Origin of the sequence: Niveibacterium sp. 24ML (assembly GCF_026586805.1) — a bacterium.
Classification (GTDB): Bacteria; Pseudomonadota; Gammaproteobacteria; order Burkholderiales; family Rhodocyclaceae; genus Niveibacterium.
Window position 1 is genome coordinate 1 of the sequence record NZ_JAPFHA010000017.1, and the last position, 57116, is coordinate 57116.

A 57116-nucleotide genomic window follows, 5' to 3' on the forward strand; every position below is an offset into this window, starting at 1 on the left:
CCGACGTGCGCAGCACGGCGGGGCCGAGGACTGTTTGAGCACCGAGCGTAGCGAGGGCGAGTTCCGCAGGCCCCCGGTGACGCGAGCAGCACAGGGGACCGTGCGCGCAGCGCGCGGCGTTGAAGCGGGGGCCGCTTCTTTGGTTCCTTTCTTGTCGGCACAAGAAAGGAACCCGCCCGCCGGGGCGGGACCCGGCTTGGGCGGGAAGGCCGTCGCAAACCGGCAGCGCCAACCGCAAGCCGACCAAAACGAAAGGTCGGGCCAAGCGGCCCAAACCCGCCCCCACCCCCTTACTCCCCTTCCCAATAATCCACCCCATCCCCTCGCCGCCCGACATGGCGAAAGCTCGCCTGCCCCTCGGCGCCCGGCGCCTTGCCCGCCATCACGAGAAACTTGTCCGAATCCGGGTACTCGCACACATCCGGTTCGCGCATCGAGCTGATCACCAGCACCCGCAGCGGCACGCTGCCAGTGTTGATGAGGTGGTGCGCAGTGTCGCGACCACCAGCCGGCGCGCCCATCACGTCACCAGCACGCACTGGGTGGCGCTGTTCGCCCAGACGGTAGGTGCCTTCGCCTTCGAGCACCACGTAGAACTCGTCGTTGGCGTGGTGGTTGTGGAAGGGGCAGATGGCCTTGCCGGGCGGGATCACGTCGTAACTCACGCCAAGGTGTTTGAGCCCCAGCAGCGCCCCAACCGCGGCATAGGCATCGGCAAAGCGCTCGCCACGCTCGAACACTTCGAGCGGCAGCTCACTCAGGTGCAGAACCGGCTTGTGCTCACTCATCGCGTCAGCCTTGCGGCACCCAGTTCGGTTTGCGCTTTTCCAGGAAGGCAGCAATGCCCTCTCGCCCCTCATGGCTGGCGCGGATCGCCGCCAGGCGCCGCGCAGTCTCGTCGGTCAGCTCACGCGACGGCGGTTCGCCTTCGACATCGCGAATCAAATCCTTCACTGCAGCCTGCGCCCCGGGCCCACCTTGCAGCAACAGGGCGATGACCCGCTCGAGCTCGGCATCCAGCTGATCGGCAGCCACTACTTCGTGCAGCAAGCCGTAGGCCTTGGCACGGTGAGCGTCGAAACGCTCGCCGGTCAGCACCAGGCGCCGCGTCTGGCGCATGCCCATCGCGGCCAGCACGTAGGGGCTGATGGTTGCCGCCGCGATCCCGAGGCGCACTTCAGTCAGCGCAAACTGTGCCCCCTCGACGCCCACGGCAATGTCGCACACGCTGATCAGGCCGACCCCGCCGCCATAGGCCGCGCCCTGCACCCGCGCGACGACCGGCTTGGGGCTGGTCGACAGCGCAAAGAGCAAAGACGCCAACTGGCGTGCATCCTGAAAGTTGGCTTGACCATCCAATTGCGCGGCACGCTTCATCCATTCCAGATCGGCGCCAGCGCAGAACGACGGCCCCTCGGAGCACAGCACGATGACCCGCACCGCCGGGTTGCCGACCAGCAAATCAAGCCCACGATGCAAGTCGTGAATCAACTGCTCGTCGAGCGCGTTGTGGCGCTCAGGCCGATTAAGCTTGAGACGGCCGACCGCGCCGGCCACTGACATCTGTACGACTTCGCTCATGTTGTTCTCCCTTACATCCGGAACACGCCGAAGCGAGTTGCTTCAATCGGCGCATTCAGCGAGGCGGCGATCGCGAGGCCCAGCACGCGGCGGGTGTCGGCCGGGTCGATGATGCCGTCGTCCCACAGGCGCGCGCTGGCGTAGTACGGGTGGCCCTGGGTTTCATATTGCTGGCGGATCGGCGCCTTGAAGGCCTCTTCCTCCTCCGCGCTCCAGCCGCCGCCCTTGGCCGCGATGCCATCCTTCTTGACCTGCGCGAGCACGCTCGCGGCCTGCTCGCCGCCCATCACCGAGATGCGCGCGTTGGGCCACATCCACAGGAATCGCGGTGAGTAAGCACGGCCACACATGCCGTAGTTGCCGGCGCCGAAACTGCCGCCGATCACCACGGTGAATTTCGGCACCTTCGCGCAGGACACGGCGGTGACCATCTTCGCACCGTCCTTGGCGATGCCGCCGTTCTCATACTTGCGGCCGACCATGAAGCCGGTGATGTTCTGCAGGAACACCAGCGGGATGCCGCGCTGGCTGCACAGTTCGATGAAGTGCGCGCCCTTCTGTGCGCTTTCCGAGAACAGGATGCCGTTGTTCGCGACGATGCCGACCGGGTGGCCGTGGATGTACGCAAAGCCGGTGATCAGCGTGCTGCCGTAGCGCGCCTTGAATTCATCGAAGCGGGAACCGTCGACGATGCGCGCGATCACCTCGCGCACATCGAAGGGCTTCTTCGCATCGGCGGGAATCACGCCGTAGAGCTCGGCAGCGTCGTACAGAGGCGGCTCGGGCTCCGCGATGGCGGGGCCGGCGGAGCGCTGCGTGTTCAGGTGCGAGACGATGCGGCGCACCTGACCGAGGGCGTCGTGGTCGTCTTCGGCAAGGTAGTCGGCCACACCCGAAAGCCGTGTGTGCACATCGCCGCCACCGAGGTCTTCGGCACTCACTTCTTCGCCTGTCGCGGCCTTCACCAGCGGCGGCCCGCCGAGGTAGATCGTCCCCTGGTTCTTCACGATCACCGTCTCGTCGCTCATCGCCGGCACATAGGCGCCGCCCGCGGTACACATGCCCATGACGCAGGCGATCTGCGGAATGCCCGCGGCACTCATGTTGGCCTGGTTGAAGAAGATGCGGCCAAAGTGATCGCGATCGGGGAAGACCTCGTCCTGCATCGGCAGAAAGGCACCGCCAGAGTCGACGAGATAGATGCAGGGCAAGCGGTTTTCGGCCGCGATCTCCTGCGCGCGCAGGTGCTTCTTCACGGTGATCGGGTAGTAGGTGCCGCCCTTCACCGTGGCGTCGTTGGCGATGATCAGGCACTCGCGGCCCGAGACCCTGCCGATGCCGGCGACCACACCGCCAGCGGCGACGTCACCGCCGTACATGCCCCAGGCCGCCATCGGCGAGAGTTCCAGGAATGGCGTGCCGGGATCGAGCAGCGCTTCGATGCGTTCGCGTGCCAGCAGTTTGCCGCGTGCGCGGTGCTTGTCGCGCGCATCGGCGCTACCCCCTTGCGCCACCTGCGCGAGCTTTGCGCGCAAATCCGCAACCAGCGCGCGCATCGCCTCGGCATTGGCCTGAAACCCGGCGTCGCGCGGGTTCAGTTGTGAATGCAGAACAGTCATCGGTACAGGCCACCCCCATGGCCGGATACTTCAGAATGCGGCAGTGGCGAACACCGTCGCTCGGTAGTTCAGCGTGTAGCGGCCCCCCGCCGCGTACCTCGCAAATGCAGTCTCGATTGCCGCCTCGGCTTCCGCCCGGCGCGCGCTGTTGGGCCGCGGCATGTACGAACGCGAGAAGACCAAAGCGCTGAAGGCGGCCTGATCGAGCGAGAGCCGGTGGCCCAGTTCGAAATGCAGGGCCCCGGCGCCGAGAAAGCCGGCCGGCGCGCAAGCCTCAAGGGCGCGCATCTGTTCATGGGCGTCACTGCGGAACTGCGCCAGCAAACTGGCGAGCGCGGCATCGGCACCGCTCACGACATCGCGCTCATTGCCCACCAGGGCAACCCAGCCCCCCGGCCGCAGGATGCGAGCAAACTCGGCGCGCGTTGGCGCCTGATCGAACCAGTGAAAGGCGGTACCGACGACGATGCCGTCGACCGACGCGTCCGGCAGGCCGGTTTGTTCAGCGGTACCGCTGAACATCTGGAACGAGGGCAGCACCGCCAGCAGCTGCGCCCCGGCTTCACGCATCGCGTTGTTCGGTTCGATGCCGGTGACCGTGTAGCCATGCTGCAGGAAGGTTTGCGCGAGCAGGCCGGTACCGCAGCCAATATCGGCCAGATGCTGGCCCGCGCGTGCCCCCACCCGCTCCGCCAGGCGCGCGACCAGCGCATCCGGGTAGCCGGGCCTGCCGACGATGTAGTCGCGTACCTTCTCGGTGAACAGACCACGTGTTTCTGCTCTGGACACCTTAGAACGCCCCCTCCGCAAGCCAGCGCTCAAGCTGCGGCAGACGATCTACGCCCCAGAACGGCTCACCCTCGACAATAAAGAAGGGCGATCCGAAGACCCCACGCGCGATGGCCACATCAACCTCGGCCTTGAAACGCTCCTTCAGCACCCCGCTGGCAACTGCGGCGGACAACTCGGCCCGCTCGACGCCCAGGTTCGCGGCGATTTCAAGCACCACATCGGGCTCGGAGATATTGCGGTCTTCAATAAAGTAGGCGCGGTAGACCGTGCGCGCAAACTGGCGCGCCAGATCGGTGTTGCGATCGTTGAGCCACAGGAAAGCGCGCGCAGCATGCTGCGTCGGCACCGGAAAGTGTGTGGGCGCCTTGAAGGGCAGCCCGAGAAAGCGCGCCGAGCGTGCCACATCGCGCTCGACGTACTCACCCTTGAGCGGCACATTGGGCAAAGGCTGCGCACCCATCGCCTTGAATGCAACGCCGAGCAGGATCGGGTGCCACAGCACCGCGCGGCCGTGCTTGTCGGCAATCGCGTCGATCACCTCGGCGGCAAGGTAGCCGTAGGGCGACGAGAAATCGAAATAGAAGTCAATCGGAGCTGGCATCGGCAGAGTCCTCAGAACGGCCCTTCAGCCAGCCACTTTTTCAGGATCGGCAAACGCGAGTAGCCCCAGAACGGCTCACCATCAACGATGAAGAAAGGCGCGGCAAACACGCCTCGCGAGATCGCAAGTTCGGTCTCGGCCTTCAGGCGCTCCTTGAGCTGCGAGCCGGTCAGCGCTTCGTGCGCAGCGGCGCGCTCGAGCCCGAAGGATTCGATGATTTCGAGCACGACATCCAGATCCGCAATGTTGCGGTTCTCGACGAAGTAGGCATGAAACACCTTGCGGGCGAATTCCTTGGCCCGCTCCGGGTCGCGATCCTGCCCCCAGAGGAAGGCGCAGGCCGCGTGCTGGGTCGGGATCGGGTAGGCACTTGGGTGCTGATAGGGCAACCCAACGAAACGCGCCAGCCGCGACACATCGCGCTCGACGTAGTCGTTGCGCAGCGGAATCGTCGGCAACGGTGCGCCACCCACAGCCTTGAAGGCGGTGCCGATGACGATCGGATGCCAGATCACGGTGCGCTTGTGGCGCTCGGCAATCTCCTCGATCAGGTGGGCGGCAACATACGAATAGGGCGAGGCAAAATCAAAATAGAAATCAACAAAGGCGCTCACGCGAGCTCTCCAGGGCGGGATGGGACGAATGCTTCGCCGCCGATGCGGCACCCGCGCATCGTAGTCGAAGGCGGTCCCGATGTGGGGTTAGCTGGCCGCCAAAGCGCGCGCAATGACCATCCGCTGGATGTCGCTGGTGCCTTCATAAATCTGACACACCCGCACGTCGCGATAGATGCGCTCGACCGGGAAATCGCTGACATAACCATAGCCGCCATGGATCTGGATCGCATCGGAGCAGATCCGCTCTGCCGCCTCGCTGGCGAAGAGCTTGGCCTGTGAGGCTTCCTTCAGGCATGGGCGTCCGGCATCTTTCATTGCGGCGGCATGCCAGACCATCTGGCGTGCGGCTTCCAGGCGGGTCGCCATGTCGGCAAGGCGAAACCCCACTGCCTGGTGCGCAATGATCGGCTGGCCAAAACTCTCGCGCTCTTTCGCGTAGCGCAGCGCCGCCTCAAACGCTGCCCGCGCCATGCCCACCGACTGCGCTGCAATGCCGATGCGGCCGCCTTCAAGGTTGGCCAGCGCGATGCGGTAGCCCTCACCCGCCGCACCGAGCAAGGCTTTGGGCCCGACCAGGCAGTCGTCGAACGCAATCTGCGCCGTATCGGATGCATGTTGCCCGAGCTTGTCCTCAAGATGGGTCACGGTGTAGCCCGGGGTCGCGGTCGGTACGATGAAGGCTGAAATCCCCTTCTTGCCGGCGGCCGGGTCGGTGACCGCAAACACAATCGCGACGTCGGCGTGTTTGCCGGTCGTGATGAACTGTTTGACGCCCTTGATGCGCCAGCCCTCGCCGTCGCGCGTCGCGAGGGTGCGAATCGCGCCGGCATCCGAGCCGGTATGCGGCTCGGTCAGGCAGAAGCAGCCCAGCATCTGGCCGCGCGCCAGCGGATCAAGCCACTGACGCTTCTGCGCCGCGCTGCCAAACGCGTTCAAAGGCCCGCATACAACCGAGTTCTGTACGCTGACGATCGTGGAGGTGGCGCCATCGGCGGCGGCAACTTCTTCAATCGCCAGCGCAAGCGACACGTAGTCGAGCCCCGCCCCGCCAAATGCTTCGGGCACCACGATGCCCAGCACGCCCAAGCCGGCCAGGCCGGTCAGTGCCTCACGTGGAAAGCGGTGTTCGCGGTCCCATGTGGCCGCGTGCGGTGCGATGCAGTCCTGCGCGTAGGCGCGCACCGCATCGCGGATCATTTCCTGGTCCTGATTGAGCAGCATCCTGCCTCCTCGCGAAGTGGGACACACCCGGGTGCAGGTGCCGTCCCCCCTCAACACCCCAGGTCGGGGCTCTCTCCGAGGCAACGCTTGTGGCGCCCCTCGCAGGGCGCCGAGTATTCCAAAACAACGTGCAGGAAACTGCCTTCCGGAAGACGATCACGAAACGAGCCACACAAGCGGGCGGCTCATTCGTCGACAAAAGCAGTTTCCTACAGCCCACCGCCCGCCGGGCCGGCACTGGACTGGGTCTTGGTGCCGACCGCACCCCGGACATCATCCGGGTTCAAGGTTTTCACCTCCCCCGGCCGCGCTTTACGGGGAATGATGCTACCGGTCACCATCACACGTTCGCCGTCATCCTCATCCGCTGCGGCGACTTGAGATGATCCGGTTTCGTCGGTCGTCGCGCACGCGCCCAGCATCATCAAACTTGCTGCGGATAGCAGCGCCATCAAGGTCTTGTTCAAGGTTTTCTCTCCACAAGGGGTTGTCCTGGCACCTGTTGGATGCCAAGGCAGAAGCCTAGCGGTGTTCAGCTTCCTTGAACAGATTGCGGCGAGAGGCGGCATCGGCGCACTTCGATGCCGCTGATCGGCGGCGCGCCGCGTGACCGTGCAAGGGCCTGATCAGCCCCGCTCGGTGCGGTGTTTGTTCTCCAGCGTGGTGGCGATACCGATTAGCAGTGCGCCGACAACGATGGTCACAACATAGCCGCCGACAAAACACATGAACCCGACTGACATGGCGCTTCTCCCTGGCTGTGGGCGCGCGGTAACGCGCGCTTCTGGCGACGCCGCCGCCGATTCGCCACGAAGACCCCCTCCGCAGCCTGGCCGCATCGCATCCGGCCAATCATTGGTGCGACGCGGGCAGGCAGCGTTGATGCGCGTCAACCGGGTTTCGCCGGGCGAAACACGCCTGCACAGGCAGCACGTTGCGGATCGTCCCGCGGCAGCCGTTCGCACAAGGCCTTGCCTTGCGCGATAAGGCGATCATGGGCCGCGGCGCGCGCGCCCGGTTTGCGCCACTCGGCGAGCTTGCCGGCACTGCGGGTGAGCACGCCGAGGTTGCGCTCGTAGAAGGCATTCGGTGTATTCGCGGCTTCGGAGAGCAACTTGGAGGCCGCCGCCTCGATCTTCACCACCTCATCCGGCGCCAGTTCGAGCAGGCCGTTAACGTATCCGGCGCCCCACTGCAGGCGGGTGGCACCGCCCTTGGCGGTATCCCAGGCCGCTTCGTACCATTTGAGCGCCGAGGCCGTGTCGCCACGCTTCTTGGCATTGCTGCCGAGCATGCGCATGAAGTAGTACGGCGCGTGCGAACGCTTGAGTTCTGCCGCGAGCAAGGTGTCCGAGTCATCGAGCAGGCCGGCCTCGGTGAGCACCCCGGCGGCGGTGTAGATCACCGACTGCCGCTCGTAGCGGTTTGTCGTCGCTTGGTCGGCGGCCTGGATCTGAGCCTTGATTGCGGGCACCGCGACCGGGCTCACGCCGTCAAGCTCGCCCAAAGCGACGCGGCCGCCCAGCGCAACCAGCCGATCCGCAGTGGACAGGGTGGCGTCCTGCGCCAGCGCCGCCAGGGCGGCATCCCACCTGGTCGCGAGCAGTACGCGCTCGGGCCCCGCCACGGTGAGCGACGTCACCATCTTCGCCGGGTTCGCAACCAGCAAGTCGAAGTGGCTTCGAACCAGCGCAGGATCGCCGAGCACGTGGTTCAACAAGCCCGCGCCCGACGCATCGCCCGGCGCCGGCTGCGGCGAGACCTCGGCCTGTGCCGACAAGGCCTTGAGCGCCAGCCGCGTGGCCAGTTCCGGTTCGGTGGGTGGCACCGCCGCCGCCAGCTGCGCCAGCGTACCCGCCAGGCGGCCCTTGGCAATCAACTGTTCTTCGTCGGCATCGAAGGCGTAGTAGGCGAGCAATCGCCAGTCATCCGGCGCGAGCGTCTTGCCCGCCAGCGCATCGGCCAGCACCGCCTTGACCGGGCGATTGGCGTTCATGCCCAGTGCCAGCACCTGCAGGTAGCGCTGGGCATCCACCTCGCCCGGCAGGCGCGTGAGCTCAAGCCCATCGGGGCTGAAGAGGATCATCGTCGGATAGCCGCGCACCTTGAAGCGGGCAGCGAGTTTCTGGCCTTGCGGCGAATCACCGTCGAGTTCGACCGGAATGAAGTGCCGCGCGCGTTCTGCGAAATCGGCGCGGTTGAACAGCGTGGCTTTCACCTGATTGCAGTAAGGGCACCAGACAGCGCCCCAGTACAGGAACAGCGGCTTGTTGGCACGCTTGGCCTCGGCGAAGGCGGCGTCGACATTGCCCTTGAACCAGGGCACCGCAGCCGCGCCACTGACGGCAGGCTGGCTTTGCGCGGCCGGCGCTGGCGTGGCGGGGGTGTCAGGTGATCGGGAACAAGCTGCAAGCAGCAAGAGCGGCGCAAAGCGCCATACGCGAAGGGTCATGCATTGTCCTTGTCAGGCACAGGCTTGTCGGCCCGCCACCGGTGAAAACGGCCGCGCTTCTGGCACGGCATGAGGCCGGCATTCTGCCTTCAAGCGCGCCGCTGCGCCCGCCGCGGGCGCGGCTACCAGGCCAGCGGCGTACCGTCGTAGTTGAAATAGCCGCCGTTGTCGGCCGGGCCGATGCGTTCCAGCACGCCGCGCATGCCAACCACCGAGTCGTAGGCCTCGATCTGCGCGTTGGGGCCGCCCATGTCCGTCTTCACCCAGCCCGGATGCAATGTCACCACCGTCACACCCCGCGGGCCGTATTCGTTGGCGGCACACTTTGCGACCATGTTCACCGCCGCCTTCGATGCGCGGTAGAGCAAACCGGTGCTGCTGCGGGTGCCGCTGATCGACCCCATCATCGACGAGATCACCGCGATCTTGCCGCCCGTACCCACCACCGAATCGGCAAAGGCCTGGATCACCCGCATCGGCCCCAGCACATTGGTATGCATCACGGCATCGAAGTCGGCGTCGCCGGGCGCCAGAAAGCTGCTTGTCTCCGGCCCGTAGAGCCCGGCGCACACGATCAGCAGATCGAGAGGATCCTCATCGGCATGCCAGGCCGCGCCGGCGATCGAATTGGCCGAGGTCACATCAAGCGGAATCACCTCGACGCCCTTCACCCGCATCAAACCGGTGGCGGCGGCCGGGCTGCGCACCCCGGCGTACACCTTCCAGCCCTGGATCGCATACTGCCGCGCGAACTCCAGCCCGATGCCGCGTGAAGCGCCTGCAATCAATACGGTCTTGCGGGTCATGCCTTGATCCCTCCCGGATGCTTTCGATTTGTCAGCCACACGCCCAGCAGCACCATGGCGCCACCGGCCAGCACCGACAGGCCGACATGTTCGTTCAGCAGCAAGGCCGCGAGCAAGACCGCGCTGACCGGCACCAGATTGATGAAGGCCGCCGCGCGCGCCGCGCCCAGCCGCATCACGCCGTTGGCGTACCACACATAGGAAAACCCGCTGCCGAGCACCCCCAGGTAGAGCAGCGCCGCCCACGCCTGCCAGGAAAGCACCGGCAGGCTGCGCAGCGACCCATCGACCAGCCCGGCGATCAGCAGCATCAGGCCGCCAGCCAGCGAGGCGTAGAAGGTCATGCTCAGGGGCGAGAGCGTGCGACTCGCGCGGCGGCCGATCAAGGTGTAGGCGGTCCAGCCGGCAACGCAGCCGAGAATGGCCACTTCGCCACGACCGATCTCGCCGCGCAACAGGGCAAAGGGATCCCCGCGGCCAATCACCAGCAGGCAGCCGACCAGCGCAATCGCCACGCCAAGCAGGCGGGCCGGGCGCAGTGACTCGCCCATCAGCAGCCATGCCGCCAAGGCAACCGCCACCGGATTGAGGGCTATCACCAGCGCGCCGCGCCCCGCCTGCACCTGCTGCAGGCCGTAGAAGAAGCAAAGGTTGTAGAGCAGGATCCCGGTGGCGCCCATCGCCACGACACGCGCGGCATCCGCCCCGGTGATCCGCGGCAGCCCGGCCGAGGCCCGCCACACCAGGGCTCCGAGCGTCAGGGTGCCGAGCACGAATCGCCAGCCCGCCGCCGACAGTGGCGGCATCTCGGCGGCAAGGATGCGCCCGGCGATCCAGGTACCACCCCAGATGATGGCAACGAGCACTTGCTGGGCGACGACGGCAAACGGCGGCGAGGCGGGCATCAATGCGCAGACCTTTGGCGCAAAACAGATTGCAGAATGATACGGGCCGCACCGCTGCGGCGCTCGCAGGCTCAAGCCGCCACGCTGCTGACGATGGCAGCAAGCTCGGCACTCACCCGCTCCGGAACGCGCGCCGCGATCTGCGATTCGATTGCCTGCCGTGCAGCGCTGTCACCGCCGGCGCAGACCGCCTCGGCCCAGGCGATGGCCAAGGCCAGCGGCTCGGCCGCTGCTGCCGCCACGTTGTGCCGCGTGCGCAACCAGTGCAGGACGTTGGGTGGAACATGCCAGGAGGCCAGCATCAACCAGGTCTCGTCAATGCCGTCCACCACGCGCATCGCCCGCGATGGCAGGGCAAGCCGAGCGAGATCGCAGGCGAAAGCCGCGAGCGCCAGCGCGGCCGCGTCGGCCGGTGCAAGATGGCGTGCCAGCACGCACGCCGCGCGCGAAGCCAGCGCCCCACGGCGCCAGATTTCACGCAGCTGCGCGGGCGAATCGGCAGATGCCGTCGGAACGCAAGCCTCGACAATGCTCCGCAGCGCGTCGGCCGGAATCCGGGCGAGGAGCGCGGCATCCAGGATGCAGGTCTCGCGCGCACCCTGAGCGGCCTCCGCGCAGTAAGCCAGCACGCGCAGGTGCAGGACCGGATCCTCGGCCAGCGCCTCACACAGTTCAGCCGGCGTGGCACCGCCCTCGGCCAGCACGCCCCTGAGCCATGGCAGGCGCGGGCTATGGCGCGGCCAGCTCGGCGATGTATTCCAGTGCTCGGCGCGGCGCGCTCCAAACAGTTGTTGCGCCGCGCGCCGGCACAGCGCCGGCGTGACGCCGAAGCGATCGCGAAAGGCACGCTCAAAAGTATTGCGGTCGGCGTAGCCGATGCGCTGCGCCAGATCGTCGGTCTTTTCGTCCGAGCCGAGGATCGCGTCCATCGCAAGCCGCGCGCGATGCGCTGCAAGCAGCGCCGAGAAGCGGCACCCCTCATCGGCCAGTTGGCGGCGCAGCGTACTGGCGCCGATCGCCAGCGCGGCGGCGGCGGCATCGAGGCCAAGGTTGCGCAAATCAGGCTGAGCCGCCAACCAGCGGGCGACGCGAGACGCCGCCGTGTCCGATTGCCTGACCGCCGCGAGGCGCCCTTCATACATGGGCCTGATCGTGCGACGAAGGGCTGCGCTGGCCCCCGGCAGATGCAGCGTGAGCACCGCGGCCGGATAGCTCAGCGCGAACTCATCGGCTGCCATGCGCGGCGTAATGCCCAGCAAGCCGGACAGAGTCGCCAGGTCACCGACATCGCGCGTCATCAACTCGGCCTGCCGCATCGGCAGCGCAACGCCACTGATGTAGCTGAGCACGCGCGACAGCCAGACCAGGATCGACTCGTAGCGCAGGCGCACGCCCAGGCGCGCCGGCCGATGCATCGGAGCGAGCGCGATCCTCACCAGGCCCCCGTGACAGCCGCAGTGAAAGCGGCCATCGGGGAACAGCAGACCCGCCAGCCGCCCCATCTCGTCGAGCGCAGCGCCAAGGGAGTCATGGGCACGCAAGTAGTACACCAATCCGTCGCCGGCCGCCATGTCGAGCTCTGCCGCCAGCCACGCGAACGCATGCGGATCGCCGGCGGCATGGAGCCACTCGCTCATCTGCAGCGCCGTCTCGGCAGGCAGCGGCGTGGTGTCGGACGGCGCCACGCGGGTCAAACCAAAGCGCGACTGCAAGACCTTGAGCCGCTCCGGCTGATCGCGATAGCGCACAAACAAGGCCTGGAAGTGCCGCATCTGCGGCACGTACTCATGCTCGTCGCTCATCGCTCCACCCGTGATAGCCCCATTTCCACAGTCTACCCGCGCACTCAGAGCGCGGGAGCAGCAGTGATGAGCGGCTTTGCGGTAGGCGGCCCGCGCCTTAATCGCTAGGATGCCGCATCCTGTGGGTTGCCCCGAGGCCCCTGCCGCGCGCTGTGGCGCGGCCGCGCCGCACGCCAACCCGCAGCACCGGACGCGACACCCGCCCCACTGTGGCCCGGATGTCCTGCGCCCCAACGCCGCGCAACCCAAGGATGTGCGCGGGCTCACGTTCGAGATTCCTTCACATTGACTCATGGCGCCGTGAATCGCGGCGCCGGCTTTTCTATTTCCGGAAGACGCATGTTCAAGCTCCCCTTCAATACTTTCATCGCCCCGCTTGCGGCCTGCGCGATCGCCGCGACTCTGGCCGCGTGTGGCGGAGGCGGCGGCGACACGGCCGGCCCCGGCAGCGGCGACCCTGGCAATGGCAACAGCACCGGCGGATCAGGTAACAGCGGTAACACAGGCGGCTCGGGAAATACCGGCGGCGGCTCTGGCGGCACCACGCCGCCCGACCTTATTGCCCAGGCACTGCAAAGCGGTGACGCGAGCGCGCTGACCGCGCAGGATCGCCCCGCCCTGCTCGCGCGTGCAGTGAGCGCCGCGAACACGCTCGGCGCGAAACAGACCCAGGCGCTGGCCTCGATCTATGGCACCGACGTCACACAACTGGCGCTGAACCACAGCACCAACAGCAGTTCGATCACGGCCGCCAAGACGACGATCGCGACGCCGCTGATCGTGTCGGACGACGGCACCGGGATGGCGGCGATCGCACAGGTCGGCCCGGGACGCGGGCTCGCCTACGGCGCCAACGTACTGAGCTGGATGGCCGGCACCACGCGCGAGCAGCAGCACCTGCCGCTGTTCAACCGCGCCTTCGCCTGGCTGCTGACGGGCGACGGCGCCGCGAAGCTTCCGGCCACCCTCACGGTCGGCAGCGCGGGCTACGATGCCAACACGGTGAAAACCTACCTTGCCCGCGTGGGCAGCACCGCAAGCCTGACGAGCTGCAAGGTCGACGACCCGGCAAACACCTGCTGGAAGGATCTTGACCTGATCGTGTTCGGTTCAGGCACCACCGACAGCGCGGGGCTCTCCGCGCTGGTGCGCGGCTATCTGGAGGCGGGCAAGCCGGTGATCTACATGCACCCGAGCTGGGTGGATTCGGCCGGCGGCCGCACCGTGCTCAGTGCGATGGGCATGAACCTCGGTGGCTACCCGGGCAACTACTTCGCCAGCGCCGAAGCGGTATCGGTTGGCGCCACACGCACCCGTGCCGACAGCCTCGCGCGCGGCGATCAGTTCGGCGCGCTGCTCAACACCCTCAATCTGCTCAGCCGCACCGACCTCACGCTGGACTTCACTGACACCACGCCGCTGAGGCCGATCGACGCGGTGCAGACCGCGCTGTCTTCGATGCAGGCACGCGGCATCAACGTGTTCGCCGACCCGGACAGCGAGTTGTACCGCCTGCTGGTGCTGTGGGCCGACCAGGTTCGCACCGGCGTGGTCTACGGTGCACCGCTTTCCAGTAAGGGCGACTCGGACGACTTCCTGCGCGCCTACGCATCCGACTCCTGGCTGGTGTTCAACCGCGCCGCGACCACGATCCCGCCCAAGGGCGCCGGCGACTTCATGCCGGCAACAGCGAACAACATCGCGGTGAGCAGCGACTTCGAAGAGATCGAGGTGACGATCCCGCAAAGCGGCGGCATCACGCTGATCGGCCGCGCGGCGATCCCCGGCAAACCGGTGACGATCCAGGTCGTCGATACCGCCGGCGCCACCAGCCTCGGCGTGCAGACCAGCTACCTGCGCGCGTATGGCAAACCGCTCTCGGACACGAACTACGCACGCCCGCGTCGCCCGCACTCCTACACCATCCCGCTCGCCGCGGCCGGTGACACGAAGTTCATCACCCCGTTCGGCGGCCCGCTGATGCTCAACTACGGTGGCGCCACGGCAGGCACGGTGGTGAAACTGCGCATCAAGGGCAGCGCAAAGTACGGGCATTTCGATTTCACCGGCAATCCGTCACAGACGGAGATCGACGCCGCGTCGGCAGCCGTCGTGCGGGGCGAATTCGGCTGGCAGACCGCCAAGTTCATCGGCGGTGAGGTGCAGCAGTTGAACAAGTTCGCGCAGAACGTGCTGAGTCAGATGAGCGCGCAGGAGTACGTGGTGGTGCGCCTCAAGGGCATGCTCTTCGACAGCAACCACTTCGCCAATGGCTACAACAACATGCCGATGTCGGCACTGGCGCAGAGCGTCTGCAGCCAATTGGGCTGGAACTGCGATGGCCCGCTCCACCGCGCTCCGAATGTGCAGCACTTCATCGGCTGGCTGGCTGCCTGCGGCTTCCTCTGCTCGGGCAATCCGTCCGACGGCAGCGCCGGCATCGGCAGCGGTTGGGGGCATGCCCATGAACTGGGTCACAACACGGTGCAGCGCGTGATGCACATCGCGCCCAACGGCAAGGGCTGCGTGGTGGAGTGCGACAACAACATCCTCGCCAGCGCAACCATGATGCGGCAGTACGCGCTGATTGGCCTGGATACCGGCCACGCCACCGATCACCCGGGGCTCTACGCCGACATCGTCGCCAACCGCGCCACCGGGCTGACTGACGAAGCCCTTCGCGCCGACATGGAAACGCGCCTGTGGGCCTACGGTACCTCGCGCCAGGATCCATTGCGCGCGGTGCACTTCCAGATCGCCTTCCAGTACGCCAAGCTGCGCGGCGGGCTGGCGAAGCCGACCATGGAAAGTACGCTGGAGTTCTTCCAGCTGCTGACCAAGGCCGACCGCCTCGTCGCCAAGGCCTGGGACGCCAACAACAAGGCCAAGTACGGCATGGGCCGCTTCGCCGACAACAAGATCAGCAACGAAGACCTGTTCTACGTGCTGAGCTCGAAGATCATCGGCCAGGACATGCGCAAACACTTCGCGATGTACGGCATCCCGCTCAGCCAGACTGCGCTCGACTCGATCGCCGATCTCGGCCTGCCGTCCGCATCGCGTAGTTTCTACGCGCTGGCCAAAGGCAAACACAACCAGCCGGCCACCGGCGCGTGGATGGACATTGAAAGCAGCACCCCGGCTTACGCATTCTGAGCACGCTATGCCAAGAAAAAAGGCCGCCCGAGGGCGGCCTTTTTCATATGCGGAAACGCGTCAGAACAGCTCGACTGCCATCGCCGTTGCTTCGCCGCCGCCGATGCACAGGCTCGCCACGCCGCGCTTGAGGCCGCGCTTCTTCAATGCGCCGATCAGCGTCACGATCACGCGGGCACCAGAGGCACCGATCGGGTGGCCCAGCGCGCAGGCGCCGCCATTCACGTTGACCTTCTCGTGCGGCAGTTTGTGGTCGTGCATCGCGGCCATGGTGACCACCGCGAAGGCTTCGTTGATCTCGAACAGATCCACGCTGTCGGTGTTCCAGCCGGTCTTGGCGTAGAGCTTTTCGATCGCGCCAACCGGGGCGGTGGTGAACCAGGCCGGCTCATGCGCGTGGGTGGCGTGGCCGACGATCTTGGCGATCGGCTTGAGGCCCAGCTTGTCGGCGGTCGAGGCGCGCATCAGCACCAGCGCAGCGGCGCCGTCGGAAATCGACGACGAAGTGGCCGCCGTCACCGTGCCATCCTTCTTGAATGCCGGCTTGAGCGAAGGGATCTTCTCCGGCTTGGCCTTGAAGGGCGATTCGTCCTTGCTGATCTGGACTTCACCGCCTTTGCCGGCAACGGTCACCGGCGCAATTTCCCAATCGAAGCTGCCGTCGGTGTTGGCGGCCAGCGCGCGGCGGGTCGATTCGATCGCAAACGCATCCTGCGCTTCACGCGTGAAACCGTACTTGCTCGCGGTTTCCTCGGCATAGGTGCCCATCGACTTGCCGCCGCCGTTGGGCGTCTTCTCGTAGGCGTCTTCCAGGCCATCGAGCGCCATGTGATCGAAGGTGGTGGCGTGGCCGTAGCGATAACCGCCGCGCGCCTTGGGCAGCAGGTAGGGCGCGTTCGACATGCTCTCCATGCCGCCGGCGACGATCACGTCGACCGAGCCGGCCAGCAGCTGATCGTGCGCCATCATCGCGGCCTTCATGCCCGATCCGCAGACCTTGTTGATCGTCGTCGCCACCGCCGACAGCGGCAGCCCTGCCCCCAGCGTGGCCTGCCGCGCAGGCGCCTGGCCCTGGCCGGCCGGCAGCACGCAACCCATGATGACTTCCTGCACCTGCTCGGGCTTCAGACCGGCACGTTCCACCGCGGCCTTGATCGCAACACTGCCGAGCTGGTGGCCGGTAAAGCCGGCGAGTTCGCCCATCATGGCGCCGATTGGCGTGCGGGCAACGGAAACAATGACGACGGGATCAGACATGGTGCTTCTCCTCAGATCAGGTTGGGCGCGCGGGCCAAGCGTGCGCGCAGGCGTCTCGGAACAACAAGCAGCCTAGGGTACGCGCGCATGATGACCGTACGCCATCAGGGTTCGCCGCAGTGCAGCATTGAAAACTGGCGCGATCCTACAAGGAATCGCCCGCGCCCCGCCAATGCTGTTCGGGCAGGAATGAAGCCGCTGCTTGCGCGGCCCCGCGACAGGGGTGTACGGGGCGCTGCGCCGAGCTGTCAGTTGTCGCCGCCGATCGCCGCCAGCAAGCCACGCGCTTCGCCGCCCACGCTGGGCAGCACGCTTTCGCCGGCGATTTTCTTGAGGGGCTCGCGCGCTTCGCGTTGCAGCGTGAAGCGGATGTCGGGGTAAAGAGCGTAGAGCTGGGCAATGATCGCCAGCGCGCGCGCGCGGTCCGAGTGGCTCGGGAGACTCAGCACCTTTGATGCGGTCGACGCAATCGCTTCGGCGGTATCCGGGTCGCGCAAGCGCTCCATGAAGGTGAGGATGAAGCGCGAGGTGAAGTTGCGGACATCGGTATCCGGGTCAAGCAGGCGGCCCTGGATCGCTGCGATCGAAACGCCCGGGTTGCCCGTCCACTGCAGCATAGAGATCGCGTCGCGGCGTTCGGGGTGGTTGGCGTCCAGCGCGATCGCGATCATCCGGTCTTGCTGGCCCATCGCAAAATCGCGCAACTGGGCATCGAAGGCGCGCAGCTCAGAATCGTCCGACACCAGCACCCCCGAAGGCGTGATCTGCTCGCCGGGCAAATAGCCGTCGGCAATGACTTCCTGCACCCGGTGCTCACGCTGCACGAGCAAGAGTCGCGCGTCCGGCGGCACGCGGCCGGCGGCGCGCGGCGCGGTCGACGGCTGCAGCATCGCGTCCGACTCGTCGTCCTCAAGGATCTCGACAATGTAGTGAACCCGTTTGCCGATCACCGTGCCATTGCAGCTGACCGCCAGCACCGGCAGCTTTCTGAGCGGTTCGCACCACTTGAGCATTTCTTGTTCTTTTTGCTCGACCGGCGCGCCGACCTTGATCGGCAGCAGCGCGGTGACCTGCTCGCGCTTGATGCGCTTGAGGCCGATCACTTCGGTTTCGCCCCAGTTCATCTGCTTGGGCTGTGCCTGCGCGTGCGCGGCGAGCGGCAGGCCTGCGATCAGGGTAAGGGCAAGGCTCAGGGCAAGGCGCATGGGGGCAATCCGGCGGAGGCAAAGCGGGGATTGTCCGGGGATCGCGATCTATGCTCAAGTGCAGGCCGCAGCCCCGAGTCGGATCGAATTGCTGCATGGCAGGGAATCTTCGGGGCTGGCCTCAGTCCATTGCTTACCCAACCCACGGAGGTCACTGATGGAACCCACACAGAAGAGCCCGCTGCAAAGTGAATTCGACAGCCTCGCGCCCGCGCTCAAGGCAGACCGGCGCGGCTTCATCGCCGGCATGGTCGCAACCGGCTTTGCCCTCGCGGTGCAGCCGGTGGCCGCGCAGACGGTGATCAAGACCCCGGCCGACGGCCTGGTGGCAGGCCCGGTCGATATCCCGGCGGGCGACATCACGATGCGCGCCTACCGCGCGATGCCGGCGGGCAAGGGCCCCTTCCCGGTGGTGATGGTGGTTGAAGAGATCTTCGGCATCCACGAATGGATTCAGGACATCTGCCGCCGCCTCGCCCGCGCCGGCTACCTTGCGGTGGCGCCCGACCTCTTCGCACGCCAGGGCGACCCGACCCAGTACGACTCGATCCCCAAGATTTTCGAGAACGTGATCTCCAAGGTGCCCGATGCGCAGGTGATGCGCGATCTGGACGCCACGGCCGCCTGGGCTGCCACGCAGGGTGGCGACGCCGCGCGCCTGGGCGTGACCGGCTTCTGCTGGGGTGGGCGCATCACCTGGCTGTATGCCACCCACAACCCCAAGCTCAAGGCGGGCGTTGCCTGGTACGGGCGGGTGGTCGGCCAGGCGTCGGCGCTCACGCCCAAGGCGCCGAGCGAAGTGCTTGCCGATCTCAAGGCGCCGGTACTTGGCCTCTACGGCGGCAAGGACAAGGGCATCCCGGTCGAGCAGGTCGAAAAGATGCAGGCCGCGCTAAAAGCGGCAGGCAGCAAATCGGAGATCCGCATCTACCCCGAGGCGGACCACGGTTTTCTTGCCGATTACCGCCCGAGCTTCAATGCCGACGCTGCGGCCGACGCCTGGCCGCGCGCGCTGGAGTGGCTCAAGCGGCACGGGGTTTAAGCCGGCGGCTTGGCCGGGGACAAATGCTGCGGGCGGGCGGCGGCGTATGCTTGGCCGCTTCGCCCGCCAACTGCCGTGCCATGCAACTACCCACCAACCCCGCCACGATCAGCCTGCTCGGATACTGGATCGGCATCGCCGCGGTGGCCGCCTGCGCTGCCGCAGCCGTGCTTGAAGTGGGGCGCAAGCAGTTCGATGCTTTCGGCGTAGTAGTGGTGGCCTTCGCCGCGGCACTGGGCGGCGGCACCACGCGCGATCTGCTGCTCAACCGCACCGTTTTCTGGATCGCCGACCCCACCTACCTGATCGCGGCAGCGCTGGCAGGCCTGGGCGCCTTCATGCTGGCGCGCCGCATGCCACTGCCGGCCAGGCTGTTCCTGATCCCGGACGCCATCGGGCTGGCGCTGTTCACGATCATCGGCACCAAGCTGGCGATGAACATGGGCACACACTGGACAGTGGCCGCGCTGATGGGCGTGATTACCGGCGTGATGGGCGGCATCCTGCGCGACGTGCTGGCGAACGAAGAACCGGTGATTTTCAGCGGCGAACTCTATGCCACGGCCGCCGGGGCTGGCGCACTGGCACTGATCGGCCTGCTGCACATTGAAACCGACCCGCGCTGGGCCGCATTCTGGGCCGGCAGCCTGATCTTCGGCCTGCGGCTGGCGGCGATTCGCTGGCACCTGAGTCTGCCAAAATTCGAAGCGCGCCGTTAAGGGCAAGTCGGCGTATAGTCCGCGCCTTCGCGAAAAAGGAATCCACCGATGCAACTAGACCGCATCCTCCAGTCTCAGGGTTTTGGCAGCCGCAAGGAATGCCGCGGCTTGGTTCGCCACGGCTTCGTGCGCATTGGCGGCGAAGAGATGGACGACCCCTTCGTCGAACTCGATCCGCAGGGGCTGGAATTCGAAGTGGACGGCGAGTTGTGGCAATACCGCGAAGTGGCCTACCTGATGCTGCACAAGCCGGGTGGCTACGAGGTTTCACACAAGCCCAAGCACCACCCCAGCGTGTTTTCGCTGCTGCCCACCCCGCTGCGGGAACGCGGCGTGCAAGCCGTGGGCCGGCTCGATGAAGACACCACCGGCATGCTGATCCTGACCGAAGACGGGCAGTTGATCCACCAGCTCAGCTCGCCCAAGCGGGCGATTCCCAAGGTCTACCAGGTCACGCTCAAGCACCCGGCCACGCCTGAACTCGTGTCGGCCCTGCTGGCCGGCGTGGAATTGCACGACGAACCGGCGCCCGTGGTCGCCGCCGGTTGCGAAATCATTGAGGAATGCCTGCTGCGGCTCACCATTACCGGCGGCAAGTACCACCAGGTCAAGCGCATGATCGGCGCCGCCGGCAACCGGGTTGAAGCGCTGCACCGCAATGCGATCGGGCGGCTCGAATTGCCCACCGATCTTGCGCCCGGCAAATGGCGCTGGCTCAGCGACACCGACCTCGCCGCCCTGCGCTGCGACGAAGCGTAGGCAGATTGCGGCCGGGCGCCCTGCCCGGCCGCTTGATCACTGCGCCGGCTGCATCTGGTAGCCCAGCAAGGTGCGATCGCCGCTCAGAAGCAGCAGCATGTCACCCTCGATCCGATAGCGGTCGGTCTGCGCCAGCAGCGTCAGGTAGCGCTGCTCCAGTTCCATGCCCTCAACGCAGGCCATGCGGGTGCCGGCCAGCGGCCCGAACTTCAGCTTGGCGCCCGACACCGTTGCACTGCCGGTGTAGCGGTTGCAGCCACTGAAGCCCGATACCTTGCCCGCCGCGCTGTCCAGCCGCAGGCTGGGCGGTCGGCCACTCGATACCGCCTGCCCTTCGATCTGCTTCAACACCCAGTCGCGGCCTTCAAGCGGCACAGCACCGGCTCCACCAGCCTGAGCGCAAGCGCCCAACGCACCCAACGCACCCAACGCTGCAAGAAGACCCAAGACGCGAAACAAACGGCTCATGCACATGCCCTCCGGGTTTTGTGGCTTTGATCAGCGTGTCACCGATGTCACGCGCGCGTTGAAACCCGCCGACAGGCTGAATTCCCACTGCCCGCCGGCCGGGATGCCGTCCAGCGGCAATTCGGCTTGCCCACCAGTGAGGCGCAGCGCGAGCACCGTGGGCTGGCTGCCCAGGTGCCGCACCCGCAGCACCGGGTAGCGCGCCGCATCCCAGGCAAGCTTGAGGCGACCACCCGCCTCGCTCCAACTGACCTTGCCGGCATCGGCACTGGCGGTATCGCCCAGCGCCAGCGCTGCCGCACGCGGCGGTGCGTCCAAGGTCACCGGGAAGTTCTGCGTGCCGCGCAGCACCTCGATACGCGAAATCTCGCCCGGATTGGGCAGCGCAACATGGAAGTGCGCGAGGCCCGCTTCGCCGTCGGCCACCTTGACCGGGGTGAAGGGCACCTCGACCACCGCACCACTCACCGTCGTCACCCGCAGCGTGTGGTCGCCGCCCCCCGCGTAAGGCAGCGTCGCCATACGGGCGCCGGGCGGCGCAAGGCTGACCTTGCCGTCCTTGATGGCGCCGAACAGATCGATCATTTCCACCGGCTGTGCGAAGGGCTTGATCTGCGGATACGCAAAGCTTTGCAGGAAGGTCTGAACGCGGCCGTAGTTGTAGTCCGAGAACCACTCGCCGTCGCAATAACCCATCACGTCGTTCGCGCTGCTGGGGAAGTAGACAGCCTCCGGGCCAGCACTGCCGTTGCGGTCGCTGTCGAACTCATGCACCGGATACGGGCCAAGGCCACCGCTGCTGTAGGGGAAGTCGGTTTCGGCATCGGGCGGGTTGCCACAGGGCGCATGCCCGAGACTCATGTTGTGGCCGACTTCGTGGGTCATGGTGTCGAGCCAGGCGTTGGCCGCGAAGCGCGGCGCCCCCAGAGCCACCGAATCAAGCCCCACCGCCGAAATCCACGCGCTGTTGCCACCATTGGTGGGGCCGTTCTGGTAGGCCAGCCCCGAGGTGCCACCGTTGAAGCCCGGCGAGGGCACCAACCCGTAGTAATGGCGGCCGTTACCCTCGAGCTTTCTCAATTGATCAAGTTCCGACAGCGCTGCACTCCAGCTTCCGCTGACCGAACCGCTCACCGCGGTGGTGTTAAGGCGGAAGGGTGTGCGAACCGTGATATTGATGTCGGCCGCATCCAAAGGATAGGCGCGCGCAAACATCCGCCTGACCGTTTCGATATCCGGCGTGGCGCCGGTCGAATTGTTGGTAATCAGCGGCACCAGCACGAGCGTCAGATTAGTCGGCTGTCCCACGCCAGGCGTTTCGGTAATCGTTGCGCCGCTGTTGGCCGGCGAGCTGTTGGCCACGGTGACCGTCACCCGCAGTCCACTCTTCACGCAAGATGCCGGAATCTGCGCGCTGAAGGTGCCCGCCAGATCATCCGTGGCCGGCATGTTGAGCGGCAGTACCGATGGGCCGCTCAGCGTCAGGCTGGGGCTGGCCGCGCAGTTGCTGATCGTGGCGCTGACGCGCGGGCTCGCAATGCGCTGGCTGGCGCTGACGTAGGCGCGCAGCAGGGCCGCCTTGTCCGGCACCAGGAGTTGCCCGTTCGCGCCACTGGGCTGCGAGTAGGCCTGCGCCACATCCACCCGCACGATCGACACACCCGGCACGCTGCCGGCGGTGAGTGTAAAACTGCCGGCATTCACTGACTGGCCGCCGGGTGCCGACAAGAGCACCGCACCGCTGTTGGCCGGCACGGAGAAATCCAGCGTCGATGCCGTCTTGGCGATGATGGTGGCCGCGAGCCCACCGACCGAGACCGAGCTGACGGTATCCAGGCCCGCGCCCGTCACCCGCACGACACTACCCTCCGGCCCGCTGGTCGGGCTCATGCCCGTTGTGCTCACCAAGATAAACATCAATACAAAGGTTTGCGATACGGCGCGCGTGCTGCCGTTCGACAGAACCAGCTCCAGCGCGCCGCTGCTCGCCCCGCCAGGCACCGTGACCACCAGTTGCGTGCCGCTACGCGAATTGGGCGTCACCAGCACCCCACCCACCCGCACTTGCGTGACGTTCGCCAGGTTGGTGCCACTGAGCGTGAGCTGATCGCCCGGCCGCGCGCTGGCGGGCGAAACCGCGCTCACCTGCGGCAAGCCCAGTATCGTCAGCAGGGTCGGCGAACTGACGACGGCGGTGCCCGCCACTACGTCCACCGTGCCGCTCTCGGCGCCCGCCGGCACGATGAAGCTCAGGCGCGTACTGTCAATCGGCGCGAAGGCGATGCTTGCGCCGTTCAGACGCACATCGGTCACGCTGCCGAAGGATGTGCCAAGCACGGTGACGGTATCGCCCGGGAAGGCGAAGGACGGCGACAGGCCGCTCACCGTCACCGGATTCGTCGCGGGAGGGGGCGAGGTTCCCCCTCCGCCACCACCGCACGCGGCAAGCAAAGAAAGCGACAGCAAGACGAGCAGCGAGCGGAGGAAACGATTCATTCGACACATCCTGTGGCCGATACATGCGGCCAAAATTGAGCCCGGATTATGACAAAGGCTTCGTCCCGAAACCGTCGCCATGCCAGCAGCGAGCGGCCAAGGGCCGCATCAATTGCAAGGACTTATTGCGTGACAGCCGGTCCGATCCTGCGTTCAATGCGCGTTGCCACGCATCGCATGCTCGCGAATCAGCCGCACCGTATCTATATCGGCCGCACGGTAGGCAGACTTGATGTAGCCAGCGTATTCGGCGTCCGCAGCGCCTGCGCTTTCGTCGAAAGTCGTGGCGTAGGCAAAGCGCAGCACCAGCGCGCCCTCGATCGGGATTTCGATGCTGATCGTCAATTGCGCCGCCGCGCGCGCGCCATCGGCTTCCGACTCGAAGCGCAGGGCCTGCTGGTCCAGCAGGTGAACCGTGTCGCGCATGCGGAAGCTGCCGAAGTCCAGCGCCCGTTCCACCCGGGTGTTGCTGCGCGTGATGATTTCGCAGCCCACCAGCGAGGGCTGGAATACGCACGGATCTTCCACCCGCCACATGAGCCCGGCCCAGACCTGCGCGCGCGAAAGCGGCGCAACGAGGGCTTCACGGGGATCGTTGACGACGACGACATGTTCAAACTGCATGAAGATTCTCGATGGATTCCGGATGCCGAAGTCTCGCACACGCGCGCCACCCAAGCCGCCCGCGCGCGGGGTTTTCATTTGAATTCAGCAAGATAGCTTGGCAATCGGTGTGCGTCGTCTATAATCCAGAGTCTCCGAGGAGCGCTGCGAGAAGCGGGCATGGCCCGAATCCCAGGCTCGGACCCTGCCAAGGCGGATTCGCTGCCGCGGGCAAGAACTGCGCTCACCCTGTCCAACCCTCGCCGGGCTTGGGTAGCGTGAGCGAACCGGAACTTGCCGGTCACATCCCTGCTTCCCTCCCGGCCACACCGTTCAAGGAGTTCGTATGAACACTGTGGTCGATACCAAAGATTACGTCATCGCCGACCTGTCGCTCGCCGACTGGGGCCGCAAGGAAATCAAGATTGCCGAGGGCGAAATGCCCGGCCTGATGGCGATCCGCGAAGAGTACGCCGCTGCGCAGCCGCTCAAGGGCGCGCGCATCACCGGCAGTCTGCACATGACGATCCAGACCGCCGTGCTGATCGAGACGCTCACCGCACTGGGCGCCGAAGTGCGCTGGGCCTCGTGCAACATCTTCTCGACGCAGGACCATGCCGCCGCCGCGATCGCCGCGCAGGGCATCCCGGTCTTCGCGGTGAAGGGCGAAACCCTGGTCGATTACTGGGACTACACCCACCGTATCTTCGAATGGGCCGATGGCGGCTACTCGAACATGATCCTCGACGACGGCGGCGACGCCACGCTGCTGCTGCACCTGGGCGCGAAGGCCGAGAAGGATCTGTCGGTGATCGCCAAGCCGAGCTCGGAAGAAGAGACCATCCTCTTCGCCGCGATCAAGGCCAAGCTCGCGACCGACCCGACCTGGTACTCGACCCGCCTGGCGCAGATCAAGGGCGTCACCGAAGAGACCACCACCGGCGTGCATCGCCTGTACCAGATGCACCAGCGTGGCGACCTGAAGTTCCCGGCAATCAACGTCAACGATTCCGTCACCAAGTCGAAATTCGACAACCTCTACGGCTGCCGCGAATCGCTGGTCGACGGCATCAAGCGCGCCACAGACGTGATGGTCGCCGGCAAGATCGCCGTGGTTGCCGGCTACGGCGACGTGGGCAAGGGCTCGGCGCAGGCGCTGCGTGCGCTCTCCGCCCAGGTATGGGTCACCGAAATCGACCCGATCTGCGCGCTGCAGGCCGCGATGGAAGGCTACCGCGTGGTCACCATGGACTACGCCGCCGACAAGGCCGACATCTTCGTCACCACCACCGGCAATTTCCATGTGATCCAGCACGACCACATGGCCGCGATGAAGAACAACGCCATCGTCTGCAACATCGGCCACTTCGACAACGAGATCGACGTTGCCTCGCTCGAAAAGTACCAGTGGGAAGAGATCAAGCCGCAGGTCGATCATGTGATCTTCCCGGACGGCAAGCGGATCATCCTGCTGGCCAAGGGCCGCCTGGTGAACCTCGGCTGTGGCACCGGCCACCCGAGCTACGTGATGTCTTCAAGCTTCGCGAACCAGACCATCGCGCAGATCGAGCTATTCACGAAGACCGCCGACTACCCGGTGGGCGTCTACACGCTGCCCAAGCACCTCGACGAAAAAGTCGCACGCCTGCAGCTCAAGACCCTCAACGCCCAGCTGACGACGCTGCGCCCGGAACAGGCCGCCTACATCGGCGTGCCGGTCGAAGGCCCGTACAAGGCCGAGCACTACCGCTACTGATGCGCGCCCGCGTCGCCACCGGCGTCGCGCTCCTGCTGCTGGCTGCCTGTGGCGGCCCGCAGTGGGTGCGCTTGACGCCAGAGGAACAGCAGAAGCTCGCGACGCCCGGCATCCGGATCAACGCGATCGCAGAGCAAGCCACGCCCGTCGTGGCCGAGCTGCTCGCCCGCACGGAGGCCGAGGTGCTGGCCGCCGGGCGGCCCTTGAGCGATGCCGAACGCGAGCTCGCCCGCTCGCTGGGTGTTGCGGCACCGGAGAAGGTCCGCATCGAAGTGCGGCAGCGCTTCCCGATGCCGGAAGATCCACGGCTGCTTGAGATCGCGCGCGAGCTGGGCCTGATCTTTGGTACCGACGAGGAAGCCGGACGCACGCAGGGCTACGCGATTCTGGTCAAACCCGGTTTCACGGAATCGCGCCGCGTGATCTCGCACGAGTTAGTGCACGTCGCGCAGTACGAGCGCCTGGGTGGCGTTGCGCCTTACGCAAGGCAGTACCTGATCGAGATGCTGGCGCTGGGCTATGGCCGCTCGCCACTCGAACAGGAAGCCTACGCGCGGCAGATCACGGCACCCTGAGCGATGTCGATGAATTCCTTCCACGCGCGCAACAGCAAGCCGCGCGCCGCCCCCAGCAAACGCAGCGTCACTGCGCATGCCGGTACCCGCGCCGACCAGTTGCTGGTCGAACAGGGGCTCGCGGCGTCGCGCACGGCCGCGCAACGGCTGATCGCGGCGGGCCGCGTGAGCTGGCGTTCGCCGCAGGGTGAGCAGTGCGTGAGCAAACCGGCGGATTACTTGCCGGATAGCGCCGAGCTGATCGTTGCCGCGGATGCGGAGGATCGCTTCGTTTCGCGCGGCGGCCACAAGCTCGCTGGCGCGCTCGCCCAGAGCGGCGTCGCGGTTGCCGGACGTCGCTGCCTCGACCTGGGCCAAAGCACCGGCGGCTTCAGCGACTGCCTGTTGCAGGCGGGCGCGGCGCAGGTGGTCGGCGTGGAGGTCGGGCACGGCCAGTTGCACCCGCGCCTTGCGGGTGACGCGCGCGTCGTGACGCTGGAGCACCTCAACGCCCGGTCGCTCTCCACGGCGGATCTGGGCGAACACTTTCCGCAAGGCGGCTTCGATCTGGTCACCGGCGACCTGAGTTTCATCTCGCTGACCCTGATCCTGCCCGCCGCCACCGCACTGATGCACCCGCAGGCCGACCTGCTGATGCTGGTGAAACCGCAGTTCGAAGTGGGCCCACAAGGCCTTGCAAAAGGCGGCATCGTGCGTGACGTGGCGCTTTACCCGGAAGTCGAGGCCAGGATCCGCGCGGCCTGTGCCGACTGCGGCCTCAAAGTACAAGGCTGGTACGACTCGCCGATCACCGGCGGCGACGGTAACCGCGAATTTTTCGTCCATGCGCGCCGCGCAGTGGACACCCCCGAATCAGCAGGTCAGTGATGACAGACAAACCCACATTCAGCATTGAATTCTTCCCGCCCGCGACGCCCGAAGGCGTCGAAAAGCTACGCCTTGCGCGCGCCCAGCTGGCGCAGCTCAACCCGGCATTTTTCTCGGTCACCTACGGCGCCGGTGGCTCGACGCGCGACCGCACGCTCGAAATCGTGCGCGAGATCCAGGCCGAGGGCCTGCACGCGGCGCCGCACCTGTCGTGCATCGGCGCAACGAAAGAGAGCATCCGCGACCATCTGGCGGAGTTCCGCGAGATGGGCGTCACCCGGATCGTCGCGCTGCGCGGCGATCTGCCTTCCGGCATGGCCGACCCGGGCGAGTTCCGCTACGCCAACGAGCTAGTCGCCTTCATCCGCGCCGAAACGGGTGATGCCTTCCACATCGAGGTGGCCGGCTACCCCGAATTCCACCCGCAGGCGCGCAGCGCCACCGCCGACCTCGACGCCTTCGCAACCAAGGTGCGCGCCGGGGCCAATTCCGCGATCACGCAGTACTTCTACAACGCCGACGCCTACTTCCAGTTCGTGGATGAAGCCTGGGCCCGCGGCGTGGAGATCCCGATCGTGCCGGGCATCATGCCGATCGCCTCGTTCAGCAAGCTCGCGCGCTTCTCGGACGCCTGCGGGGCGGAGATCCCGCAGTGGATGCGCCGCCGTTTCGAGGCGCTCGGCGACGACACGGCGAGCGTGAAGGCCCTGGGCCTGGATATCGTGACCGAGCTGTGCGAGCGCCTGCTTGAAGGGGGCGCGCCAGGGCTCCACTTCTACACGCTCAACCAGGCCGGGCTGACAAGCACGATCTGGCAGCGCCTCGGGCTCGCCTGAGCCCGCCCGGGCGCCTATGCGGGCTCAGAAGCCCGCGCCGGGCTGGGCGAGATAGTGACGCTCCACCTCAGTCGTCGCTCGCCCGAGTTGGGCATTGCGGTGCGGAAAACGCCCGAAGCGAAGGATCACATCGCGGTGGCGCCGGGCGTAGTCCAGGTAAGGCGCAGCTTGCGGCCATTGCGCCGCGAGCAGCCCAAACAGCGTCACCGCGCGATCCTGATGGGCAACCGACTCGGCATGCTCGAACGGCAGGTAGGCAAACACGCGCATCGCAGGCGATAGGCGCTTGTCATCGCCGTCCGCCACCAGCGCTTCGGCCGCAGCCAGGGCCAGCCTGTCACCGGCAAAGGCACGCGCGGTATCGCGAAACACGTTACGGGTGAATTGGTCCAGCACAAGGATGTAGGCCAGCGCGCCTTCGGGTTCAGCCGCCCACTCGCGAAAGGCGCCGTCCAGCGCCCCCTCGATCACGGAACCGAAGCGGCGCGCAATCTGCGCATCAAAGCCGGCATCCTTGCTGAACCATTCCTTGCGCGCTTCGCCGTGCGCCGGGTCGTGCCGTGGCAGGAACCAGAAGTCGAGCACCGCATGCGCACAGAGGCTCATGCCTGCCCCTGCGCCGCGCGCACCGTCGCCAGGCCCGGCGCGGCATCGCCATAGGCCTTCTGCCAGCGCGCGTTGAGGGCGGCAAAGTCGGCCGCGCGCTCTTCGGGCAAGCCGTCCGGCACATGCCAGGTCGCAACCCGGGTTTCAATCGCGAAGTGGCTGACCGGGCGAATGCGATCTGGCTGATCAAAACTGCCGATCGAAAGATCCATGCGGGGCGAGTCATTGAAGTGAAAGCTCAAGGGCGTTCCGCATTGACCGCAGAAACCGCGCTCGGCAATGCGTGACGAGGCGTAGCGCTTGGGCAAGTCACCCAGCCATACAAGGTCGGCCACTGCAACGTTGATCCAGGGCGCGAAGACTGATCCAAAGGCCAGCTGACACATCCGGCAATGGCAGTAGTAGCCTTCTGCCTTGTCGAGTCGCACCCGGTAGCGGATCGCACCGCACAGGCAACCGCCTTCGAAATCGCCCGCATGCTCCATGCTTCAGCCCCTTCCGCGCCCTTGGCGCAAGATTGGTCCGTCGTTCAGCGCGCTTTTGCGTACCCCGCCATCAGGCGTTCCCAGTACAAGGCGCGGCGCGGATAGTCTTCCACCGGTTCAAGCCAGATCAGTTTGTCGTCGCGCCGGGCACCCTGCTCAGCGGCCCCGACGAGCGTGCTGGCAAGCCCCTGACGCACCGGCAGCTGCCCGCTTACCGCAGGGCTGAGCATGTAGTTGATCCACGCCTCGGCGAGCGCGCGATCGCGCCCACCACGGAGCACAGCCCAGCAATCAAGCCACGCCAGCGCGCCCTCGCGCGGAATCACGTAGCCGATATCGGCGCCGGCCTTGCGCAGCATCTGGACCTGTTGGTCGCCGTAGTTGGCATAAATCAGCGCGACTTCATTGCTGCGGAACGCCGCGACCACCTCCTCGGGCTGGCTGTAGAACAGCTGCACGTTGTCGCGCAAGCCTTGCAGACGGGCGACCGCACGCGAGAATTCCTTCTGGCTCAGCCGGAAGGGGTCAGGAAAACCCAGCGATAGCGCCGCCAGGCTGAAGTTATGGCTGCTGCCGTTGTAGGCCAGTACCTTGCCGCGGTACTGCGGATCCCACAGCGCGTTGAGCGAAGTCGGAGCCTTGGCGACAAGCTTGCGGTTGTAGATCAAGCCCATCGCCGAGTAGGTGTAGGGAATTGCGTAGCGTTCGCCCTTGCGGCTAGTCCCCGGAATGCTGCCCAGATCACGAAAGCGCGGCGCCTGATTGCGCATATTCGGAATGTTGGCCAGCCGCAAGGGATGCAGCAGACCGCCATCGATATAGCGCTGAAGCTCGGCAGTATTGGCGGCGATCACGTCAAACGCGCCGCCTTCCTTGATATGCGCACGATCCCAGAGCTCGTCGTCAGATCCGACGAAGCTGACCTCCACCTTGACCTTGAAGCGGTTCTCGAACGCCTCAACCAGATCCTTGTCGGCGTAGCCGGGCCAGGCCAGCACCCGCAAGGTGTCGGCCGCCGACACGGGCATCGATGGCAAGAGCGGCAAAAGCAGCCAGGCAAACAGCCAAGCCCAGCACCTCAGCCGCTTTGCCATATGCCCGCTCACTCGGCTTTCTTGCGCGTGCGCGCCTTGGGCTTGGCGGGCGCCTCATCGGACTCTGGCGCTTTCTTCGCAGCGGCCTTGGGTGCTTTGGGCGCTTTCTTCTCGAACTCGAAGCCCACTTTGCCGTCTGCCCCCTTGACGAGGAAGGCAGAGAACTTGCGCCGCGTGCGTGATGAGACAAAGTTCTTCAGCAGATCGGTGCGGCCCTCGGTCAGCAGCTTGTGCATCTGCGCCGGTTCGATTTCTTGCAGCAGGATCACTTTGCCGCTGCGGAAATCACACGACTTGCCGGGCCCGACCGATTTCTCACAGACGTAGGCCAAACCGTGGTCATACACGTTCGCCTGACACTTCGGACAAGCGCCAAGCGAGTCCTTGCCCGAGAAATCCACCGGCTCGGCCGCTTCGTCATCCTTGGGCTGGCCGAAGTCGAACTCAGGCTGCTTCTCATCGTTAAGTTTGATGATCGCGTTGAAGGGCCGCCCCATCTTGTTGCGAAAGCCCACCAGCGGCCCGACCGCGCCATCGGTCAGCAGGGTTTCGATCTCGGTCGGCTCGAACTGCCGCCCGGCGACGATTTTCCAGAGCGAGTAGTCACAATCGCTGCACTGGAACTTCTTGTAGGTTTCGCGGATCAGGCCACCACACTTCGGGCAGGGCGCGCGAAGAATGCCGAAGTCGCCCGGAATCGTGTCGCTGTCGTAGGTTTTCGCGCGCTCGACGATGTGCTTGGTCATCTCGGCGATTTCGCGCATGAAGTCGCTACGCGAAAGCTCGCCGCGTTCAATCCGGCCCAGCTTGTATTCCCACTCGCCGGTCAGTTCCGGCGAGGTAAGTTCTTCAACCCCCAGCCCCTTGAGCAGGGTGATCAAGGAGAAAGCCTTGGCCGTCGGGATCAGCTCGCGCCCTTCGCGCAGCATGTACTGCTCGGCGATCAGGTTCTCGATGATCTGTGCGCGGGTGGCTGGCGTACCAAGCCCGCGACCGCCCATCGCTTCGCGCAGCTCTTCGTCATCAACCAGCTTGCCAGCCCCTTCCATGGCAGAAAGCAACGTGGCTTCGTTGTAACGCGCCGGCGGTTTCGTTACGTTGGGCTTGACCAGTACATCGTCGGTCCGCACCACCTCACCCGGTTTCACCGGCGCGAGGGCCGGCGTCGCATCGTCCTTGTCCTCGGCGCTCGCCGCTTCCTTGCCCCAGATGGCCAGCCAGCCGGCATTGACCAGCACCTTGCCCTCGGTCTTGAAGGCTTCGCCCTCGACACGGGTGATGCGGGTCGTCACCAGGTATTCGGCTGCCGGATAGAACACCGACAGGAAGCGCTTGACGACCAGATCGTAGATCTTCGCCTCGGCTTCGGACAAAGACTTCGGCACCGCCCCGGTCGGGATGATGGCAAAGTGATCCGAGACCTTGGCGTTGTTGAAGATCCGCTTGTTCGGCTTGACCCAGCCTTGCTTGACGATCTGGTTTGCATACGGCGCATAACGGTCCGGCAAGCCCGCCAGCACCCCACCGACGGTAGCGATGTAGTCCTCGGGCAGGGCACGCGAATCGGTACGGGGATAGGTCAGCGCCTTGTGCTTCTCGTACAGCGCCTGCGCCAGTTGCAGCGTGGTGCGGGCGGAGAAGCCAAAGCGGCCGTTCGCCTCGCGCTGCAAGCTGGTAAGGTCGAACAGGAGCGGCGAGAGCTGCGTCGAGGGCTTGCTCTCCTCGTCAACCTTGCCGGGCTTGCCGTCGCACTTGGCGCGGATCGCCTCAGCTCGCGCCTTGTCCCACAGCCGGCTCGGCGTCGCGTGCTCGTCGTTCTCGTCCTTCTTGAACTTCTCGTCAAACCAGCGGCCCAGGTAGCCGCCCGCCGCGGCACCGAAGTGGCCCTCAAGCTCCCAGTAATCGCGCGAGACGAACTTGCGGATGCGCTCTTCGCGTTCGATCACCAGCGCCAGGGTTGGCGTCTGCACGCGGCCGACGGTGGTCAAGTGGAAGCCGCCGCTCTTCGAGTTGAAGGCAGTCATCGCGCGTGTGCCGTTGATGCCGATCAGCCAGTCGCTCTCGGCGCGGCTCATTGCCGCATGCGCCAGCCCGGCAAGGTCCGCGGCCGGGCGCAGACGCGAAAAACCGTCGCGAATCGCCGCCGGCGTCATCGACTGCAGCCAGAGTCGCTGGGTAGGCTTGTCGGTCTTCGCGTGCTGAGCAATGTAGTTGAAGATCAGTTCGCCCTCACGCCCCGCGTCACAGGCATTGACCAGGCCGCTGACATCCTTGCGCTTGATCAGTTTGGTCAGCAGCTTGAGCCGATCGGCGGTCTTCTCGATCGGGTTCAAGGCGAAGTGCGGCGGGATCATCGGAAGATGCGCGAAGCTCCACTTGCCGCGCTTGACCTCGTACTCCTCAGGCACTGCCAGCTCAAGGAGGTGGCCGATGGCCGAGGACAGGACGTACTGCTCCGACTCGAAGTAGTCGCCCTCGCGGGTAAAACCACCCAGCACGCGCGCAATGTCCTGCGCCACGGAGGGCTTTTCGGCAATGATTAGTAGCTTGCTCATCTTGGGTCGATTACGGCAACGGCCGCCGCGTCTTGACGACTCTGACGGCCGGCCTGAATGGGATGGGGTCGCACGCGTTTGCAAGCGGCGACCATGTATGTCCTAGTGCAGCTGTTCGGCCCCGTCGCCGTTGTCGCTCCATGTTGGCTCCTCGGCATTTGACAGCAGCTCTTCCATGATCAGCGCATCCACGTTGTCCTGCTGCTGCCAGAGCACCATGAGCACAATGACCTTGAGCTTGGCCAGCGTCAGCTCGACCCCCGGCATCGCCATCGCACGCTCGATGATCCGCTCGCGCCCAAGCGGATCAAGCACGCCAGACGCCTCAAGGAAGGTAATGAAGCCGCGGCATTCGGTATCGAGCCGCGCCAACTCCGGCCCTGCATAAACGCGGCAGGAGCGGTTACCACGCTCAATGCGTGGCGAATCGCTCCCGGCCACCCGCTGCAAGCCCGACAGCCACTCGATCGCCGAGTCGATCTCTTCCGCCTCGAAACCCGCGGCGCTGAGCTTGCGCGCGAGCTGTTCCGGCTCGGGGCAGGCCTCAGGGTAACCATAGCTTTCAAAGACATAAACAAGGATATCGATCATCACGGGGCCACAAGTCATTGCAGGCGCTGGAAGCGTCCGCCGGGCAGTCGCGCGACCCGACCGGCCAGTTCCAGCTCCAACAGAATGGCGAAGAGGGCATCAGGCGTCAACTTGCTGCGGGTGCACAAGGTATCCGCATCGACCGGATCGAAGCCCAGCGCGGCCAGCAAGTCCGCTTCCGCCCCCGACGCTGGCGGGGGCGCCTGCACGGCCTCGGCACGCCCAAGCGGCGCCGGGACCGACACCTGCCAGCGAAGCTCTTCCAGCACGTCATGCGCCGACTCGACGAGCTTGGCGCCTTGCTTGATCAATTGATGACAGCCTTTGGACAAGGGCGAATGAATCGAACCGGGAATGGCAAGAACCTCTCGCCCCAACTCGCCGGCCAGACGCGCGGTGATCAAAGATCCGCTGGCAGGCGCTGCTTCAACCACCAGCACCCCTTGCGCGAGACCCGCGATCAGGCGATTGCGCTTCGGAAAGTTGTGCGCGACCGAGGGCGTGCCGAGCGGAAACTCGCTGACGATGGCACCGCTTTCGGCGATACGCCGGGCGAGGGAAGCATTGCGGGCGGGATAGATCCGGTCGGCCCCGGTGCCGATGAAGGCAAGCGTCCCGCCGACGCCATCGAGTCCGCCCCGATGTGCCGCCGCATCAATACCGAGCGCCAAACCGCTCACGATCAGCAAGCCGGCAGCCGACAGGGCGCGCGAAAACGCCTCGGCGTTCTCTAGCCCTTGGGCGCTTGCGTGGCGACTGCCCACGACCGCAAGCGCCGGCCGCGACAACAGTTCGACCCGGCCTTTTACATACAGCAACAGCGGCGGATCTGCCGTCTGCAACAGCGTTGGCGGATACTCAGGATCGCCAAGCGTCACGATCGCATTGCCGGGCTCGCCGCGCCAGGCCAGCCCTTGCGCGATCGCTTCCGCGTTGTCGGCATCGAACAGCTTTGCCGCAACGGCATCGCCCACCACCGCCGCGACAGCGCGGCGACCCGACGCAAAAACGGCCTCCGGAAGTCCGAAGGCCGCTAAGAGTGATCGCTGTTTCTCAGGCCCAACGCCGGGTGCGAGCGTCAGGCGAAGCCAAGCAGCGAGCTCGGCATCCGATTCGGTCAAGGCTGGCGGACTTCGTCCGTGATCTTGACCGGACCATCGCTCTCAACCACCAGACCATAGGCGACACGATCAAACACGCGGAAGACAAAGAGGAATCCGATCCGTTCGTCCGGCAGCTTGATGACTTCCTTGCTGCCGTCCATGTCGTATTTTGCATTCGGTCGCGTGCGGTAGATCGCCAGCACATGGCCCGGCTCGAGCCCCGCAGCACGGCCGACAGAAATCGTGACCACGCCGAACTTTCCGGTCGACTCAAGTCCGTCCGGAATCTTGACGATGCGCCCGCTCACGGCACCGCTCGGCGCATGGGGCGCGAGCGAGAAGAATTCGGCCTTGGTCGCCGGCAGCATCCGGTCCCCCACATGAACCTCGTGCTGGACCGACGTGATTTCCATGGTTGCCAGCTCGCCTTCCTGACTCACACGTGCGGTGCCCAGATCAGCCGCCTCATAGCCAAGCAGCTCGTTCGTCACCGGATCCTTGACGGGCTGGGCACGGCGGTAGATCTGCCAGTTGCTGACGCCAGCGGTCACACCGCGCGCAAACACGGTATTGCCCGGGCCATTGAGCAAGCGTGCATCACTCGCAACGATGGTCGCGCTGCCGGCCAGGTCCTTGTCCGAAATAAATAGCGGCCGGGTCAGGAAGCGTTCGATCCGGCTCAGAGGGACGCTCGGAATCGGGCTCAGATCCTCCGCCCGCACCTGCGGCGAGAGCTTCTCGGTACCACCGCCACCCGGCGGCGTCGTGCTCAGATACGGGCCCGAACGGTCAAGATAAATGGTCTGACCCGGATAGATCCAGTGCGGATCCTTGATCTGCTCGCGGTTCATGCGCCACACCTGCGGCCACAGCCACGGATGCTTGAGGAACTTGCCGGAGATATCCCACAGCGTGTCACCCTTGACGACGACGTAGGAGTCGGGAGCGTTTTCTGCCAGCTTGACCGTGTCAGCGACAGCCGATGCCGAAGCAAACGACAGTCCCAGAGTCAGGGCCAGCACGGATATAATGCGGAACATGAATGTGCCTCGGTGATGTTGAGCCATGGCGGGCGAGAGCCCAAGCAACCTTCAAACGGTGCTTTAGCACACGGGCATCGAGATTTCACTTCAGATTCTGCACATAGTCACTTCATCCAGCAAGCATTTATGGCGCTACTGCCCATCCTCCGATATCCCGACCCGCGTCTCCATACCGTTGCGACACCGGTCACCGAGTTCAACGATGCACTCCGCGAACTGGTGCGCGACATGGCCGAAACAATGTACGAAGCGCCAGGCGTCGGCCTCGCGGCAACACAGGTCAACGTGCATAAACGCCTTGTCGTGATTGACGTGAGCGAGGACAAGTCCGCGCTGCGTGCCTTCATCAACCCGGAAATCGTCGCGCGCGCTGGCGAACAGATGTGCGAAGAGGGCTGCCTCTCGGTGCCGGGCATTTACGAGCGCGTGTCGCGTGCTGAGCGCGTGACGGTCCGCGCGTTCGACGAGCACGGAAAGCCGTTTGAACTCGATGCCGAAGGCTTGCTCGCCGTCTGCATCCAGCACGAAATCGATCACCTTGATGGCAAGGTGTTCGTTGAATACCTCTCCAGCTTCAAGCTGAACCGGATCAAGACCAAGCTCGCCAAGAAGGCGCGCATCACGGCTTGAGCGCCCTCGAATCTGCGGCCTTCAGGCCGCAGATTTCCGTGTCACGACCTTGCCCCAGAGTGCCCCATGCGCGTTGCCTTCGCCGGAACTCCCGAATTTGCAGCCGAAGCCCTGCGGGCAATCCTTGCCGCTGGCTACGACGTGCCCTTGGTACTGACCCAGCCTGACCGGCCTGCCGGCCGCGGCATGCAGTTGATGCCCAGCCCGGTCAAGCAACTCGCACTCAAGCACGGGATTCCGGTCGATCAGCCGGAAAAGCTGCGCACGCCAGAGCAGCAAGCAGCCCTGCACGCGGCAAAAGCCGACGTGATCGTGGTGGCCGCCTACGGCCTGATCCTGCCGCAAGCCGTACTCGATCTGCCGCGTTTTGGCTGTATCAACATCCATGCCTCGCTACTGCCGCGCTGGCGAGGTGCGGCGCCAATCCACCGCGCCATAGAAGCGGGCGACGCGCAGACCGGCATCACGATCATGCAGATGGACGCCGGCCTCGACACCGGTGACATGCTATTGCGACGCGGCATTGCGATCAGTGAAGACGACACCACGGCCAGTCTGCACGACAAGCTCGCCGTGCTCGGCGGGGAACTGGTAGTCGAGGCGCTGCCGCGCATCGCGCTGTGCGAAATCGCGCCGGCACCGCAACCTGCCGATGGCGTGACCTACGCGAACAAGATCGCCAAGCAGGAGGCCGCGCTCGATTTTCGTGAGCCCGCCAGCTTGCTGGCCCGTCGCCTGCGAGCCTTCGATCCCTTCCCAGGGGGGCTGGCGACGCTGGACGGCGTGGCGATCAAGCTTTGGAAGGGCGTCGCGGAAGATGGCCAGGGCGCACCCGGCACCATCATGCAGGCAGACGAGCACGGCGTCGTCGTGGCCTGCGGCATTGGGCAACTGCGCCTGCTGACGCTGCAGAAACCCGGCGGCAAGCGCCTGGCAGCGGCTGACTTCCTGCGTGGCCATCCGCTGCAAGCGGGCCAGCAGTTCGCGCTGCCAAGCGCCTGATTGCAACGGGGCATGATCCGCGCAGCCGCCGCGTGCCCACGCAACTACTCAGGCGACGCGGCGGCTTGACGTGATGTCGCCCCGCTTGCCAGCCGATGAGCCAGCGACCACTTTACCCGCTGCGCTGATCGCGGCCTATCGCGCGACCCGCTACATTGTTCAGACCGAAGCACCGCTGACGCTGCGGATCAACCAGCCAGAAACGGCGCTGGCGGCTTTGCTCGGATCGCACGCGGTTGCCGAGGCGGCGATCGTGAGCGCCGCGAATCCGGGCAGCCAGCCGTTGCCCGATAGGGAAAACGCCGCCCGCCACCGCGCCCTCCAAGCCGCGGTCGCACAGCTACGCCTCGCCGCCCTTCCGACACGGCATGTCGCGGATGCGGGCGATTGGCCGGATGAATCGGGCCTGCTGGTGCTTGGGGCCAATTTGGAGGCCGCCAGCGCACTGGGGCGGCGTTTCGGCCAGAACGCGATCGTCTCGATCGCTGCCGACAACACGCCACGGCTGCATCTGTTGCGCTGAAGCGGCGCGCAGGCAAAGCCCGCTGCGGCTTGCGCCAAGCCGCCCAAACGGGTAAACGTCATATCCGAACTTCTTACCGGGCCGCCAAGGGCCTTGCCCCATGTCCAGCTTTCGACCCCGCCCCGGCGCCCGCCCTGCTGCGCGCCATGAACCATCGAGCTCGTCGCGCCCCACCCGGCCAGCGCGCGCGCCTGAACTGCCGCCACTGCCCGCGGACTCGCTCGCCCGGGCGATGTGGGTGGCCGCGGAAGCGATTGCCCATGTGCGCGATGGCTATGCGCTGAACGACGGGCTAGCGGGCCTGTGGGCCGCCCACCCCGATCTGCCGCCTTCCACCCGTGGCGCGGCGCAGGATCTGATCTACGGCACCTTGCGCGACTACGGCCGCGGCGATGCGATGCTGGCGCGCCTGCTACGCCAGCCGCTGACTGAACCGACCATCGACGCACTGCTGCGGGTGGCCCTGCATCGGCTTGAAGTGCGACCGGATACCGCCCATACGGTGGTCGACCAGGCAGTCGAAGTCTCCGCGCGGGTGGCCCGCGGCGGACTCAAAGGCCTGGTGAATGCGGTGCTGCGCAACGCAATGCGGCAACGCGACACCCTCGCAAGCGCACTGGCGCGCAATCCGGAAACCCACTTCCGCCACCCGCTGTGGTGGATCGAGCGCCTCAAACGCAACATGCCGCAGGGCTGGGAGGCGGCGCTGGAGGCAGCCAATCAGCACCCACCCATGACGCTACGGATCAACCCGCGCCGCGGCGATCCCGCCGAAACCCTGGCGCAGCTTGTCGCCGCCGGCCATCACGGCAGCGCGCCGGGGCCGCTGGCCTGGCGGCTCGACCAGCCGGTGCCGATTGCAAGCATTCCGGGCTTCGCGGAAGGGCGCTTGTCGGTGCAGGACTGGGGCGCGCAGCAGGCCGCGCCCTTGCTGGATGTTCAGCCCGGCATGCGGGTGCTCGACGCGTGCGCGGCCCCCGGCGGAAAGACCGCTCATCTGCTTGAACTGAGCGACTGCCACCTGACGGCCATAGATCCCGATCCGCGCCGCCTGCAACGGATTGTCAGCAACCTTGGGCGCCTCGGCCTTGAAGCCGACGTGCGCGGCGGCGACGCCCGCGAAAGCCGCTTCTGGTGGGACGGCACCCCCTTCGACCGCATCCTTGCCGATGTGCCGTGTTCCGCCTCGGGCGTGGCGCGCCGCCACCCGGACATCAAATGGTTGCGCAGAGCCGACGATATCGGCAATTTCGCCACAATCCAGCGCGAGATTCTGGACGCGCTCTGGCCGCTCCTGGCGCCGGGCGGCAAAATGCTCTACGTGACCTGCTCGATGTTCCCGGAAGAGAACAGCCTTCAAGTGGCACGGTTCGCCTCAAGGCATGGCGACTGCAAGCGCGTCGCAATCGATTCCTCACCCGATGCCGCGCTCGAAAAGACGCTGCTGCCCAGCCCGGAACATGACGGTTTCTTCTTTGCGCTCCTCGAAAAACTGGCCTGACGGTTTGGCACCACTGCATCGCCTGCTCTGCACGGTTTTGCTGGTACTCGCCTTTGGCAGCGCGGGCGCGGCGGATCAGAACGTTGCATCGATTCGCTACGCCGAGCTGCTGCCGGCCGAAGACCAGTACGTCCTGAACGCCGACATCACGCTCGATCTCAATCCGCGCCTGGACGAAATCGTGCTGCGCGGGATTCCGCTGCACTTCGTGGCCGAGTGCATCCTGACCCGCTCGCGCTGGTACTGGCTCGACGAAACCATCGTCGAGCGTCGCACCCCCTACCGCCTGACCTATCACGCGCTGACGCAGAAGTACCGGCTCGCAATCGGGACGCTGGGGCAGAACTTCGACTCGCTCGATGAGGCGCTGCGCACCATGACGCGCATCCGCAACTGGGGCATCGTTGATCGCACCCGCCTGCGCGGCGGCGAGTCCTACAACGTGGCGGTGCGCTTCCGGCTCGACACCGAACAGTTGCCCAAACCCTTTCAAGTGACCGCGATCGGTTCAAGCGACTGGAAGCTCGAAACCGACTGGTCGCGCTGGACCTTCCTCGCAATCGCCGCCGAGCGCCGATGAGATCAGTCGTTGCCGCCGTTTCCGCGATTGCGGGAATCACGCTGTTCCTGCTCGCCGCCGCGAGCTCGAAGTCGTCCGTCCTGATCCAGAACTACCCCTTGCTGCTGGCACTCAACGGCACGGTCGCGGCCGTGCTGCTAGGGCTGGTGATCTTTCAGGTCCGTACGCTCTGGATCGAATACCGCGAGCACCAGTTCGGCTCCCGCCTCAAGGTCAAGCTGCTGGGCCTGTTTGCGGTGATGGCACTGGTGCCCGGGGTGGTAATCTACGGCGTATCGATGCAGTTCGCCACCCGATCGATCGAGTCCTGGTTCGATGTCAAGGTCGATGCGGCGCTCGATTCAGGCATCGAACTCGGCAGAAACGCGCTTGACTACCTTCTCGACCAGCTCGCCGAGCGCACGCTGGACAGCGCCGAAGCCCTCGCCGAGTCCAGTGCGGTGAGCATCTCGGCCGGCCGCCTTGAACGCCTGCGGGAAGAGGCCGGGGCCGACACCGCAAGCTTGCTCGCCAGCAACGGCCGCATCGTCCTTTCAAGCGTCGCGAGCGGCAGCCTGCTGAGCCCCGGCGCACATTCCACCGCCACGCTGCGCCTGGCGCGCGGCGCGCGCGGTTTGCGCACGGTCGACGGCGAAGGCAGCGGTGAATTGTGGCTGCGCGTGATCGTGCCGGTGCCGGCGCGCAAGCTTGCGGTGAACATCGAGTTCCTCGAAATGACCCAGCGCGTGCCATCGAAGATTGTCAGGACGATGGAGAACATCCAGAACGGCAGCCGCGATTACCAGGAGCTGCTGCTGGGCCGCGAGGGCCTGATTCGCATCTACAGCCTCACGCTCACCTTGACCCTGTTGCTGGCACTGTTCGCCGCCGTGGCGGCGGCTTTCGAGATTGCGCGTTCCTTGTCGGCGCCGCTTTCCATTCTTGCCGAGGGCACCCAGGCGGTGGCCTCGGGCGACTTCAGCCCGCGCCAAGCCTTGCCAGGCCGCGACGAGCTGGGTGTGCTGACTCAAAGCTTCAACCGCATGACCCGCCAGTTGCAGGACGCACGCGCCCAGGCCGAGCGCAACCGTGCGGAAGTGGAGGCGGCGCGCGTGTACCTCGAAAGCGTGCTGGGCAACCTTTCAGCCGGTGTGCTGGCATTTGCCGACAACGGCCGCCTGCGTGCGGCCAACCGCGGGGCGATGCAGATCCTGGGTGACGATCTAGCCGGTTTCGAAAGTCTGACGCTGGACACCTGGCCCCGTCACCATGTGTTCCGCGACGCCGCGTTGCGCGGTTTTGAAGCGAACGATGCGGACTGGTCGGGCGAGATCGAGATCACCCGCGAAGACGGCCGCCAGCAGACCCTGCTGCTGCGTGGCTCACGCCTGCCGCCGGGCAGCGCCGGCGGCTTCGTGGTGGTGTTCGACGATGTGACCGAACTGATTTCGGCGCAGCGTAATGCCGCCTGGGCCGAAGTGGCCCGGCGCCTGGCACACGAGATCAAGAACCCGCTCACGCCGATCCAGCTCTCGGCCGAGCGGTTGCAGCACAAGCTTTCGGCAAAGCTCGATCCGGATTCGCAGGCCATGCTCGCGCGCAGCACACAGACCATCGTGAATCAGGTCGAAGCCATGAAGAACATGGTCAACGATTTCCGCGACTACGCGCGCATGCCCCCCTCCAAGCTTGCACCGCTCGATCTGAACGAACTGATCCGCGAAGTACTGGGCCTGTATGAAAGCTCGCGAGTCAAGGTCACGCACGAGCTCGCGGCCGATCTGCCGCGGGTGCTGGGCGACGCCAGCCAGTTGCGGCAGATCATCCACAACCTGCTCACCAACGCCGAAGACGCGCTCGCCGACGAAGCCGCACCAAGCGTGACCTTGCTCACCCGCCGCGATGGCCGCAAGGTCTTGTTTGCCGTGCGCGACAATGGCCCCGGCTTTCCACCCGCGATGCTGGCGCGCGCCTTTGAACCCTATGTCACCAGCAAGGCACGCGGCTCCGGCCTTGGCTTGGCCATCGTGAAAAAGATCGCCGACGAGCATCGCGGCGAGATTTCGATTCAGAACATTGATCCACATGGGGCCGAAGTGCGCCTTCGGCTTCCGCTCGCAATCTCCGTCTGATACCGTTGCAGGCTATGGCAAAGATTCTGGTCGTCGACGACGAAGTCGGCATTCGCGAACTGCTCTCTGAAATCCTCTCGGACGAAGGCTACGACATCGTGCTCGCCGAGAACGCCGCAGCTGCGCGCAGCGCACGCCTGTCGGCCCGCCCCGATGTCGTCTTGCTCGACATCTGGATGCCGGACACCGATGGCGTCACCCTGCTCAAGGAATGGGCCGCCAACGATCTGCTGACGATGCCGGTGATCATGATGTCCGGCCATGGCACCATCGATACGGCCGTCGAGGCCGTGCGCTTGGGCGCGATGGATTTCCTCGAGAAGCCGATCGCCCTGCAAAAGCTCCTTTCCGCCGTGCGCCGCGGCCTTCAACGCCAGCCCACGGTGCGGCCACGCGCAGCGCTCTCGCTGGCATCCTTTCCGCGATCAGGCCCGCTCAAGGAACTGCGTCGTCGGCTTGAACAGATCACAGAGAAGTCGCGCGTCCTCACCTTGCGCGTCGGCAGTGGCAGCATCATCGAACTGTGCGCGCGCACGCTGCAGAAACCCGGCGCAAGCTGGTTCGATCTGGCGACGCTGACGCAACCGATCGACCTCTCGGCGCTTGAAAGCGCGCGGGGTGGCGTCTTGTTTGTCGAAGACCTCGGCGCGCTTTCGCGTGCGCAGCAAAAGAACTTGGGCTTCGCACTTGAACGCCTGGACAAATATGAACTGCATGCGGTGGTTGGCGCCAGTTGCGGCAGCGAAGAGCTGGCCGCCGACGGATGGGATCCGCTGACGCTCAAGCGTTTGTTCGAAGTCACGCTCGCACCGCCGTCGCTGGCCGAACTCAAGGACGAGATCCCGGAGCTGGCGAATCAGGCGCTGGTGCAGCTCTCGGAATCCGGCGAGGTGCCGGCACGCCGCTTTGCCACGGCTGCGCTGAACGTGCTGCGCAACAAAGCCTGGCCGGGCGGTTTCAACGAGCTGCGGGCCGCGGTGCGCTCACTCGCGCTGGGCACCCTGGAAGACGAAATCGGCGCTGAGGACGTCCAACGCCTGCTTGGCCGCTCGCCCACTGCGGCCGCCTCTGCGCTGCCGCTGGATCTGCCGCTGCGCGAAGCGCGCGAGAGTTTCGAGAGGATGTACTTCGAATACCACCTGCAGCTTGAAAGCGGGAACATCACCCGGTTGGCCGAGAAGACCGGCCTGGAGCGCACTCACCTCTATCGCAAGCTCAAGCAGTTGGGGATTCCGCTCGGGCGCCGCAACGAGCTGTGATGGTTCTCTGCGCAAAAAGAAAGCCGCCCTTGGGCGGCTTTCTTTTTTTGGTCGGCGCAGCTCAGGCAATCTCGCCCAGATAGGCCTCGCGCACCTTGGGGTCGTGCAGGAGCTCCTGCCCACTGCCTGAAATCGTGATCTTGCCGCCATCCATCACATAAGCGCGGTTGGAGTAGCCCAGCGCCAGGTTGGCGTTCTGCTCCACCAGCAGCACCGTCACGCCCTGCTTCATCACGGTGTGGATCACTTCGAAAATCTTCTCGACGATAAGCGGCGCTAGCCCCATCGAAGGCTCGTCAAGCAACAGCAGTTTCGGGCGCGACAGCAAGGCGCGGCCAATCGCCACCATCTGCTGCTCACCGCCAGAAAGCGTGCCGGCCACCTGTTGCAGCCGTTCTTTCACGCGCGGCAGGAGTTCGTAAACGCGCTGCATGTCGGCTTCGATTTCAGCCTTGTCCTTGCGCGTGTAGGCGCCCATCCGCAGGTTTTCTTCGACGGTGAGGCGGGTGAAGATGCCGCGGCCCTCGGGGACCAGCGCAATGCCCGCACGCAAACGCTTGTGCGCCGGCAGGCCGGCAATCGAATCTCCGCCATAGCTCATGCTGCCGCCGGACAACTGCAGCGTGCCCGCGATGGCATTGAGCGTGGTGGTCTTGCCCGCGCCGTTGGCACCGATCAGTGAGACCAGCTCGCCCGCGAACAGGTCCAGATCAACACCCTTGACCGCCTGGATCTGCCCGTAGGCCACCTGAGCGCCGCGCAACTGCAGAATTGGCGATGCCGGATTAGTGTGCGGCATGGTGCGCCCCTCCAAGGTAGGCTTCGATCACCGCAGGATTGCGCTGCACTTCAGCCGGCACGTCTTCGGCGATCTTCTTGCCGAAATCGAGCACCGCGACGCGGTCGCAGAGGCCCATCACCAGCTTTACGTCGTGCTCGATCAGCAGAACGGTTGTGCCGTCGCTGCGAATGGTTTCGATCAGGGTCCGCAACTGGCTGGTTTCGGTGGCGTTCATGCCCGCCGCCGGCTCGTCGAGCGCCAGCAGGCGCGGTTCCGTCGCCAGCGCGCGCGCAATCTCAAGACGGCGCTGGTCGCCATACGAAAGATTGCGCGACAGCGTCCGCGCATGTCGTTCGATGCCCACATACTTGAGCAGTTCGTAGGCGCGCTCGGTGGTGAGCTTTTCTTCCTCACGCGTGTGACGCGTCTGCAGCAGTACACCGAGCAGGCCAGTCTTGGTGCGGATGAAATGCCCGGCCATGACGTTTTCGAGTGCCGTCATTTCGCGGAAGAGGCGGATGTTCTGGAAGGTGCGCGCGATGCCGCGGTTCACGATGCGATCGGGCTTGCCCAGCGGCAGCTCCGAGCCGTTGAAGACGAACTCGCCGTCCTCGGGCGTGTAAGCGCCGGTGAGCACGTTGAAGAAGGTGGTCTTGCCGGCGCCGTTCGGGCCGATCAGGCCATACACCTCGCCCTTGTTGATCGTCAGCGAGACTTCGGTGAGCGCACGCAAGCCACCGAAGCGCTTGCCGATGCCACGCGCCTCAAGCAGCTTGATCATGGCGTGCCTCCTTGTCACCAAGCAGGTCAGCGCGCGAGTAGCGCGACTGGGCCGGGATCAGGCCGGCCGGCTTCATCAGCATCATCAGGATCATGGCCAGCGAAAGCAGCAGCATGCGGAGGACTTCAGGATCGAGGTAGACCTTGCCGAAGAGCGCCTGCTGGATCGGCAGCGCAATGTGGCGCAGCACTTCAGGCAGGAAGGACAAGGCCAGCGCACCGACGATCACACCGGCCAGATTGCCCATGCCACCAAAGACGATCATCGTGAGGATCGCGATCGACTCCATCAGCGTGAAACTCTCCGGGCTGACGAAACCCTGGAAGGCACCGAACAGGCCGCCCGCGACGCCGCCAAAGGTTGCGCCCATCGCAAAGGCAAGCAGCTTGAGGTTGCGCGTGTTGATGCCGATCGCCTTGGCGGCCAGTTCGTCATCGCGGATCGCGGCCCACGCCCGCCCGATGCGCGACACCTGCAGGCGTTTGACCAGAATCACCGCGAGCACGACGAAGGCGAGGAAGACGTAGTAGTACAGGAACAGGCTGGAGATCTTGAAATCATCGGTCACCTGCAGGCCGCGGTTGAGCTCCAGCCCCACCAGCGGGATGGTCATGCCGTCGATCTGGTCGATCCCCTGCGGGCCGTTGGTGATATTGACCGGGTGGGTCAGGTTGTTCATGAAGATGCGGATGATCTCGCCAAAACCGAGTGTCACGATCGCCAGGTAGTCACCGCGCAATCGCAGGGTCGGGAAGCCCAGCGCGATGCCGGCCAGGGCCGCAAAGGCCGCGCCCACAGGCAGCACCACATAAAACGGCAGATGCAGCCCGAAATGCGGTGAAGCAAGGAAGGCCCAGGTGTAGGCCCCCACGGCATAGAAAGCGATGTAACCCAGATCGAGCAGACCGGCGAAGCCGACCACCAGGTTCAGGCCAATCGCCAGCAGGATGTAGAGCAGGGCAAAGTCGAGAATCCGCACCCAGGTGTTGCCGAACAGGCCCGCGAACAGCGGCGCGGTCAGCACCAGGACGACCAGCGTGATCAACGCGGCCTTGGGGTTGCGCGAGCCGAGGAAGGGGATCGCTTGAGAGATGTTGTTCATGGTCGTCGATGCCTCAGGCGCGGTCCGCAACCCGCTCGCCGAGCAGGCCGGTGGGGCGGAAGATCAGCACGATGCCGAGGATCAGGAAGGCGAAGATGTCCTGATAGCTTGAGTTGAGCCAGCCGCCCGTCCAGGTTTCGATATAGCCGGCCCCGATGGCTTCGACCAAGCCGAGCACGATGCCACCGACCATGGCGCCGGCAAGGTTGCCGATACCGCCCAGCACCGCCGCGGTGAAGGCCTTGAGCCCCGGCAGGAAGCCCATCGAATAGTGCGCCACGCCGTAGTTGGAGGCGATCATCACACCGGCCACCGCCGCGAGGGCCGAACCGATGATGAAGGTGAGCGCGATGATGCGGTTGGTGTCCACGCCCATCAGGCTGGCGACGCGGTGGTTTTCGGCCGTCGCCCGCATCGCGCGGCCCATGTTGGTGCGCGTCACGAGAATCACGAGGCCGATCATCATGGCGGCCGACACGCCGACGGTAGTCATTTGCACCGGCGTCATGAACACGCCCGCGACGATCTCGATCGGCGCGGTCTGAATCAGTTGCGGGAAGCTGTGGTAGTTGCGGCCCCAGATGATCATGGCCAGCGTCTGCAACAGGAAGGAGACGCCAATTGCGGTGATCAGCGGTGCGAGCCGCGGCGCATTGCGCAGGCGCCGGTAGGCGGTGCGCTCGATCGTGTAGCCCACTGCCATGCACACCGGCATCGCCACCAGCAGCCCCATCACGAAGTACGCAATCGGATGCAGGTCGGGCAGCACGGACTGGAAGAAGGTGATCGCCGACAGCGCGACCAGCGCGCCGACCATCAGCACTTCGCCATGGGCGAAATTGATCAGGCCAAGAATGCCGTAGACCATCGTGTAGCCGAGCGCGACGACGGCATACACACTGCCGACGACCAGCCCGTTCACGATTTGTTGAAGCAGCGTTTGCATCACGATAGGAATCCTCGCGGAAGGGGCGATCGGCCCCCGTTCAGGAAAGGCTTGCGCCCGTCTGGGTCGCAAGCCTCAAACCCCTTGCGGGGTCAATCCGCGTGCAGCGCGCGCCGGCCGGCGCGCGCCTTGAGCAGATCAGTTCTTCAGCGCCTTCCAGGCACCGTTCTCGAACTGATAGACCGTCACGGAACCGGCCTTGATGTCGCCCTTGTCGTCGAACGCAACCACACCGGTCACGCCCTTGAAGTTGCTGCTCTTGAGCGCAGCCAGGTACTTCGCAGGATCGGACGAGTTAGCCTTCTTCATTGCCTCGATGATCGCCGCAGCAGCGTCGTAGGCGTAAGGCGCGTAGATCTGCACGTCGGCGCCGAACTTCTTCTTGAAGCGCTCCTTGAAGTCCTTGCCGCCCGGCATCTGGTCAAGCGGCAAACCAGCCTGGGTGCAGTAGGTGTTGGCGTTGATTGCATCGCCTGCGAGCTTGATGATCTCGCCGGTGCAGCCGCCGTCGCCGGTGATCCACTTGGCGTTGATACCCAGTTGCTTGAGCTGCTTGAGCATCGGGCCGCCCTGGGCGTCCATGCCGGAGTAGACGATGACGTCCGGGTTCGTGGCTTTGATCTTGGTGAGGATCGCCATGAAGTCGGTGGCCTGGTTGTTCGTGAATTCACGTGCAACCACCTGTCCACCACCGGCCTTCACGCCCTTGTCCACTTCATCGGCGAGACCCTGACCGTAAGCGGTGCGGTCATCAATGATCGCAACCTTCTTGCCCAGTTTCTGTGCCGAGTACTTGCCGATCACCGCGCCTTGCTGCACGTCGTTGGCGATCGTGCGGAAGACCGCTTTGTAGCCCTGCTGCGTGAGCTTCGGGTTGGTGGCCGACGGGGTGATCACCGGAATGCCGGCCTGATCGTAAATCCGCGAAGCCGGGATCGTGGTGCCCGAGTTCAAGTGACCCACCACACCCTTGACGCCGGCATCCACCAGGCGCTGCGCCACCGTGGTGCCAGTCTTCGGGTCAGCCGCATCGTCTTCGCCGATCAGCTCGAACTTGACCGCCTTGCCACCGATCTTGATGCCCTTGGCGTTGTATTCCTCAACGGCGAGCTTGGCGCCGTTTTCGTTGTCCTTACCGAGGTGGGCAATGTTGCCGGTCAGCGGGCCGACGTGGCCAATCTTGATCACTTCTTGTGCCTGGGCGGCAGAGATGCCGAGGCCGAGCAATGCGAGGGCAATTACGGTCTGCTTCATGAGTGCGTTCTCCTGTTGAGACAACGATCTGGATTGAGCGTGAAACACAAACGGGTACGTCTGCACGTATTCGTAGCAAGGGGCTGCGCATACGGCGGACACATTCCGGAACAAGCCGGAGGGCCTTACGTATCCGTGCGACGCAATGGTACTCAAAGCGGCAAGGCGCCGGGCATTATGCCCCACGGTGGCGCACGGCATGGCTCGGAATCTACGTATTCCGGCTCCCCCTGGTGTGTTTCGCAAACACCATGCCAAGGCAGTCTGCAAGCCGCGCGAAAGATGCGCTGGATCAATTGGCAGCGCGCTTCGGCAGCTGCTCGAGCGGCGCTGAATGGAATTCGGATAGCGATCGTCGGTCCCTCACACAGGAGACGGGCGATGCGATGTCGTGAAAGTAACTCCCAGGCACTGATCGGGTGCCATCGCGCCAGGGCGTGGTTCACGAGGCACGCCGACAGGCGCCAGCCGCTGCGGACTCAGGGTCTGTCGGCTGTTTCGAAGAAGACCTTGGGGATCACGGCGCAACCCGCGGCGTAATGCATCCTCCCGCCGAGGGGGAAAGATACTGCGGGGTCGCAGTGCCGCAGATCCGGGGCGCGCACCTCGCCTGACATGCCGAGGCGGCGGGCGCGGGCGCCCTCAAGCGCCCACGGCGATCAATGTGCTACCGCGCAAGGCAAGGCCGTCGCGCCCTCCAGCATGGGGCATGCGCATCGGCCAAGCGGCGGCTCAGGCGCTGACCGCACCCGGCTTGAGTTGCCAGCCGCTGGCCCCGCCCTGGTAGCGGGCAAGCGACAGGTCGTCGCAGCGGATAGCCGGCGTGCGGCCCAGCACCAGATCGGCAAGCACATGGCCCGAACCGCAAGCCATCGTCCAACCCAAGGTGCCGTGGCCCGTGTTGATGAAGAGATTGCTCAGCGCAGTGCCACCAACAATGGGCGTGCCGTCCGGCGTCATCGGGCGCAGGCCGGTCCAGAACTCCGCCTTGGGAAGATCGCCGCCGCCCGGAAAGAGATCATGGGTGACCATCTCCAGGGTTGCACGGCGGCGCGGATTCAGGCGCAGATCGAAACCGGCCAACTCAGCCATACCGCCTACACGAATGCGTTGGTCAAAACGGGTGATCGCGATCTTGTAGGTTTCGTCGAGCACCGTTGATGTCGGCGCACACTCGGCGTCCAACAGAGGCGCCGTAAGTGAGTAACCCTTGACCGGATAGACCGGCAGATCAAGGCCCAGCGCCTTGGCCAAACCCCGCGAGTAGCTGCCGGCCGCCAGCACGTAGCGATCTGCGCTGAGCCGCTCGCCCCCGACTTGCACGGCCTCGATTCGCCCACCGTGTGCCTCGATGCCGTCGAGCGTTTCGCCGAGGCGGAAACGCACGCCAAGGCGTTCCGCCTCGGCAGCAAGGGCCATGGTGAAGCGTTGGCAGTCACCGGTTTCGTCCTTGGGCAGACGCAGGCCGCCGCTCAGACGATGAGCCGCCTTCGCCAGCGCCGGTTCGACCCGCGCGAGTTCCGACGCAGCGAGCAACTCGTGCGCAACCCCCAGTTCGCGCAGCACGGCCACGTCGCGCTCTGCGGCATCAAGCTGTGCCTGGGAACGGAAGAGCTGCAAGGTGCCGCGGGTGCGCGCCTCGTAGCTGATTCCGATCTCGTCGCGCATGTCGCGCAGACAATCGCGCGAGTATTCCGCCAGCCGCATCATCCGCGACTTGTTTTCCGCGTAGCGGGAAGATGTGCAGTTGGCCAGCATCTGCAGCATCCAACGCAGCTGGAACAGGCTGCCGTCGGGCCGGATGGCGAGCGGCGCGTGCTTCTGGAACAACCACTTCATTGCCTTGAACGGGATGCCAGGCGCCGCCCAGGGCGTGGAGTAGCCCGGCGAAACCTGGCCAGCATTGGCAAAGCTCGTTTCGAGTGCTACGCCGGGCTGACGATCGATCACCGTGACCTCGGCGCCACCGCGGGCAAGGTAGTAGGCGGTCGTCACGCCGATGACACCACCACCCAGAACTAGTACTTTCATAGCCCGTCTCGCAGGAAGTTCGTTGATGGCGAAAGTCTATTGAGGCTGGACCAGTGCTTTTCACCTGCTTTTTGGTGCATTAGAGTGGATTCAACGCGCCATACCGGCGCATTGCCCAGGGCTTCCAGCAAAATGCGCCAACTCGATAAAACCGACCGGAAAATCCTCGACCTGCTGCAGCAAGACGGGCGGATGACGATGACCGAACTGGCCGAGAAGGTGGGCCTTTCAACAACGCCGGTTGCCGAGCGGGTCAAGCGGCTCGAACGCGAGAAAGTCATCACCGGCTACCACGCGCGGATCGACCCCCATGCGCTCGGCTTCAACCTGTTGGTATTCGTCGAGATCCGCCTCGCGTCCAAATCTGGCGAACTGTTCGACGAGGTTAAACGCGCATTGGCCTGGATGCCCGAGGTCATGGAGTGCCACCTTGTGTCGGGCGATTACGACTACCTGATCAAGGCGCGCATCACCGAGATGGCCGACTACCGCCGGCTTCTGGGCCACGTGCTCAATCGCTTGCCCGCCGCAGCAGAATCCCGCAGCTATGTGGTGATGGAAGAGGTCAAGGAGACGCTTTACCTGCCGACACTGTAGGCAGGTGCTTCAAGTCGCCTCGACCGGCTCTGCGTAGCAGGGTTGCTGGGCAAGGATGCGGCGGCGCGTGGCGCGCGCATGCGATACCCAGGCAAGGCAGCGCCAGCGGATATACATCGCGATGCCTCGCACCCACTCGTCGGCAGCCATCGCCAGCCAGATCCCGAGCAAACCCCATCCCGCACTGACGCCAAGCAGCCAGGCCAGGCCGACGGCAACGCCAAACATCGAGAAGACACCGAATGCCACCGGGAACTTTGCATCGCCGGTGGCGCGAAGCGCGTTGATGACGACCAGATTGAATGAGCGGCCGGGTTCGAGCAGAACCAGCACCCAAAGTAGCTGGCTGCCGACCTGAACGATCGTCGGGTCGTCCGAGAAGAAGCCGAAGATCGCCTTGCCGGACACGGCGGCAATCAGTGCAACGCAGGTCGAGACACCCAGCCCCCAGGCGAGCGCCTTCTTGACGACCCGATTGGCGTCATGGAGATCGCCCGCCCCGATCTGGTGCCCGACAACGATCTCGGTGCCGAAGCCTATCGCCAGTCCGGTCAGCAGGATGAAGTAGCTCACTTGCAGCATGTAGGTGTGGGTGGCGAGTTCGGTCGCGCCCATCGCCGCAACGAAGCTCAGCACCCAGGTGAAGGCCACGCGGTAGGCAATGTTCTCCCCGGCGCCGGGCAATCCGATGTGCGCCATTTCAGCCAAGGCCCCGCGTCGCAGGGTCCACCAGTCGCGGCCCGCAGGCGTGATCGCCAAGCGCTTTCGCCAAAGCACCAGATGCCAGACAAGCGAAGCGATGCGGGCGAGCAGGTAGCCCACGCCGATGCCGACCAGCCCCAGCTTCGGGATCGGGCCAAAGCCAAACATCAAGGGCAAGCCCGCCAGGAGCGACATGGCGTACATCAGCAACATCAACATCAGGGTGTCGCGCGTGAAGGTGTAGGCGCGCAGGACCGATGACATCGTCGCAATCAACGCATCCACGGCCAGGACGACACCCAGGATCACCAGATAAGGCTGTGCCTCGGGCCGCAACGCTTCCGGTAATTTCATCAAACTGAGCAGCGGACCCGCACCGAATGCCACCAGCGCTGCCGAAGCAATGCCCAGCCAGAGCGCGGCCGCAAGGCTCGCGCGAGCGATCCGCTCCGCGCCAGCACGATCATTCGCGCCAAGGTACTGGGTGATCACCACGCTTGCGCCCACCCCGACAAGCCGGAACAGGATGATGAAGAAGGCCATGATCTGGTTGGATAGCCCGAAGGCCGCCGCGGTGTCGTCAGAGATGCGAGCCGTCAGCCAGACAAACAGAAGGCCAATCGATGCATGGAGCAGATGCTCAGAGAAGATCGGCCAGGTGATGGCGAAAAGTCGCGGACGCGGCGGGGTGAGGTGCGTACTCATTACTGCGCTTCCTTGAAAACGTTTGCCCTTTGGTCGGGCGAGGTGCCATCAGCAAAGTATGCGGCCCTCCGGCGCCGCCGACACGGTGGAATTTCGGGGGTGGAGCGCAAAAGCGCAAGACAGAAACGACTCAGGGCAGCTTGCGCTGCCCTGAGTCGGGTATTGCCAATTCCTACGGCGCTTAGTGACCGCGCTTCTTCATCCGCTCGATCATCGCCAGCTGCGCTGCCGCTTCGGCGAGTTCCGCCTGTGCGCGTGCGTAGTCAAGCTTGGAGCCCTGGTTCGCCATGGCCTCCTCGGCCTGACGCTTGGCGTCCATCGCCTTGGCTTCATCGAGGTCACGCCCGCGAATTGCCGTGTCAGCCAGAACGGTGATCAGTCCGGGTTGAACTTCGAGCACGCCGCCCGCAACGAAAACCAGCTCATCCTGCTCCTGATTCGGCAGCTTGAGCCGGACCGCGCCGGGGCGGATGCGAGTCAGCAGCGGTGTGTGACCGGGCAGAATGCCCAATTCGCCAGCTTCACCCGGAAGCGAAACCGACTCAGCCAGGCCCGAGAAGATCTGCTCTTCGGTACTGACCACGTCGACATGAACCGTCATTGCCATTTGCGTATCTCCGCTCGAGAGGCAACGCGCGACCTCGGGCCGCGCGTCACAGATCTCGCATTACTGCAGGGTCTTGGCTTTCTCGAAGGCCTCTTCGATGCCGCCAACCATGTAGAACGCCTGTTCCGGCAGCGCATCACACTCGCCGCTGACGATCATCTTGAAGCCCTTGATCGTCTCCTTGAGGGTGACGTACTTGCCCGGCGAGCCGGTAAACACTTCAGCAACGTGGAAGGGCTGCGACAGGAAGCGCTGGATCTTGCGAGCACGCGCAACCTGAAGCTTGTCTTCTGGAGCCAGTTCATCCATACCAAGAATCGCGATGATGTCGCGCAATTCCTTGTACTTCTGGAGCGTCGCCTGCACTGCACGGGCGGTGTTGTAGTGTTCTTCGCCCACGACCAGCGGATCAAGCTGGCGCGAAGTCGAATCGAGCGGATCAACCGCCGGGTAGATACCCAGCGCGGCGATGTCGCGCGACAACACGACGGTGGAGTCAAGGTGCAAGAAGGTCGTTGCCGGCGACGGGTCGGTCAAGTCATCCGCAGGCACATACACGGCCTGGATCGAGGTGATCGAACCCACCTTGGTCGAGGTGATCCGCTCCTGCAGGCGGCCCATTTCTTCCGCCAGCGTCGGCTGATAGCCCACAGCAGAAGGCATACGGCCGAGCAGCGCGGACACTTCGGTACCGGCCAGCGTGAAGCGGTAGATGTTGTCGATGAACAACAGGATGTCGCGGCCTTCATCGCGGAACTTCTCGGCCATCGTCAGGCCGGTCAGTGCAACGCGCAGACGGTTACCCGGCGGCTCGTTCATCTGGCCGAACACCATCGCGACCTTGTCGAGAACGTTCGACTCTTTCATCTCGTGATAGAAGTCGTTGCCCTCGCGGGTACGCTCACCAACACCAGCGAACACCGAAAGACCCGAGTGCTGCTTCGCGATGTTGTTGATCAGCTCCATCATGTTCACGGTCTTGCCGACACCGGCGCCACCGAACAAGCCAACCTTGCCGCCCTTTGCGAACGGGCAGATCAAGTCAATCACCTTGATACCCGTTTCGAGCAGCTCAACCGACGGCGACAGCTCGTCGAACTTCGGCGCAGCCGCGTGGATCACGCGACGCTCGTCGCCTGCGATCGGACCCGCTTCGTCGATCGGACGGCCCAGGACGTCCATGATGCGACCCAAGGTGCCGTGGCCGACCGGCACTGCAATCGCAGTCCCCAGACCGTTGATCTTCATCCCACGACGCAGGCCGTCAGACGAACCCATGGCGATGGTGCGGACAACGCCATCACCGAGTTGCTGCTGCACTTCCAGGGTCAGGCCGGACTCGACCAGACCGTTGTCTTCTGAAGCGTCCAGCTGGAGCGCCTCGAAGACCTTGGGCATCTGGTCACGCGGGAACTGAACGTCCACCACCGCGCCGATGCACTGAACAATGGTTCCTTGACTCATCGTCTTTCCCCAATCATTAAAACCGTTACACCGCCGCTGCGCCGCCGACGATCTCAGAGATCTCGCGCGTAATCGCTGCCTGACGAGTCTTGTTGTAGACGAGCTGCAATTGCTTGATCACGTTGCCGGCATTGTCCGACGCAGCTTTCATCGCCACCATCCGTGCGCTCTGCTCGGACGCCATGTTCTCGGCAACTGTCTGATAGACCGCCGCCTCGACCAGACGGAGCATCACCTCGTCAATCACCGCTTGCGCATCCGGCTCGTAGATGTAGTCCCACGAGCTGTCAGGCGTGCCCATGCTCTCACCGGTCAGTGGGAGCAATTGCACCACGCGCGGTTCCTGCTTCATGGTGTTCACAAAGCGATTGAAGCCGATGTACACCGCTTCGACCTGACCTGACAGGTACGCGTCGATCATCACCTTGACGGGGCCGATGAGGCGCTCCAGATGCGGCGCGTCGCCCACCTGCGTAACGTGGGAGATGACCTTCGCACCCATGCGCTGCATGAAGCCCAAGCCGCGATTCCCGATACAGGTCACACGGATGTCCTTAACGCCGCCCTCTTCCCATTCCTTCAGACGGTTGAGCACCATCCGGAAGAGGTTGGTGTTCAGACCGCCGCAAAGACCCTTGTCGGTAGAGATGAGGATGAGCCCCGCCTTCGTCGGGTTCTCAACCTTCGCCAGGAACGGATGCCGATAGTCAGTGACGTTGGCAAGCGCAAGATTGGCGGCAAGCCGACCGATCTTCTGGGCGTAAGGGCGACCCGAACGCATGCGCTCCTGTGCGCGACGCATCTTGGAGGCCGAAACCATCTCCATGGCCTTGGTGATCTTGCGCGTGTTCTGCACGCTCTTGATCTTGTTACGGATTTCCTTTCCGCCCGCCATGTCGTTCTCCGTCCCTTACTGCCAGGACTTCTTGAACGCTTCGATCGCAGCCGCGAGGGTCTTCTCGCCTTCGGCGTCGAGATCCTTGGTCTGTTCAATCTTGGCGTGGAGATCGGCGACTTGCGCGCGCACATGCTGCTGCATGGCAGCTTCGCACGCGAGCGCACGATTCACCGGCACGTCGTCGAAGTAACCCTTGTTGACAGCAAACAGCGTCACGGCCATGTCGGCAACCGACAGCGGTGCGTACTGCGCCTGCTTCATCAATTCGGTCACAAGACGGCCGCGATCGAGCTGCTTGCGGGTTGCTTCATCAAGGTCCGACGCGAACTGGGCGAAAGCTGCGAGTTCGCGGTACTGCGCGAGAGCGAGACGCACACCGCCGCCGAGCTTCTTGATGACCTTGGTCTGCGCTGCACCACCGACGCGCGACACCGAGATACCGGCGTTGATTGCGGGGCGGATACCTGCGTTGAACAAGTCGGTTTCAAGGAAGATCTGGCCGTCGGTAATCGAAATCACGTTGGTCGGAACGAAGGCCGACACGTCACCCGCTTGGGTTTCGATGACCGGAAGAGCGGTCAGCGATCCTGTCTTGCCCTTGACAGCACCATTGGTGAACTTCTCGACGTAGTCTTCGTTCACACGGGCTGCGCGCTCAAGCAAGCGCGAGTGCAGGTAGAACACGTCGCCCGGATACGCTTCGCGGCCCGGCGGGCGGCGCAGCAGCAGCGAGATCTGGCGATAGGCCCAAGCTTGCTTGGTCAGATCGTCATACACGACCAGCGCGTCCATCCCGCGGTCGCGGAAGTACTCACCCATCGTCGAGCCGGCATACGGCGCAATGAACTGCAAGGCGGCGGATTCCGATGCGGATGCGGCGACGACAATGGTGTATTCCATCGCACCGTGCTCGGTCAGCTTGCGCACCACGTTGGCGATGGTCGAGGCCTTCTGGCCGACCGCCACGTAGATACACATCATGTTCTGACCTTTTTGGTTGATGATCGCATCAACCGCAACGGCAGTCTTACCAGTCTGGCGGTCGCCAATGATCAGCTCACGCTGACCCCGGCCAATCGGCACCATCGAGTCGATCGACTTCAAACCGGTCTGCACCGGCTGCGACACCGAACGACGCCAGATCACGCCCGGCGCGACCTTTTCGATCTTGTCGGTTTCCTTGGCGTTGATCGGGCCCTTGCCATCGATCGGTTGGCCGAGCGAGTTGACGACGCGACCAATCAGTTCCGGGCCAACCGGCACTTCCAGAATGCGGCCGGTGCACTTGACCGTGTCGCCTTCCGAAATGTGCTCGTACTCGCCCAGCACCACGGCGCCGACGAAGTCGCGCTCAAGGTTCATGGCGAGGCCAAAGGTGTTGCCCGGGAACTCGAGCATTTCACCCTGCATGACGTCGGTCAGGCCGTGCACACGGCAGATACCGTCAGTCACGGAAACCACGGTGCCTTCGTTGCGCGCCGTCGCCCCCAGTTGCAGGTTCTGAATGCGACTCTTGATGAGATCGCTGATTTCAGACGGGTTGAGGTTCATACCTAAAGCTCCTAATTCTGTAGCGCGGCGGCCATCGCGGCGAGCTTGCCGCGGACCGAGGCGTCGATCACTTCGTCGCCAACGGCGATCTTCACTCCGCCGATCAACTCACGGTCGATCTGCACGGTCGCTTTGACCTTGGACTTGAAGCGAGTCTCGAGATCGGCAACGAGGCGAGCGAGCGTCGCGTCATCAATCGGAAAGGCGGAACTCACCAGCGCATCCTTGACCCCTTCATGCGCATCTTTCTGCGCCGAAAAGAGCGAAAGGATTTCAGGAAGAACGGCCAAGCGATCGCTTTCGGCGAGAATGGTCACGAAGTTCTTCTGATCTGCGGTGAGGTCGCCAGCGACTTCAACGAACAGTTGTGCAGCCGCGCTAGCGGACACACTCGGGTCGTCGATGTTCGCCCGGATACGCGGTTCGCTCGCGACCGCCGCCAAGCGCGCGAGCGCTTGAGCCCACGCGTTCAGTGCGTT

At 64.9% G+C, this 57116-nt stretch carries 52 protein-coding genes (1 of these 52 running past the window's edge); 16 read left to right on the forward strand and 36 right to left on the reverse strand.

Annotated features, from left to right (window positions below; genetic code table 11):
• Positions 1-290 precede the first annotated feature (290 nt).
• The 12 genes from OPU71_RS14285 to OPU71_RS14340 form a co-directional block, all read right to left on the reverse strand.
• Positions 291-788, reverse strand: a complete 498-nt coding sequence (locus OPU71_RS14285; RefSeq protein ID WP_267728684.1) for a cupin domain-containing protein — start codon at positions 786-788, stop codon at positions 291-293.
• Between the two features lie 4 nt (positions 789-792).
• Positions 793-1581, reverse strand: a complete 789-nt coding sequence (locus tag OPU71_RS14290) for an enoyl-CoA hydratase/isomerase family protein (RefSeq protein WP_267728685.1) — start codon at positions 1579-1581, stop codon at positions 793-795.
• 11 nt (positions 1582-1592) lie between these two features.
• Positions 1593-3200 carry a carboxyl transferase domain-containing protein gene (locus OPU71_RS14295; RefSeq protein ID WP_267728686.1) on the reverse strand — a complete coding sequence of 536 codons (1608 nt, stop codon included), beginning with the start codon at positions 3198-3200 and terminating at the stop codon, positions 1593-1595.
• A 30-nt stretch (positions 3201-3230) separates the two neighbouring features.
• Positions 3231-3989 (reverse strand): class I SAM-dependent methyltransferase, encoded by a 759-nt coding sequence (locus OPU71_RS14300; protein ID WP_267728687.1) that lies wholly within the window; start codon positions 3987-3989, stop codon positions 3231-3233.
• Position 3990: 1 nt separating this feature from the next.
• Positions 3991-4593: a 2-hydroxychromene-2-carboxylate isomerase gene (locus OPU71_RS14305; protein ID WP_267728688.1), complete on the reverse strand. Its 603-nt coding sequence runs from the start codon at positions 4591-4593 to the stop codon at positions 3991-3993.
• A gap of 11 nt (positions 4594-4604) precedes the next feature.
• The gene (locus tag OPU71_RS14310) at positions 4605-5207 is read right to left on the reverse strand and encodes a 2-hydroxychromene-2-carboxylate isomerase (protein WP_267728689.1); all 603 of its coding nucleotides are present in this window, start codon (positions 5205-5207) and stop codon (positions 4605-4607) included.
• Between the two features lie 87 nt (positions 5208-5294).
• On the reverse strand, positions 5295-6431 hold the full coding sequence (locus OPU71_RS14315) for an acyl-CoA dehydrogenase family protein (RefSeq protein ID WP_267728690.1): 1137 nt from the start codon (positions 6429-6431) through the stop codon (positions 5295-5297).
• Positions 6432-6640: 209 nt separating this feature from the next.
• Positions 6641-6898, reverse strand: a complete 258-nt coding sequence (locus OPU71_RS14320; protein WP_267728691.1) for a hypothetical protein — start codon at positions 6896-6898, stop codon at positions 6641-6643.
• Between the two features lie 422 nt (positions 6899-7320).
• Positions 7321-8883: a thioredoxin family protein gene (locus OPU71_RS14325; RefSeq protein ID WP_267728692.1), complete on the reverse strand. Its 1563-nt coding sequence runs from the start codon at positions 8881-8883 to the stop codon at positions 7321-7323.
• Between the two features lie 122 nt (positions 8884-9005).
• Positions 9006-9689 carry an SDR family NAD(P)-dependent oxidoreductase gene (locus OPU71_RS14330; RefSeq protein WP_267728693.1) on the reverse strand — a complete coding sequence of 228 codons (684 nt, stop codon included), beginning with the start codon at positions 9687-9689 and terminating at the stop codon, positions 9006-9008.
• Positions 9686-10594, reverse strand: coding sequence for a DMT family transporter (locus OPU71_RS14335; RefSeq protein WP_267728694.1), 909 nt, complete (start codon positions 10592-10594; stop codon positions 9686-9688). The genes OPU71_RS14330 and OPU71_RS14335 overlap by 4 nt, the downstream gene beginning before the upstream one ends.
• A gap of 71 nt (positions 10595-10665) precedes the next feature.
• Positions 10666-12396, reverse strand: coding sequence for a helix-turn-helix domain-containing protein (locus OPU71_RS14340; RefSeq protein ID WP_267728695.1), 1731 nt, complete (start codon positions 12394-12396; stop codon positions 10666-10668).
• A gap of 339 nt (positions 12397-12735) precedes the next feature.
• Here OPU71_RS14340 and OPU71_RS14345 point away from each other — a divergent pair, with 339 nt between their 5' ends.
• Positions 12736-15552, forward strand: a complete 2817-nt coding sequence (locus OPU71_RS14345; protein WP_267728696.1) for an ImpA family metalloprotease — start codon at positions 12736-12738, stop codon at positions 15550-15552.
• Between the two features lie 60 nt (positions 15553-15612).
• On the opposite strand, the gene OPU71_RS14350 is transcribed toward OPU71_RS14345, so the two are convergent.
• Positions 15613-16809, reverse strand: coding sequence for an acetyl-CoA C-acetyltransferase (locus tag OPU71_RS14350; RefSeq protein WP_267728697.1), 1197 nt, complete (start codon positions 16807-16809; stop codon positions 15613-15615).
• 248 nt (positions 16810-17057) lie between these two features.
• On the reverse strand, positions 17058-18014 hold the full coding sequence (locus OPU71_RS14355) for a hypothetical protein (protein WP_267728698.1): 957 nt from the start codon (positions 18012-18014) through the stop codon (positions 17058-17060).
• Positions 18015-18171: 157 nt separating this feature from the next.
• On the opposite strand from OPU71_RS14355, the gene OPU71_RS14360 reads away from it, so the two are divergent.
• The 3 genes from OPU71_RS14360 (at position 18172) to OPU71_RS14370 (ending at position 20534) form a co-directional block, all read left to right on the forward strand.
• Complete coding sequence (locus OPU71_RS14360) at positions 18172-19056, forward strand: dienelactone hydrolase family protein (RefSeq protein ID WP_267728699.1); 885 nt, start codon at positions 18172-18174, stop codon at positions 19054-19056.
• An 80-nt stretch (positions 19057-19136) separates the two neighbouring features.
• Complete coding sequence (locus OPU71_RS14365; RefSeq protein WP_267728700.1) at positions 19137-19775, forward strand: trimeric intracellular cation channel family protein; 639 nt, start codon at positions 19137-19139, stop codon at positions 19773-19775.
• 48 nt (positions 19776-19823) lie between these two features.
• A complete protein-coding gene (locus tag OPU71_RS14370; protein WP_267728701.1) occupies positions 19824-20534 on the forward strand; it encodes a pseudouridine synthase in 711 nt (236 codons plus the stop codon).
• Positions 20535-20570: 36 nt separating this feature from the next.
• On the opposite strand, the gene OPU71_RS14375 is transcribed toward OPU71_RS14370, so the two are convergent.
• From OPU71_RS14375 to OPU71_RS14385, 3 genes are all read right to left on the reverse strand, one after another.
• A complete protein-coding gene (locus tag OPU71_RS14375) occupies positions 20571-21002 on the reverse strand; it encodes an META domain-containing protein (RefSeq protein ID WP_267728702.1) in 432 nt (143 codons plus the stop codon).
• A gap of 30 nt (positions 21003-21032) precedes the next feature.
• The gene (locus tag OPU71_RS14380; RefSeq protein ID WP_267728703.1) at positions 21033-23498 is read right to left on the reverse strand and encodes an IPT/TIG domain-containing protein; all 2466 of its coding nucleotides are present in this window, start codon (positions 23496-23498) and stop codon (positions 21033-21035) included.
• 153 nt (positions 23499-23651) lie between these two features.
• Positions 23652-24200 (reverse strand): SRPBCC family protein, encoded by a 549-nt coding sequence (locus tag OPU71_RS14385; protein ID WP_267728704.1) that lies wholly within the window; start codon positions 24198-24200, stop codon positions 23652-23654.
• A 247-nt stretch (positions 24201-24447) separates the two neighbouring features.
• Here OPU71_RS14385 and ahcY point away from each other — a divergent pair, with 247 nt between their 5' ends.
• Genes ahcY through metF form a run of 4 tightly spaced genes read left to right on the forward strand, consistent with a single transcriptional unit; the run spans position 24448 to position 28135 of the window.
• Positions 24448-25857, forward strand: coding sequence for an adenosylhomocysteinase (gene ahcY, locus OPU71_RS14390; RefSeq protein ID WP_267728705.1), 1410 nt, complete (start codon positions 24448-24450; stop codon positions 25855-25857).
• Positions 25857-26432, forward strand: coding sequence for a hypothetical protein (locus OPU71_RS14395; RefSeq protein WP_267728706.1), 576 nt, complete (start codon positions 25857-25859; stop codon positions 26430-26432). The genes ahcY and OPU71_RS14395 overlap by 1 nt, the downstream gene beginning before the upstream one ends.
• Positions 26433-26441: 9 nt before the next feature.
• Positions 26442-27299, forward strand: coding sequence for a TlyA family RNA methyltransferase (locus OPU71_RS14400; protein WP_324256069.1), 858 nt, complete (start codon positions 26442-26444; stop codon positions 27297-27299).
• Positions 27299-28135, forward strand: coding sequence for a methylenetetrahydrofolate reductase [NAD(P)H] (gene metF / locus OPU71_RS14405; protein WP_267728708.1), 837 nt, complete (start codon positions 27299-27301; stop codon positions 28133-28135). The genes OPU71_RS14400 and metF overlap by 1 nt, the downstream gene beginning before the upstream one ends.
• A gap of 24 nt (positions 28136-28159) precedes the next feature.
• Here the strand turns inward: metF and OPU71_RS14410 are convergent, their stop codons facing one another.
• The 7 genes from OPU71_RS14410 to OPU71_RS14440 form a co-directional block, all read right to left on the reverse strand.
• Positions 28160-28741, reverse strand: a complete 582-nt coding sequence (locus OPU71_RS14410) for a DUF924 family protein (RefSeq protein WP_267728709.1) — start codon at positions 28739-28741, stop codon at positions 28160-28162.
• Entirely contained in the window at positions 28738-29226 is a 489-nt protein-coding gene (locus tag OPU71_RS14415) for a GFA family protein (protein WP_267728710.1), read from the reverse strand. The genes OPU71_RS14410 and OPU71_RS14415 overlap by 4 nt, the downstream gene beginning before the upstream one ends.
• 44 nt (positions 29227-29270) lie before the next feature.
• A complete protein-coding gene (locus tag OPU71_RS14420) occupies positions 29271-30320 on the reverse strand; it encodes an extracellular solute-binding protein (RefSeq protein WP_267728711.1) in 1050 nt (349 codons plus the stop codon).
• An 8-nt stretch (positions 30321-30328) separates the two neighbouring features.
• The gene (locus tag OPU71_RS14425; protein ID WP_267728712.1) at positions 30329-32875 is read right to left on the reverse strand and encodes a DNA topoisomerase III; all 2547 of its coding nucleotides are present in this window, start codon (positions 32873-32875) and stop codon (positions 30329-30331) included.
• A 102-nt stretch (positions 32876-32977) separates the two neighbouring features.
• Positions 32978-33466, reverse strand: coding sequence for a DUF494 family protein (locus OPU71_RS14430; RefSeq protein ID WP_267728713.1), 489 nt, complete (start codon positions 33464-33466; stop codon positions 32978-32980).
• A 14-nt stretch (positions 33467-33480) separates the two neighbouring features.
• Positions 33481-34587, reverse strand: a complete 1107-nt coding sequence (gene dprA / locus OPU71_RS14435) for a DNA-processing protein DprA (protein ID WP_267728714.1) — start codon at positions 34585-34587, stop codon at positions 33481-33483.
• Positions 34584-35609, reverse strand: coding sequence for a LysM peptidoglycan-binding domain-containing protein (locus OPU71_RS14440; RefSeq protein ID WP_267728715.1), 1026 nt, complete (start codon positions 35607-35609; stop codon positions 34584-34586). The genes dprA and OPU71_RS14440 overlap by 4 nt, the downstream gene beginning before the upstream one ends.
• Positions 35610-35738: 129 nt before the next feature.
• Between OPU71_RS14440 and def the strand changes: the two genes are divergently transcribed.
• The 7 genes from def to OPU71_RS14475 all read left to right on the forward strand — a co-directional run bounded on the left by def (position 35739) and on the right by OPU71_RS14475 (position 43218).
• The gene (gene def / locus OPU71_RS14445) at positions 35739-36242 is read left to right on the forward strand and encodes a peptide deformylase (protein ID WP_267728716.1); all 504 of its coding nucleotides are present in this window, start codon (positions 35739-35741) and stop codon (positions 36240-36242) included.
• Between the two features lie 66 nt (positions 36243-36308).
• Complete coding sequence (gene fmt / locus OPU71_RS14450; protein ID WP_267728717.1) at positions 36309-37244, forward strand: methionyl-tRNA formyltransferase; 936 nt, start codon at positions 36309-36311, stop codon at positions 37242-37244.
• Positions 37245-37317: 73 nt separating this feature from the next.
• Complete coding sequence (locus OPU71_RS14455; protein WP_267728718.1) at positions 37318-37767, forward strand: DUF3293 domain-containing protein; 450 nt, start codon at positions 37318-37320, stop codon at positions 37765-37767.
• Between the two features lie 100 nt (positions 37768-37867).
• Complete coding sequence (gene rsmB / locus OPU71_RS14460) at positions 37868-39268, forward strand: 16S rRNA (cytosine(967)-C(5))-methyltransferase RsmB (RefSeq protein WP_267728719.1); 1401 nt, start codon at positions 37868-37870, stop codon at positions 39266-39268.
• Between the two features lie 4 nt (positions 39269-39272).
• Positions 39273-39848, forward strand: a complete 576-nt coding sequence (locus OPU71_RS14465; protein ID WP_267728720.1) for a DUF4390 domain-containing protein — start codon at positions 39273-39275, stop codon at positions 39846-39848.
• Positions 39845-41959: a sensor histidine kinase gene (locus tag OPU71_RS14470; protein ID WP_267728721.1), complete on the forward strand. Its 2115-nt coding sequence runs from the start codon at positions 39845-39847 to the stop codon at positions 41957-41959. Before OPU71_RS14465 ends, OPU71_RS14470 begins: the two co-directional genes overlap by 4 nt.
• A 14-nt stretch (positions 41960-41973) precedes the next feature.
• On the forward strand, positions 41974-43218 hold the full coding sequence (locus OPU71_RS14475; protein WP_267728722.1) for a sigma-54-dependent transcriptional regulator: 1245 nt from the start codon (positions 41974-41976) through the stop codon (positions 43216-43218).
• Between the two features lie 61 nt (positions 43219-43279).
• Here OPU71_RS14475 and OPU71_RS14480 read toward each other — a convergent pair whose 3' ends face one another.
• The 6 genes from OPU71_RS14480 to OPU71_RS14505 all read right to left on the reverse strand — a co-directional run bounded on the left by OPU71_RS14480 (position 43280) and on the right by OPU71_RS14505 (position 50113).
• Positions 43280-44017 (reverse strand): ABC transporter ATP-binding protein, encoded by a 738-nt coding sequence (locus OPU71_RS14480; RefSeq protein ID WP_267728723.1) that lies wholly within the window; start codon positions 44015-44017, stop codon positions 43280-43282.
• Positions 44004-44780 carry an ABC transporter ATP-binding protein gene (locus tag OPU71_RS14485; protein WP_267728724.1) on the reverse strand — a complete coding sequence of 259 codons (777 nt, stop codon included), beginning with the start codon at positions 44778-44780 and terminating at the stop codon, positions 44004-44006. The genes OPU71_RS14480 and OPU71_RS14485 overlap by 14 nt, the downstream gene beginning before the upstream one ends.
• On the reverse strand, positions 44764-45882 hold the full coding sequence (locus tag OPU71_RS14490; protein WP_267728725.1) for an ABC transporter permease subunit: 1119 nt from the start codon (positions 45880-45882) through the stop codon (positions 44764-44766). The genes OPU71_RS14485 and OPU71_RS14490 overlap by 17 nt, the downstream gene beginning before the upstream one ends.
• A 13-nt stretch (positions 45883-45895) precedes the next feature.
• Positions 45896-46828, reverse strand: a complete 933-nt coding sequence (locus OPU71_RS14495; RefSeq protein WP_267728726.1) for a branched-chain amino acid ABC transporter permease — start codon at positions 46826-46828, stop codon at positions 45896-45898.
• A gap of 138 nt (positions 46829-46966) precedes the next feature.
• Positions 46967-48082 carry a branched-chain amino acid ABC transporter substrate-binding protein gene (locus tag OPU71_RS14500; RefSeq protein WP_267728727.1) on the reverse strand — a complete coding sequence of 372 codons (1116 nt, stop codon included), beginning with the start codon at positions 48080-48082 and terminating at the stop codon, positions 46967-46969.
• Positions 48083-48814: 732 nt separating this feature from the next.
• The gene (locus OPU71_RS14505) at positions 48815-50113 is read right to left on the reverse strand and encodes a D-amino acid dehydrogenase (RefSeq protein WP_267728728.1); all 1299 of its coding nucleotides are present in this window, start codon (positions 50111-50113) and stop codon (positions 48815-48817) included.
• Between the two features lie 132 nt (positions 50114-50245).
• Here OPU71_RS14505 and OPU71_RS14510 point away from each other — a divergent pair, with 132 nt between their 5' ends.
• Positions 50246-50710 carry an Lrp/AsnC ligand binding domain-containing protein gene (locus OPU71_RS14510; RefSeq protein ID WP_267728729.1) on the forward strand — a complete coding sequence of 155 codons (465 nt, stop codon included), beginning with the start codon at positions 50246-50248 and terminating at the stop codon, positions 50708-50710.
• A gap of 9 nt (positions 50711-50719) precedes the next feature.
• On the opposite strand, the gene OPU71_RS14515 is transcribed toward OPU71_RS14510, so the two are convergent.
• The 6 genes from OPU71_RS14515 to OPU71_RS14540 all read right to left on the reverse strand — a co-directional run.
• The gene (locus tag OPU71_RS14515; RefSeq protein ID WP_267728730.1) at positions 50720-52117 is read right to left on the reverse strand and encodes an MATE family efflux transporter; all 1398 of its coding nucleotides are present in this window, start codon (positions 52115-52117) and stop codon (positions 50720-50722) included.
• A gap of 181 nt (positions 52118-52298) precedes the next feature.
• Positions 52299-52724, reverse strand: coding sequence for a F0F1 ATP synthase subunit epsilon (locus tag OPU71_RS14520; RefSeq protein WP_267728731.1), 426 nt, complete (start codon positions 52722-52724; stop codon positions 52299-52301).
• A 60-nt stretch (positions 52725-52784) separates the two neighbouring features.
• Positions 52785-54188, reverse strand: a complete 1404-nt coding sequence (gene atpD / locus OPU71_RS14525) for a F0F1 ATP synthase subunit beta (RefSeq protein WP_267728732.1) — start codon at positions 54186-54188, stop codon at positions 52785-52787.
• Positions 54189-54213: 25 nt separating this feature from the next.
• Positions 54214-55083, reverse strand: a complete 870-nt coding sequence (gene atpG / locus OPU71_RS14530; protein WP_267728733.1) for a F0F1 ATP synthase subunit gamma — start codon at positions 55081-55083, stop codon at positions 54214-54216.
• A 15-nt stretch (positions 55084-55098) separates the two neighbouring features.
• Entirely contained in the window at positions 55099-56637 is a 1539-nt protein-coding gene (gene atpA / locus OPU71_RS14535; protein ID WP_267728734.1) for a F0F1 ATP synthase subunit alpha, read from the reverse strand.
• Between the two features lie 11 nt (positions 56638-56648).
• Positions 56649-57116 carry the 3' portion of a F0F1 ATP synthase subunit delta gene (locus OPU71_RS14540; RefSeq protein ID WP_267728735.1) on the reverse strand. 66 nt of this gene lie beyond the right edge of the window, so 468 of the gene's 534 nt are visible here — the last part of the coding sequence; the start codon falls outside the window, past its right edge; its stop codon occupies positions 56649-56651.

Coding starts and splice junctions, on each gene's coding strand:
- OPU71_RS14380 (WP_267728703.1), bottom strand. CDS start 23,498: ATGAATCGTTTCCTCCGCTCGCTGCTCGTCTTGCTGTCGCTTTCTTTG.
- OPU71_RS14490 (WP_267728725.1), bottom strand. CDS start 45,882: ATGAACAACATCTCTCAAGCGATCCCCTTCCTCGGCTCGCGCAACCCC.
- metF (WP_267728708.1), top strand. CDS start 27,299: ATGACAGACAAACCCACATTCAGCATTGAATTCTTCCCGCCCGCGACG.
- atpG (WP_267728733.1), bottom strand. CDS start 55,083: ATGGCGGGCGGAAAGGAAATCCGTAACAAGATCAAGAGCGTGCAGAAC.
- OPU71_RS14395 (WP_267728706.1), top strand. CDS start 25,857: ATGCGCGCCCGCGTCGCCACCGGCGTCGCGCTCCTGCTGCTGGCTGCC.
- OPU71_RS14305 (WP_267728688.1), bottom strand. CDS start 4,593: ATGCCAGCTCCGATTGACTTCTATTTCGATTTCTCGTCGCCCTACGGC.
- OPU71_RS14510 (WP_267728729.1), top strand. CDS start 50,246: ATGCGCCAACTCGATAAAACCGACCGGAAAATCCTCGACCTGCTGCAG.
- OPU71_RS14495 (WP_267728726.1), bottom strand. CDS start 46,828: ATGCAAACGCTGCTTCAACAAATCGTGAACGGGCTGGTCGTCGGCAGT.
- OPU71_RS14505 (WP_267728728.1), bottom strand. CDS start 50,113: ATGAAAGTACTAGTTCTGGGTGGTGGTGTCATCGGCGTGACGACCGCC.
- rsmB (WP_267728719.1), top strand. CDS start 37,868: ATGTCCAGCTTTCGACCCCGCCCCGGCGCCCGCCCTGCTGCGCGCCAT.
- OPU71_RS14340 (WP_267728695.1), bottom strand. CDS start 12,396: ATGAGCGACGAGCATGAGTACGTGCCGCAGATGCGGCACTTCCAGGCC.
- OPU71_RS14440 (WP_267728715.1), bottom strand. CDS start 35,609: ATGTTCCGCATTATATCCGTGCTGGCCCTGACTCTGGGACTGTCGTTT.
- OPU71_RS14285 (WP_267728684.1), bottom strand. CDS start 788: ATGAGTGAGCACAAGCCGGTTCTGCACCTGAGTGAGCTGCCGCTCGAA.
- OPU71_RS14370 (WP_267728701.1), top strand. CDS start 19,824: ATGCAACTAGACCGCATCCTCCAGTCTCAGGGTTTTGGCAGCCGCAAG.
- atpD (WP_267728732.1), bottom strand. CDS start 54,188: ATGAGTCAAGGAACCATTGTTCAGTGCATCGGCGCGGTGGTGGACGTT.
- OPU71_RS14325 (WP_267728692.1), bottom strand. CDS start 8,883: ATGACCCTTCGCGTATGGCGCTTTGCGCCGCTCTTGCTGCTTGCAGCT.
- OPU71_RS14415 (WP_267728710.1), bottom strand. CDS start 29,226: ATGGAGCATGCGGGCGATTTCGAAGGCGGTTGCCTGTGCGGTGCGATC.
- OPU71_RS14430 (WP_267728713.1), bottom strand. CDS start 33,466: ATGATCGATATCCTTGTTTATGTCTTTGAAAGCTATGGTTACCCTGAG.
- OPU71_RS14480 (WP_267728723.1), bottom strand. CDS start 44,017: ATGCCGCACACTAATCCGGCATCGCCAATTCTGCAGTTGCGCGGCGCT.
- OPU71_RS14360 (WP_267728699.1), top strand. CDS start 18,172: ATGGAACCCACACAGAAGAGCCCGCTGCAAAGTGAATTCGACAGCCTC.
- OPU71_RS14515 (WP_267728730.1), bottom strand. CDS start 52,117: ATGAGTACGCACCTCACCCCGCCGCGTCCGCGACTTTTCGCCATCACC.
- OPU71_RS14355 (WP_267728698.1), bottom strand. CDS start 18,014: ATGCGCCTTGCCCTGAGCCTTGCCCTTACCCTGATCGCAGGCCTGCCG.
- OPU71_RS14470 (WP_267728721.1), top strand. CDS start 39,845: ATGAGATCAGTCGTTGCCGCCGTTTCCGCGATTGCGGGAATCACGCTG.
- OPU71_RS14485 (WP_267728724.1), bottom strand. CDS start 44,780: ATGATCAAGCTGCTTGAGGCGCGTGGCATCGGCAAGCGCTTCGGTGGC.
- OPU71_RS14410 (WP_267728709.1), bottom strand. CDS start 28,741: ATGAGCCTCTGTGCGCATGCGGTGCTCGACTTCTGGTTCCTGCCACGG.
- OPU71_RS14475 (WP_267728722.1), top strand. CDS start 41,974: ATGGCAAAGATTCTGGTCGTCGACGACGAAGTCGGCATTCGCGAACTG.
- OPU71_RS14330 (WP_267728693.1), bottom strand. CDS start 9,689: ATGACCCGCAAGACCGTATTGATTGCAGGCGCTTCACGCGGCATCGGG.
- OPU71_RS14365 (WP_267728700.1), top strand. CDS start 19,137: ATGCAACTACCCACCAACCCCGCCACGATCAGCCTGCTCGGATACTGG.
- OPU71_RS14345 (WP_267728696.1), top strand. CDS start 12,736: ATGTTCAAGCTCCCCTTCAATACTTTCATCGCCCCGCTTGCGGCCTGC.
- OPU71_RS14400 (WP_324256069.1), top strand. CDS start 26,442: ATGAATTCCTTCCACGCGCGCAACAGCAAGCCGCGCGCCGCCCCCAGC.
- OPU71_RS14385 (WP_267728704.1), bottom strand. CDS start 24,200: ATGAAAACCCCGCGCGCGGGCGGCTTGGGTGGCGCGCGTGTGCGAGAC.
- OPU71_RS14350 (WP_267728697.1), bottom strand. CDS start 16,809: ATGTCTGATCCCGTCGTCATTGTTTCCGTTGCCCGCACGCCAATCGGC.
- OPU71_RS14295 (WP_267728686.1), bottom strand. CDS start 3,200: ATGACTGTTCTGCATTCACAACTGAACCCGCGCGACGCCGGGTTTCAG.
- OPU71_RS14425 (WP_267728712.1), bottom strand. CDS start 32,875: ATGAGCAAGCTACTAATCATTGCCGAAAAGCCCTCCGTGGCGCAGGAC.
- ahcY (WP_267728705.1), top strand. CDS start 24,448: ATGAACACTGTGGTCGATACCAAAGATTACGTCATCGCCGACCTGTCG.
- atpA (WP_267728734.1), bottom strand. CDS start 56,637: ATGAACCTCAACCCGTCTGAAATCAGCGATCTCATCAAGAGTCGCATT.
- OPU71_RS14420 (WP_267728711.1), bottom strand. CDS start 30,320: ATGGCAAAGCGGCTGAGGTGCTGGGCTTGGCTGTTTGCCTGGCTGCTT.
- def (WP_267728716.1), top strand. CDS start 35,739: ATGGCGCTACTGCCCATCCTCCGATATCCCGACCCGCGTCTCCATACC.
- fmt (WP_267728717.1), top strand. CDS start 36,309: ATGCGCGTTGCCTTCGCCGGAACTCCCGAATTTGCAGCCGAAGCCCTG.
- OPU71_RS14500 (WP_267728727.1), bottom strand. CDS start 48,082: ATGAAGCAGACCGTAATTGCCCTCGCATTGCTCGGCCTCGGCATCTCT.
- OPU71_RS14315 (WP_267728690.1), bottom strand. CDS start 6,431: ATGCTGCTCAATCAGGACCAGGAAATGATCCGCGATGCGGTGCGCGCC.
- OPU71_RS14290 (WP_267728685.1), bottom strand. CDS start 1,581: ATGAGCGAAGTCGTACAGATGTCAGTGGCCGGCGCGGTCGGCCGTCTC.
- OPU71_RS14455 (WP_267728718.1), top strand. CDS start 37,318: ATGTCGCCCCGCTTGCCAGCCGATGAGCCAGCGACCACTTTACCCGCT.
- OPU71_RS14335 (WP_267728694.1), bottom strand. CDS start 10,594: ATGCCCGCCTCGCCGCCGTTTGCCGTCGTCGCCCAGCAAGTGCTCGTT.
- OPU71_RS14375 (WP_267728702.1), bottom strand. CDS start 21,002: ATGAGCCGTTTGTTTCGCGTCTTGGGTCTTCTTGCAGCGTTGGGTGCG.
- OPU71_RS14520 (WP_267728731.1), bottom strand. CDS start 52,724: ATGGCAATGACGGTTCATGTCGACGTGGTCAGTACCGAAGAGCAGATC.